We start from the raw sequence: 55351 nt of genomic DNA on the forward strand, positions 1-55351 counted from the left end.
CATCCCGGCGAGAACGCCACACCGGGCTAGGTCCTGATCGACGAAGGAGCGATTCCGCGGCGCCTGACCGGCGGCCCCTCAGGGCCGCGGACACGCGCGCGCCAGCGCGCCAACAAACACAGCGTCAAACCGTCTGGGACTACCTATCCCCTGTCATCCCCAACCCCTGTCATCCCCACCCCTGTCATCCCCACCCCTACCACCCCGCACGCCTACCACCCCGCAGCCAGGCGATCACACCCGCAACCACAACCGCACCAACCTGCACAGCCCCCGACATCCGCACCGCACGCCGCAGATCCGCAGCAGTGGGCGCCGGCCCGTCACCCAGCGTCGGCCGAAGTTCGGTCCCGTGCCGATACTGCGTGCGTCCACCCAACCCGATACCAAGCGCACCCGCCATAGACGCCTCGACAACCCCCGCATTGGGACTCGGATGCCCGGCAGCATCACGCCGCCACGCGCGCAACGCACCCGAAGGTCTCCCGCCGACCAACGGAGCGAGGGCCGCCGTGAGCAGCCCGGTGACCCGGGCAGGAACAAGATTGGCAACATCGTCGGTACGAGCAGCAGCCCAGCCGAACCGCTCGTACCGCTCGTTCCGGTATCCGACCATCGCGTCGAGTGTGTTGACCGCGCGGTACCCCAGCACCCCCGGCACACCCGCGACCGCGCCCCACAGCAACGGCGCGACCGCCGCATCCGAGGTGTTCTCGGCGATGGATTCGAGCGCGGCGCGCGCAAGCCCCTCGGCATCGAGCACCGACGGGTCCCGCCCACACAGCGAAGGCAACAGTTCGCGGGCACCGACGAGATCGCCGGCGTCGAGACGATCGGCCATAGCGTGTCCAGCACGCACGAGGCTGCGACCGCCCAACGCGGTCCACGTAGCCACCGCGGTCAGCAGCACAGCACCACCCGCGCCTCTCCGGCGGATAGCGAGCGCACCGATCCCGACCACCGACCCGACCGCGATCACCTCGTGCAACACCCCCGCACGTCGATCGTCGGCATAGGTCTCGGCTTCCAATGCCACTGCCGCCGAACCGAACCCGGCTACCGGATGCCACCGCCGTGGATCGCCGAAGACCCGGTCGAGCACAAATCCCAGCACCAGCCCGACCGCCGTCGGTGTCCCGTTCCGCACCGGCCGAGGGTAACCCTCGACCGGAATGTCACACCCGCGACCACTGCTTCGTCATCACTGTGACGGCACTTCTAGACTCGCCGGGACCGAGCAAGATCAACCGAACGGGCGCACACCATGACCGCACCGCAGCCTCTCGATCAGGCCGAACTGGCCCGCCGCTTCGAGGAACACCGCCCGTACCTGCGGCGTCTCGCGTACAGCACGCTCGGCAGCATCAGCGACGCCGAAGACGTGGTGCAGGACGCGTGGCTGCGCCTGCAACGGCAGTTCGACGCGGGCAAGGCGGACGAGATCGACAACCTGCGTGCCTGGCTCACCACCGTCATCGGCCGCCTCGCTCTGGATCAGCTCGGGTCCGCGCGCGCTCGCCGCGAACAGTACGTCGGCGAGTGGCTGCCCGAACCCGAGGTCACTTCCTGGGACGATCCGGCCGACCGCATCTCCCAGGACGAACGCGTCACGACCGCGCTGCTGGTCGTGCTCGAGTCGCTCTCGCCCGCCGAACGCACCGCGTTCGTGCTGCAAGACGTGTTCGGCATGACCGGCCCCGAGGTCGCCGAGGTGGTCGGGCGTACGCCTGCCGCGGTCCGGCAGCTCGCCTCCCGTGCCCGCAAGCACGTCGAGAACGGCACTCCACGTTTTCCCGCTTCGCCCGCCGAACAGGAGAAGGTCGTCTCGGCGTTCTCGCTGGCCTGGCGCTCGGGTGATCTGAGTTCGCTGCTCGGCATTCTCGACGAGAACGTGGTCCTCACCGCCGACGGCGGCGGCAAGGTGCCCGCCATCCGCCAGCCGGTGCGCGGCGCGGAGCTCATCGCGAAGATGCTGCTCGGCTGGTACACCGCCGCGAACGGCTGGGGTCGTGCGGTGCTGGTCAACGGCATGCCGGGCTTGGTCGTCTTCGACGGCACCAATATGGGCGTCTTCTCGTTCGTCATCGACGCCGGTCGCGTCGTCGCCATCAATGTGGTGCGCAATCCCGACAAGCTGCGCGACCTGCCCATCGACGGCGACCCGGACTGGTACCTGGGCGGCGGCCGGTAGCCGCGACGCGGCCCGGTTACGCGCCGAGGGAATATCCGTGCGCGGCCGCGACTTCGGCGGACAGCAGCTTGCCGTCGACGGCCGTGAGTCCAGCGGCCAGGCCGGGGTCGGCGGCGCAGGCTCCGCGCCAGCCCTTGTCGGCGATCACCGAGGCGAACGGCAGGGTGGCGTTGGTGAGCGCCACCGTCGAGGTGTGCGGCACCGCGCCCGGCATGTTCGCCACGCAGTAGAACAGGGAATCGGCCACGGCGAAGGTCGGATTCGCGTGGGTGGTCGGCCGGGTCGAGGCGAAGCAACCGCCCTGGTCGACGGCGATATCGACGAGCACCGAGCCGGGCCGCATCCTCGCGACGAGTTCGTCGGACACGAGTTTCGGCGCTTTTGCCCCCGGCACCAGTACCGACCCGATCACCAGATCCGCGGCGACAACGGCCTTTTCGATCTCGAGCGCATGCGAGGCGAGGGTGCCGACCCGACCGGCGAAGCGAGCGTCGAGCTCACGCAGGCGCGCCAGGTTCGTATCGAGCACGCTCACCACGGCACCCATCCCGACCGCGATACTCGCGGCGTTCGTCCCCGCGACACCGCCGCCGAGCACCACCACATCGGCCGGTCGCACCCCGGGCACACCGCCGAGCAGCACGCCACCGCCCCCCATCGGCGCCATCAGGTGGTAGGCCCCGACTTGCGCGCTGAGCTTGCCCGCCACCTCACTCATCGGTGCGAGCAACGGCAGCGACCCGTCGGGCCCGCGCACCGTCTCGTACGCGATGGCGACAACTCCCGCGGACAGGATCGCGTCGGTGCACTCCTTCGATGCCGCCAGGTGCAAGAAGGTGAACAGCACCTGATCGCGGCGCATCAGTGAGTATTCCCGCGCGATAGGCTCTTTCACCTTCACCACCAGATCCGCTCGTGCCCAGACCTGATCGGCGTCGGCCACGATCCACGCACCCGTGGCGCGGTAGTCGTCGTCAGCGAAGCCGGACCCGGCACCCGAACCGGCCTGCACGAGCACCTCGTGCCCGTGCGCGACCAGTTCGGCGGCGCCCGCCGGGGTGAGCGCCACCCGGAACTCCTGCGGCTTGACCTCCGTCGGCACCCCGACGACTACGCCCGTTCGCGTCATCGGGCAAGCCTAGGACCTGGGCCGGAGCTCAGCCGTCGGCTCGATCGCGTGTCGCGGCAGCGCCGATTACGCCGGGGCTGGAACCGGCGGGCTGGACGTCGTTTCCGGGGCGGTCGCCGGAACGGTGGTGGTGGTCGGCGGCGCTGTTGTCTGCGTGGTCGTCACCGCGGGTGGCGTGGTGGTCGGGGCGAGGGTCGTCGTGACCGGCGGGACCGTTTCACCACACTCGTTGTGGCCGCAGGAGTCTGTTCCGCAATCCGGGCCGGGCACACAGTTGTACCCGGGCGGGATACCGCATTCGTTGTGACCGCAGGAGTCCGTTCCACACTCAGGCCCCGGTACACAAGTGTACCCGGGCGGAATCTCGCCTTGTGCGGGCGACCCCGGCGCGGCCTGCGTGGGTGAGTGGTAATACGACGACTCCGGCGTCGATCCACCACCAGAACCTCCCGGAACAGTGGATGCCGCGGGCGAACTCGTCGGCGGCACCGACGGCGTCGCGGTGACCGACGTCTTCGATACCGAAGTCGATCCGGAATCACCGGAGTCACCACCGTCCGACGAACAGGCACCGACAGCGAACACCACCACAGCCATCAGCACACCGAGCGCAATCCGGAACAGGTTGCCCCTCAGTAACTTCCGCACCATGTCTTCTCCTCAGCCCACGGACCCGCACCTGGCAGGAGCAGGTGCGGGTCGCACGAAAGATGTTAGATAGCAGAACTATTCGTTGAATCGCCGCTCACACGGAAAACATTTCACCTCGCACCGGCACGATCAGCTGATGCGCGCGATCGGCGTAGGCGAAGGTGCGCTCGAGATAGTCCAGCGACTCACTGAAGTGACCCCATCCCTCCGCGTGCACGGCGACGATCACGGCGTCGCCGAGCGCCGCGGCGGCCGCGACGGCGGTACGGGCGTTCAACGTGACGTCACTGTCGCCGAACCGCCCCACATTGGCCCCGCCGATGTTCAGCACCGCGGCATCGATGTGCCCGACCCGCTCGACGATCCGCTCCACCAACTCCACCGAGGCGTTGTCGCCGGACACGTACACCGTGGGCTCGCCCGGCGCGCGCAGCACGAATCCGGTGACCACACCGCTGAGCGGCTCGCATCCCGGCGGCCCGTGCAGTGCGGGCACCGCGGTGACCTCCACCGCGCCGACGGTCACCGCCTCCCACGGCGCCAGGCCGCGCACACCCTCGATCCGGCTCGCGGCATCCGGTGTCGAGAGGACCGTGTCGACCTCGGCGAGTAGCGCACGGCCCGCGGTGTCGAGGTTGTCGGCGTGCTGGTCGTGCGAGAGGAGCACGATGTCGATCGTCCCGATCTCCTCGACCGGTACGGCCGGGCCGCTGAGTTTGTGCAGGGTGATCGGACCCGGGTAGTCGCCGGGTTCGTCGAACGTCGGATCGGTGAGCCAGGTCAGTCCGCCGTAGCGGAAACGCAGGGTCGGGCCGCCGATGTGCAGGGCGGCTGCCAGGGCGGGGCGGGTGATCATCTCGGTCATGCCGATAACTTTCGCCGAGCGGGCCACCGCCCGACAGTGGCCTGCAGGCCGTACAACGCTAAGATCGGGCCATGACCTCGGTGGCCGTGATCGCGTTCGACGGAATCAGCCCGTTCCACCTGTCGGTGCCGAGCCTGGTGTTCGGCCGATCCGGTACCGGCGTCGACGACACGTCGCCCTATGACGTGCGGGTCTGCGCCGAGGAACCCGGAACACTGTCCACCGCAGCCGGTTTCGACATCACCGTCCGATACGGCCTCGATACCGTGCGCACCGCCGACCTGGTGGTCTTTCCCGGATGGGTCCGTGACCAAGGGATTTCGCCCGCGCTGAACGAGGCGGTCCACACCGCCCACGCCCACGGCGCCCGGCTGGTCGGCCTGTGCCTCGGCTCCTGGGCGATCGCGGCGACCGGGCTCGCCGACGGCCGCGAGGTGACCACCCACTGGGCCGCCGCCGACGCACTGGCTCTGGCCTACCCCGACGTCCACGTGCGCGCCGACACCCTGTGGAGCGACCTGGGCGACGTGATCACCTCCGCGGGCGTCGCCGCCGCGCTGGACTGCTGCCTGCACATCGTCCGCACCGACCTCGGCGTCCGCGCTGCCACTGAATTGGCACGATCATTGGTCACCGCCCCGCACCGCCACGGCTCGCAGGCGCAGTACATCCCGATCGCGGTGCCCGACGACGATCCCGACGACCCGATCGAATGCGCGATGGCCTGGGCTCGCGCCCGCCTCGACACCGCCGTCGACCTCGACCACTGGTCACGAGAGGCGCTGATGTCGCGGCGTACCTTCACCCGCCGCTTCCGCGATCGCACCGGCACCAGTCCCCAGCAGTGGCTCCTGCAGCAGCGCATCGACCATGCCCGGCTGCTGCTGGAATCGACCGACGACACTGTCGACCGGGTCGCCCGCGACACCGGCTTCGGCAGCACGGTGAGCCTGCGCCACCACTTCCACCGGGTGCTCGGCACGTCTCCGGCGGCCCACCGCGCGCAGTTCCGCGGTGCGGCGCAATAATGACGTTCATGATCATCAAGGTGAGCGGGTTCACTCCCGAGATCGACGACACTGCCTGGATCGCGCCGAACGCGACCGTGATCGGGCGGGTGCGTCTGGGCGCCGAGGTCGGCGTCTGGTACTCGGCGGTGCTGCGCGGCGACCTCGAACAGATCAGCATTGGCGCGCGCACCAATATCCAGGACGGCTGCGTGCTGCACGCCGACCCCGGTTTCGCGCTCACCGTCGGCACCGGGGTCTCGGTGGGACACAACGCGATTCTGCACGGCTGCACCATCGGCGACGATGTTCTCGTCGGCATGGGCGCGACCGTGCTCAACGGCGCGGTGATCGGCGCGGGCAGCCTGATCGCGGCCAATGCCCTGATTCCCGAGGGCGCGCAGATTCCGCCCGGCTCACTCGTGGCAGGAGTGCCGGGCAAGGTGCGCCGCGAACTCACCCCGGCACAGCAGGACGGCATCAAGCTGAACGCGGCGGTGTATCTACACAATCTGACCAACCATCGTGACGCCGAGGTGTTGTGACCCGTCACACTGAGCAAGTGACCAGTAGGGAACCCTGATAGCATTTGTCCTGCGTATTGCGTCCGATCATAAGAGTGGCGATCGGCACCGGATACGCGAGGCAGGAGGTATCACGGTGGCTTACGTGCATTCCGGTGTGCGCCGAGCGGCGGGACGGCTCAGCGTGGCCGATATCGCGGCCCAGCCCGGCGGGGTCGAGGCACTCCAATCCCGTGTTCACGAACTCCGTTCTCGCGGAGTACATTTCGCGGCCAATGCGATCGAGCAGGAGATGGCCGCCTTGGATCTGCCGCCGCGGGGATAATGGGGTAATGCCTACCGTTACGTCGATCCTCGCGCGGATACTCGAAAAGCCTGTCACCGACGGGGAGAAGCTGCTCGACAGCGCGCTGTCGGCATTTCTGGACTTCGGGATCAAGCGCACGAGCATGGGCGAGATCGCGCGGCGGGCCGGCATCAGCCCGGCCACCCTCTATCGGCGGTACGAATCCAAGAACGAGCTGGTCGAAGCCGTCGGCGTGCGCGAGGCGCAGCGCTATGTGGCCGAGATCGACGAGCGGGTGCGCGCGGTGACCGAACCCGGCGAGCAGCTCGTCGAGATCTTCGTCGCCTTCGTCACCACCATCGCCGGCAATGAACTGCTACGCCGGTTGCTCAGCACCGAGCCGGAGATCATCCTGCCCCGGCTCACCACCGACGCCGGGCCCATCCTCGCCGTCGGGCGCGCGTATCTGGCCGAGAAGCTGCGCGAGCTCCAGGTCAGCGCGCCGGTGCCCGAATTCGATCCCGATCTGGTCGCCGAGATCATGGCGCGACTCGCGCTGTCGCTGGCGCTGACCCCCGACGGACTCATTCCACTCGACGACGCCGAAGCCGGGCGGGAGTTCGCGCGGCGCACGCTGCTACCGATGGTCGGCCTGCGCGACATCCACTGAGACGCCGAAGGCCGCCGCCACCACCTCGTCGATACCCGAATCAGCCACCGGTACACCGTCTTCCAGCAGGGCGCGCACCCTTCGCACGACCTCACCCGCCGCCGGACAGCCAGGATCGGGCACCGGCAGTCGCGCCACGTACTGGGTGATCCAGCGGCGCCTGCCCGAGTACAGCCGGTTGCCACAGACGGCGTCGTAGAACCGCAGTCCCAGTGCCGAATTCGCCACGCCCATCAGCAGGTACGCCAGATCGATGGCCGCGCGGCCCGCACCGAGATCGGTGAGCGAGATCCAGTAGCAGTCACCGTTGACCACCGCACCCGATCGGTCGAGGGCGAATCGCGGACGTTCGCTGATGTCGGGAAACACCAATTTCGGTGCGCCCCAGAGATGCGGGCGCTGTGGAACCCAGATCTCGAACCACTTCCGGCCGCCGTCGAGTACGTAACGTCTGCCCGACAGAGCTTGTTCGTGTGATTGTAAATATGCTGCCGCACAAGGGAATTCGGAAAGGTCGATCGGGGTGCGGCGCGGCTGCAGCAGATCGTAGGGATAGAGCACCTTCGTGCCGCGTGCCATCGCGACTCGCCAGGGTTGCAGATCATGGTGAGTGATCAACTCCCGCAGCAGTTCCGGCTCCGGCGTCGGGTCCATCTGATCCCAGCGGTCGGAGATGAACACCCGATCGGCCGTCGTCTTGATCCCCACCCGGATCCGCGCGGCCTCCCCGAACGAGCGCCAGGTGCGATCGGCGATCCGGCCGAGCCAGTGATCGACAGCGGGGCGCGACATGCGCCACGCGGCGTCACCGTGACGGCCGGATCGGATCCCGCCTCGCGGGGCGAGCAGCCCTGCCGGCTCCGCACCCGCCGTCGGCGGGGCCGTCACCGTGGCCGACGGCTGCGGCGACCGCACGTCTGTCGCAGGCGCACGGGCCACCACGTCGCCGGTCGCCAGCACGCCGACCTCCACCGCGAACACCCGCCCCCCGGCGCCGACGCGGCAGGCATCGTCGCCCGCCAGTGCGTCGAAAAGCTCGGTGGTGCAGTCGGGTTCGATCCCTGATTCCTCATAGACCGAGACATAGCGGCAGTCGGGTGGTCCGGTGGCACGCAGGGCGACGGTGATCGCGGGCAGCACCGCGGCGGCGAAGAGTTTGGTGTCACCGAGGTCGTAGAGCTCCACCGGGGTCAGTTCATCGGTGAGAATTCGGCGCAGGTTCGATCCGGCCCGCGTGGTGAGAAAGCGGTTGGCACAGAGCAATCCGAGCACGCCCCCGGCAGTCAGCAGCCGCGGCGCCACGGCCACGAAGGGGTGGGTGAGGTCGATCCGCCCGCGCAGGCCGAACTGTTTGCTCAGCAGCTGAGCGGTCGCTCCGCCCAGCTGCTGGGTCCGGACGTAGGGCGGATTGCTGATGATCAAATCGAAGGAGCCGTCGGCCAGTTGAGCGGAGGCTGCCAGGAAATCACCTGCACGACAGTCTATTTCGACGCCGAGCGCGTCGGCCCGCCCAGTGGTTTCGGCGACCGCCTGTCGATCCAGGTCATATCCGGTGAGGTGAACCGTCACATCCGGTGCGTTCGAAGCGATTTCCCGATGCACCGCCAGCAGCAGCTCGCCATCCCCGCAGGCCGGGTCGAGCACACGCAACGTCGTGGCGCGTGGCGCGTGGCGCAGCGCCCGTCGCGCCAGGAACCGCGCGAGTTCCGGTGGCGTGTAGTGCCTGCCGTGCCGTTTGCGCTCCTGCGCGTCGCGGGCCTGCGAAGCCATGCGGTCGATTGTGCCCCGGAACTGCCCCGATTCGCCGCAGGCGCGAGCCGCCCCCGAGCGCAACGTCCTCACCTGCCCAAACGTGACCGATGTTTTCAAACGGTGGGCTGCACCACTTCAGCAGGGGTGGAGCGACCACCGAGCGATCGGTAACGTCTGTCCGGTTTCACCCCGCGACACCGAATCTAGGACGATGCCGAGAATCAGCACGCTGACCGCCGCACTCACCGCAGTAGCCCTCACCGTGCTGCCCGCATCGTTACCGGCCATGGCGCAGGCCGACCCCGCACAATACGCGCCGACCATGCTCATCCTCGATGCTTCCGGCTCGATGGAACGGCCCGATCAGGGCGGCACCATGATGGACTCCGCGAAGCGGGCCGTCCGCTCGTTCGTCGCCTCCGCACCCACCGAATCCTCGGTCGGACTCACGACCTACGGCACCGGCACGAGCAATTCCGAGGCGGACAAGGCGGCCGGTTGCCGCGACGTCCAAGTGCTGCAGCAGCCGAAGATCATCGACAAGCCCGCCCTCACCACCGCTGTCGACAGCATCCACGCGCGCGGCTGGACCCCGATGGGCACCGCGCTGCGCCGAGCCGCCGACGCACTGCCCGATTCCGGTCCGCGCTCGATCGTGCTCGTCTCCGACGGTGACGACACCTGTTCCCCGCCCGACCCGTGTGAGGTCGCCAAGGAGTTGAAGCAGCAGGGCGTCGACCTGATCGTGCATTCGATCGGCTTCGCCGTCGACGACAAGGCGCGCGCCCAGCTCACCTGTACGGCGCAGGCCACCGGCGGCACCTACAGCGACGCGGCCGACGGCGCCGCGCTGGAACGCATTCTGCCGCGGGTGAGTACGGCCGCACTGCGCGATTACCAGGCCACCGGCACGCCCATCACCGGCACCGGCAGCATCGGCACCGCACCGGTCGCGAAGCCCGGCCAGTACCTCGACACCCTCGGCCAGCGGGAGAAGCGGTACTACGCGGTCGACGTACCCGAGGGCGCCACGGCCTACTTCACCGGGATCGTCTCGTTCCCCCGCGGGCGAAGCACCTCGGCGACCGAAGACATGAACGCACTCGACCTTCGCCTCTTCGGACGCGAGAGCGTGGAGTGCGGCATTCGCGAGCGTGAACTCGAGACCAGATCGAGCGACGGCGCCACCCTCACCATCGCCAAGGCCTTCGACGGCGCGGCCAAACCGCTGTTCGAGTCCGACAAGTGCACCGGCGCCGGTCGCTACACCTTCGAGCTGACCTGGGATCTGGTGTCGGAGGGCTCCTCCGATCGGTTGCCCGTGGAGATTCTCGTCGGCATCGAACCCGGCGTCACCGACCCCGGCCCGGCGGCCTCGACCACCAAGACCGCGTTCGCCGAACCGACGTCGCCTGCCCGGCCGGTCGGCGGCAGTGGCTCGTTCACGACCGCCGCCACGCTGCCCGGCGGCGGCAGCTACACCGACACCGTGCAGTCGGGCGAGTACGTCTTCTACCGTGTTCGGCTCGAGTGGGGACAGGGCCTGGCCTACCGGGTGCGTTTCGCCGAGACCGGCGGCGCCAATCGCATCGCGGCCTCGAACGTGACGACCACGCTGTACTCCCCGCTCGGCACCGAAATCGGCTCCGACACCAACGCCTATACCGGCCGATCGGGCGCCGAACTTCGCCTGGCATCGGTGCCGGTCCGCTACGCCAACCGCGACAGCTACGACGTTCGCGCGCAGTCGGTGGCAGGTTGGTATTACCTCGCGGTGAAGGTCGGCATCCCGACCGGCGCCGACGCTCTGCCGCCGACGCCGGTACAGCTCGACGTCACCGTGGCTGGTGCGGCGGAGCCCGGCCCGACCTATATCGGTGCCAGTGCGCAGCAGGCAGCGGAACAGCCTGTCGCCGTGAGCGGTCCGGCGACGATCGCCCGGCCGTGGGCCTGGTACGTCCTGATCGGGGCGGGTGTAGCGCTGGTCGCCGGCATCGGTATCGCGATCCTGGTCGTCGGCCGCCGACGCGGCTGATCCGCGCCCGCCGGCACCCGAACTCGTGGTGCCGGCGGGTTCCGCGGCAGCGGCGGAACTGCTAGATTCAGTCTCGAAATGAGACCAGTTCTCCGTACCCGAGGGAGCCACGCGATGGCGCAGACCGACCACGACAGCAGCGATTTCGCCACCCTCCAGCGGCTGGCCGACGAACGCTGGAGCTGCCGTCAGTTCACCGCCGAACAGGTCGACCGCGCGACCATCGAACAGCTGCTGACCCTCGCCCAGCGCACGCCGTCGTGGTGCAATACCCAGCCCTGGCAGGTCGTGGTCACCGCGGGCGAGGGCACCCAGCGATTCCGCAAGGAACTCCTCGACCACATCCAAACCGCAGGCAGCACACCCGATTTCGAGTTCCCCGCCGCCTACGAGGGCATCTACCGGGACCGTCGCCGGGCCTGCGGGTTCCAGCTCTACGACAGCGTCGGCATCGTCAAGGGCGACCACGAGAAGACCATGCGCCAGATGGTGCGCAACTTCGAGTTCTTCGACGCCCCGCACGTCGCCATCGTCACCTCCGAAGCCGACCTGGGCATCTACGGCGCCGTCGACTGCGGCCTCTGGCTCGAGAACTTCCTCCTCGGCGCCCAAGCTCTCGGCCTCGGCGCCGCCCCCCAAGCCGCCCTGGCCTCCTACGCCCCCTTCATCCGCGACTACTTCGCCATCCCCGACACCCGCAAGGTCGTCTTCGGCATCTCCTTCGGCCACCCCGACACCACCCACCCGATCAACGCCTTCCGCACCGCCCGCGCCCCCCTCGACGACCAGGTCACCTGGCACACCTCCTGACCCACCCCGCGGATCAAGATCACCACGCGCTGGTGGCGGCCGGCTCTCGACCGATGCTCGCGTCAGAGCGTGGTGATCAATTGTCCAGCGTGCGCGCGATCATTCCGGGGCCCGCTTCGGGCTCGATGTCGCGGGCGGTGACGTCGGCCGCGCAGGTGTCGCAGGTCAGGTGGGTGTGGGCTTCGCCGGCGCACCCTCGGTGCCGGTATTCCACCGGTGGTCCGTCTGGTGCCATGTATGTGTCGCCCCAGTCGCGGACAGCCATCAGGATCGGATAGATGGCGTGGCCTTTCTCGGTGAGGCGGTATTCCTCGTAGACGCCGTCATCGGCCGGACGTTTCACCAGGATCTCGTGTTCGACCAGACGATCGAGGCGGTCACGCAGCCGGCTTCGCGAAATACCGAGCGCGCTCTGGAACGCATTGAAACGGCGCACACCGGCGAAGCTGTACTTCAGGATCAGCAAGGTCCAGCGATCACCGAAGATCACCAGCGGCCGCGTGATCGAGCACGGGACATCTGCGAGTTCCTCATAGCGCACCCTGCCATTATCCCCCGAACGAGCACGACAGCGGCGCGGTAGACCAGGTTCGTCCCCGCACCGACTGCCCGACCCAGCACGACTTCGGGCCCCGGGATCGATCTCCCAGGGCCCGAAATTGCTGTGTCAGTTCAGATCACAGGGGGATGTTCTTGTGGTGGCTCTTGCGGGCCGGAGCCGCCGCGAGGGCCGCGGCGATGATGCTGCGGGTCTTGGCGGGGTCGATGACCTCGTCGACGACGCCGATGGCGACGGCGCGTTCGACACCGCCCGCGAGCTGCTCGTGTTCGGCGGTGAGGCGCTCGTGGAGGGCTTCGCGCTCGGATTCGGGAGCGGCGGCGAGTGCCTTCTTGTGCAGGATGCCGACGGCGGCCTTGGCGCCCATGACGGCGACTTCGGAGCCGGGCCAGGCGTAGACGGCGGTGGCGCCGAGGGCGCGGGCGTTCATCGCGATATAGGCGCCGCCGTAGATCTTGCGGGTCACCAGGGTGACACGGGGAACGCGGGCTTCGGCGAAAGCGTGCAGCAGCTTCGCGCCGCGACGAACCACGCCCTCGAGTTCCTGGCCGACACCGGGAAGGTAGCCGGGAACGTCGGTGACCACGACCAGCGGGATGCCGAACGCGTCGCACAGTCGCACGAAACGTGAAGCCTTCTCGGCACTTTCGGAGTTGAGGCAGCCGCCGAGGCGCAGCGGGTTGTTGGCCAGGACGCCGACGGTGCGACCGCCGAGACGACCGAGACCGGTGACCATGCTGCGGGCGTAACCACCCTGGAGTTCCTCGAAGGAGGACTCACCGTCGACGTTGTCGAGCAGCTCGTGCACGATCGGCTTCACGTCGTAGGCGCGCTTGGCCGACTCCGGCAGCATCGCCTTGAGATCGACATCGCCGTGCTCGGCCGCGACCAGGTCGAACTCGCCCTGCTCGGCGAACATCGACACCAGCCGGCGCGCGCGGTGCATGGCGTCGGCCTCGTCATCGGCGGCGATATGGCAGACGCCGGACTTCTTGAAGTGTGTGGTGGGACCACCGAGGGTCGCCATGTCGACGTTCTCGCCGGTCACCGAGCGCACCACGTCGGGTCCGGTGACGAACACGCGGCCCTCCGGCGCCATGATCACCACATCGGTCAGCGCGGGACCATAGGCGGCACCACCGGCGGCGAAGCCGAGGACCACCGAAATCTGGGGAACGAGACCGGACGCGCGAACCATGGCCTCGAAGACCAGGCCTACCGCGTGCAGCGCCTCGACACCCTCGGCCAGGCGGGCACCACCGGAGTGCCACAGCCCGACGACGGGGATGGAGGATTCGATCGCGGTGTCGATCGCGTCGACGATGTGCTTGCAGCCCTCGACGCCCATCGCGCCGCCCATGACGGTCGCGTCGGAGCAATAGGCCACGGTGCGGACCCCGTCGACCTCGCCGATCGCGGCGAGCACGCCGGAGCGGTCACGCGGATGCAGCGGCAGGACGGTGCCGGGGTCGAAGAAGCGCTGGAGCCGACCCAGTGGGTCGCGCGGATCGGTGGTGGTGTCTTGAAACGCGGGAGCAATGATGGTCATCGCGCTCACTCCTTCGTAAAGATTGCCGCGGCGGCGGCTGCTGTGGCGAACCGCCGGTGGGAGTCGAACCATTCAGTTGGCACGACCCCCACCGGGGATCGGAATGCAGTCGGCGGCTTATGCCCGACCGAAGGCGAGCGCGACGTTGTGCCCACCGAAACCGAAGGAATTGTTGATCGCGTACTCGATTTCCTGGCGACGGGCTTCCCCGTGCACCACATCGAGATCGATCTCCGGATCCTGGTTGTCCAGGTTCAGTGTCGGCGGAACAATGCCGTCCCGGATCGCGAGCACGGTGAGGATCGACTCCAGGGCGCCCACGGCGCCGATCGAGTGACCCAGTGCCGACTTCGGCGCGTACACCGAAGCGTGCTTACCGATCGCCTTGTGGATCGCGTTCGCCTCGGCGGAGTCACCGATGGGCGTCGCGGTCGCGTGGGCGTTGATGTGGGTGATGTCGCTCTTGGTCAGACCAGCGGTCTGCATCGCGCGAGTCATCGCCCTGGCCGCACCGGTGCCCTCGGGATCGGGAGCGACCAGGTGGAACCCGTCGGAGGTGATACCGGCACCCAGCAGACGAGCGTGGATGGTGGCACCGCGCGCCTTGGCGTGCTCTTCGGTCTCGATGACCATGAGCGCGCCGGCCTCACCGAAGACGAAACCGTCGCGATCCTTGTCGAAGGGACGCGAAGCACCCTTCGGATCGTCGTTGCGGGTACTCATCGCGCGCATCATGGAGAACGCCGCGATCGGCACCGAGTCGATGAAGCCCTCGACACCACCGGTGACGACGATGTCGGCGTCACCCATCACGATCATCCGCCACGCGTTGGCGATGGCCTCCGAACCCGACGAGCACGCCGAGACCGGAGTGACCACTCCCGCCCTGGCCTTCAGCTCGAGACCGACGACCGCCGACGGACCGTTCGGCATGACCATCTGAACAGCCAGCGGCGAGATCTTGCGATAGCCGCCGTTCTTCAGCTTGTCGACCGAGTCGATCAGGGCGTCGCCGCCGCCGAGTCCGGTGCCGATCGCGACGCCGAGACGGTCGTTGTCGACCTCCGGGCTGCCCGCGTTCTTCCACACCTCACGACCGAGAACGGTCGCCAGGCGCTCGACATACGCCATACGGCGGATCTCGACCCGGCTCAACAGGGTGTCGGGGCTGACCTTCAGGTGACCGCCGATTCGCACCGGCAGGTCGTATTCCTCGATGAAGGAATCCTCGAGAACGTCGATTCCGCTCTCACCGTTGAGGAGTCCCTTCCACGTCGCATCGACATCACCAGCGATCGACGTGGTCGCCGCCATCGACGTGACGACGACGTTGGGGAAGTTCCCGTTCAAAGTACTGGGAGCAGGAGTGGTCAAAGTTCGGCCCTACTCGCCGGCGCTGTCGAACTTGGCCTTGAGCTCGGCGGCGACGTCGGCGTTCTCGGCCTCGAGCTTCTGGACGTAAGCGACGGAGTCACCGACAGTCTTCAGGCTGGCCAGATCCTCATCGGGGATCTTGACGCCGTACTTGTCTTCCATCTGCACAGCGATCTCGACCATGGACAGCGAGTCGATGTCCAGGTCGTCGACGAAGGACTTCTCGAGGGTCACCTCGGAGGGTTCGATACCCGTAACCTCTTCGATGATCTTGCCGAGTTCTTCGACGATCTGTTCCTGGGTCAGAGCGGCCACTTTGGTGGCTCCCTTCTTGTTGCTATTTGTAGGGTTCGTGAACGGCCTGCACTTCGCTGTGCACAACCGCCGGGGGAAAGCTAGCCCGAGGTGGTCAGTTCGGCCAACGCGGGGAGGTCTTCCGGGGTCTTCAGGGCCAGATTGGGCGTGCCCTTCAGTTCCCGTTTGGCGATGCCGACCAGCGTGCCCGCCGGCGGCAACTCGACCACGGCCGAGACGGCCGCGGCGCGAATGGTCTCGTTGCACAGGTCCCAGCGCACCGGGCGAGTGACCTGAGCGGCAAGTTTTTCGATCGCGTCGGCGCCCGAGGTGACCGGTTGTCCGTCGAAGTTCGACAGCAGCGTCCGGATCGGGTCGCTCGGCGAGATCTGGGCGATGGCATCGGCGACAGCTTCCTGTGCCGGGGCCATGAAGACGGTGTGGAACGCACCGGCGACGGGCAACGCGCGGACCCGTGCCTTCTCCGGCGGGTTCGCGGCGAGCTCCGCCAGAGCTTCCAGGCGGCCCGCTGCGACGATCTGGCCTACCGCGTTGCGGTTGGCCGGGACGAGATCGAGTTCGGCGAGCCGTGCGAGCACGGTGGCCTCATCGCCACCGAGCACTGCGGACATGCCGGTCGGCTCCAGCGCACAGGCCTTGGCCATCTCCCGGCCGCGGATGGCGGCGAGGGCGACTGCCTCGTCGGCGGTGATGACACCGGCGACAGCGGCTGCGGCGAATTCGCCGACCGAGTGTCCGGCGACGACTGTATCCGCCGGAATCGACCCGGGGGCGATTTCGGCGAACGCGAGGAGGGCGGCGGCGACCACGAGCGGCTGCGTCACCGCGGTGTCGACGATCTCCTCGGCCGTCGCGGTGGTACCGAGACGGACCAGATCGAGGCCTGCGGCCTTCGACCAGAGCTCGAGGCGATCAGTCGCACCGGGAAGTGCGAGCCACGGCGTGAGCATGCCGGGTGTCTGGGACCCCTGTCCAGGGGTGAGCAACGCGATCACCCCCTAAGACAACACTGTGACCCCCGCCGCATGAGATGTCGGCGCGAATGAAGCTTTCCGATCGCTTTTGTAGGGGTCCCACAAAATCCGAGGTGGGGTGTCGGGATCGACCGATTCCCCGATCCCGTTACAGGGGGTCGTGAGCCAATGGGGCAGACGGGGTTTCCGTGACAGAAGGAGACGATTCGTTATGCGTTCGTGTCAAACGGCCCACTGTTGCTGCGATTCGGAGCACATAGGCGTCCCGGGGATTCATCGGATCGCGGCCGGTGACCTCGCCGATTCGTTTGAGTCGGTACCGAACGGTATTTGGATGGACGTACAGCTGCCGAGCGCAAGTTTCTACTGCTCCGCCACAATCCAGGTAGGCGTCGAGTGTGTCGGATAACGAAGATCCGGCAGCAGCCAACGGGAGCACAAGATACTCGTTCAACGCCTCTATCGCAGCTCTATCGCCCAGCAACGCGCGCTCGGGCAACAACTCCGTGGCGTGAACGGGCCTTGGCGCCGCGCGCCAGCCCACCACGGCCTCCATTCCCGCCAGCGCCTCGATCGCCGACGCGTGCGCCGCCCCGAGGGTGCGCATCGTCGGACCGATCACCACCGGGCCGTCGGAGAACACCTCGGCCAGCAGATCGGTGAGGAACGGCGAGCCCATGCCCGACTCCCCCAGGTGCCCGCTGACCACCATCACCAGCCGCGCACCCTGCACCACCGCCAGCGCGGCCCTGCCGTGTTTGGTCGCGATGGTGTGCACCGCGCCGACCGTCGACACGCCCTGGTCCAGCGGCGGTGTGCCGACCAGCACCGTGGCGGGCGCCGTGGCGTCCCAGTTCAACGTGGCGGCCCGGGAAAGCATGTCGGGACCCGTGTCGCCGCGGACCACCGCGTCGACCACCAGGGCCTCCAGGCGGGTATCCCACGCACCACGCGACTCGGCGGCGCTGGCGTACACCGAGGCGGCCGCGAAGCCGAGCTCACGCCCGTACCGCAGCACCGCCTCGGTGAGCGCCACCAGCTGCCGATCGTTGCGCGCCAGCGCGGGCAGCCACTGCTCGAAGAAGTCCATGGCCACCCGCACCATGTCCACGGTCTGGCGCAGCGTGAGCCGCCGCGCCAGATCCTGTGGAATCACCTGGAACGCGTCCAGGCTGAAGCGGATATCGGAATCGGGATCCTGCAACCACTCCAGGAAGTTCACGACCGCCGTCTGCACCAGCATCTGCACGCCCGCTCGCTGCGCGGCGTCCAGATCGGCGAAGAACGGCAGCCGATCCTGCATCGACCCCACCGCCTCGGTGGACAGCCGGCCCGAGAACTGCTTGACCCGCTTGAGCAGCGTGTCGGGCAGCGGATCACGGGTCTGCCGATTCGGGGACAGAGCCCCCGTCGGCAGATAGACCTCGTGTTCGCTGGTGCCCTCGGTGATCCGACGGGGCCGCGGCGGTTTGCGCTCCACAGTCCAATAGTCCGCTACGCGAGTTCCTCTGCCGCGTCCGCACTCGGCTTCGGCGCGGCGGCCACGCTGTCGATGCCGTATTTCGCGGCCGCTTCCACCGCCTTGGCCTTGTCGAACGTGCCGTCCCGGACGAGACCCTCGAGCACAGCGACCACGATCGACTGCGCGTCGACGTTGAACACCCGGCGCGCGGCCGTGCGGGTGTCGGAGAAGCCGAACCCGTCGGTGCCGAGGGTGATGTAGTCGCCGGGCACCCACTGCCGGATCTGATCGGGCACCGCGCGCATCCAATCCGTCGCGGCGACCACCGGTCCCCGCGCGGCCGAGAGCGCCTGGGTGACATACGGCGAGCCCGAATCCGCATCGGGGTGCTTGAGCGCCGCGATCTCCTTGTCGAGCGCCTCCCGGCGGAGCTCGCCGAACGAGGTCACCGACCACACGTCCGCGGCCACACCCCACTCCTGCGCCAGGATCTCCTGCGCGCGCAACCCGTCGGGCACGGTCACGCCGGAGACGAGGATCTGGGCGCGAACCTCGCTCTCACCGCCGCCCTGGTACAGATACAGACCTTTGAGCAGACCCGCGACGTCGAGGTCGTCGGGCTCGGCCGGCTGCTGATAGGGCTCGTTGTACAAGGTGATGTAGTAGAAGATGTTCTCCCCGCCGAACGTGCCGACCGCGGGCACCTCGGTGCCGGGCAGCTGACTGGCCGGGGCCTCGCCGCCGCCGTACATCCGGCGCAGACCGTCGCGCACGATGTGCGCGATCTCGAACGAGAACGCCGGATCGTAGGTCACCACGGCGGGATTCGACGATGCCAGCAGCAGCGACTGCCCGTCGTTGTGCTGCAGACCCTCACCGGTGAGGGTGGTGCGGCCCGCGGTGGCGCCGAGGACGAATCCGCGCGCGAGCTGGTCGGCCGCGGCCCAGAAGCTGTCGCCGGTGCGCTGGAATCCGAACATCGAATAGAAGATGTAGAGCGGGATCATCGGCTCGCCGTGGGTGGCGTAGGAAGTGGCGACCGCGGTGAACGAGGCGGTGGAACCGGCTTCGTTGATGCCCTCGTGCAGGATCTGGCCGACCGCGCTCTCCTTGTAGGCGAGCATCAGTTCCGCGTCGACCGAGGTGTAGAGCTGGCCGTTGCGGTTGTAGATCTTCAGCGTCGGGAACCACGAGTCCATACCGAAGGTCCGGGCCTCGTCGGGGATGATCGGCACGATGCGCTTGCCGATCTCCTTGTCGCGCAACAGTTCCTTGACCAGGCGCACCAGCGCCATCGTCGTGGCGACCTTCTGCTTGCCCGAACCCTTGCGCACCGAGCGGTAGGCCTCGTCGCCCGGCAGCTTCAGCGCCTTGGCGGGCGAGCGACGCTCCGGCACGAAACCGCCGAGCGACGTGCGCCGGGCCAGCATGTACTCGATGGCCGGATCGTCCATGCCGGGGTGGTAGTACGGCGGCAGGTACGGGTCCTTCTCCAGCTCGGCGTCGCTGATCGGGATGCGCTGCAGATCGCGGAAGTCCTTGAGGTCCTGCAGCGCCAGCTTCTTCATCTGGTGGGTGGCGTTGCGGCCCTCGAAGTGCTTGCCGAGGGTGTAGCCCTTGATCGTCTTGGCCAGGATCACCGTCGGCTGGCCCTTGTGCGCCATCGCCGCCGAATACGCCGCGTAGACCTTGCGGTAGTCGTGTCCGCCGCGCTTGAGATTCCAGATCTCGCTGTCGGACATGTTCTGCACCAGCGCTTTGGTGCGCGGGTCGCGGCCGAAGAAGTGGTCGCGCACGTACGCGCCGTCATTGGCCTTGTAGGTCTGGTAGTCACCGTCGGGGGTGGAGTTCATCAGGTTCACGAGTGCGCCGTCGCGGTCGGCGCCGAGCAGCGCGTCCCACTCGCGACCCCAGACCACCTTGATCACGTTCCAGCCCGCGCCACGGAAGAACGACTCCAGTTCCTGGATGATCTTGCCGTTGCCGCGCACCGGGCCGTCGAGCCGCTGCAGGTTGCAGTTGATCACGAAGGTCAGGTTGTCGAGCGCCTCGTTGGCGGCCACCTGGATCAGGCCGCGCGACTCGGGCTCGTCCATCTCGCCGTCGCCGAGGAACGCCCACACGTGCTGGTCGGAGGTGTCCTTGATGCCGCGATCGGTGAGGTAGTGGTCGAACCTGGCCTGGTAGATCGCGTTCATCGGGCCCAGGCCCATCGAGACCGTCGGGAACTCCCAGAAGTCCGGCATCAGCCGCGGATGCGGGTAGGACGGCAGGCCCTTGCCCAGGCCGCCGTGGCTGTATTCCTGACGGAATCCGTCGAGCCGGTCCGTGCTGAGGCGGCCCTCGAGGAAACCGCGCGCGTAGATGCCCGGCGAGGCGTGACCCTGGATGTAGACGTGGTCGCCGCCGCCGGGGTGATCCTTGCCGCGGAAGAAGTGGTTGAAGCCCACCTCATAGAGCGCCGCCGAGGACGCGTAGGTCGAAATATGGCCGCCGACACCGATTCCGGGGCGCTGCGCGCGATGCACCATGATCGCGGCGTTCCACCGGATCCAGGCGCGGAAGCGGCGCTCGACTTCCTCGTCACCGGGGAACCACGGTTCGTTCTCGGTGGGAATGGTGTTGACGTAATCGGTGGAGGTGAGCGCCGGAATCGAGACACGGCGTTCGCCCGCTCGCTCGAGCAGGCGCAACATCAGGTAGCGGGCGCGACCCGGACCTTCCCGGTCGAGCATGTCGTCGAAGGATTCCAGCCATTCACTGGTCTCTTCGGGGTCGATATCCGGTAGATACGACGCCACTCCTTCGCGGATGACCCGTACCCGTTCACCGGTGGGTTTGGTGGTGGATTCACCGCCCCCGGTGGAGGTCGCTACTGGATCGTTGGAAGCTGCAGAGTGGATCAGGTCGGTCAAATCTGCTCCTCGTGATGGGGGCTGAACTGCTTGGTCGGCGTCGCTATCCCCGGGCCTGCCCGCTTGGTGTGCGGACCACCCGTTGCGAAAGGTTCGGGTGCACCCCCCATCCTTACCGAAACGGCTGCCGAGGTCATCACCTCAGCGCGAATACCATTAGGTAGGTTCTGCGGGGAAATACGAGTCACGCACGTGAGTGAGAGGGAACGCCGGACGATGAGGGAGCTGCACGCGCGCCGACTGGGGCTGATCTGTGCCTTTGTCGCCGTGACCGCGGGTTCGGTGGTGGCGGGTTGTGCCGAGCAGATCCCCGGCACACCGACGACCGACGCGGCCGAAGTGGCCGCCTACAAGACCACCGCCGCGGCGTCGTCCTCGGCCGCCGCGTCCTCGCGCGCCGCGGCCGCGCGAGAGCGCGCGATCACCGACAACTGCGGCCAGTTCGCCACCACCACCGGCGCCGGCGTCACCGCGTACAACGACTTCGTCTCCGCCCACGACACCAACGCTCCCGACTACGCCGCCAAGCGCGAGTCCGCGGCCACCACCCTCGACAACGCGGCGACCAAAGTGGAGTCCGGCGTCGTCGCCGCGGCGGGCGCGTTGCCGACCGAACTGGCCGACAAATTCACCGCGTATGTCGTCGCGGCACGCGAGCTGGCCGTGCAGACCAGAAAGATGACCTACAACTCACCTGTCGGCAAGCTCAACGAGGCCAGCCGCACCATCAACCAGGCACGCACCGCCGTCCACGACGCCTGTTGAGACGGCCGATTTCGCCCTCCCGACACGCGGCATACGGTCCCAATTCATCCGATCAGCTTGCGCTGCGGCCGATAACCATGTTCGCTTGCACCTATCTTACTGTCGGAAGTTTAGGGAGGACACCACCGTGGTCGCCGCGGCGGACGCGCAGAACTACGCTCAGAAGCTTGGCATTTCTCACGGCTTGGTTGTTCAGGAATTGGGCTGGGACGAGGACACCGACGACGCATTGCGCGCCGAGATCGAGGAGGTCAGCGGCGGCGAAATGGTCGACGAAGACTCCGATGAGGTCGTTGACGCCGTCCTGCTGTGGTGGCGAGAAGGTGACGGCGATCTGGCCGACGAGCTGATGGATGCCATCAGCCCGCTGGCCGATGAAGGCTTCATCTGGGTCCTCACCCCCAAAACCGGTCAACAAGGCCATGTCGATCCGAGCGAGATCGCCGAAGCCGCACCCACGGCCGGCCTGACCCAGACATCCACCATCAGCCTCGGCAGTTGGACGGGCTCACGCCTCGTTCAGCCGAAGGCACCGTCCAAACAGCGCTGAATCCGCCGTTCGCTAGGGTCTCAGTTGGGCTCGCATGCCCGGCTGGGACCCGACACGACGGAGGATTCGTAGTATGCCGCTAGAGGTTGGCACTCTCGCGCCGGATTTCACGCTCAAGGACCAGAACAACCAGCCCGTCACCCTGTCGGATTTCCGCGGCAAGAAGAACGTGCTGCTGGTGTTCTATCCGCTCGCCTTCACCGGCATCTGCCAAGGCGAGCTGTGCAAGGTCCGCGACGAGCTGCCCAAATTCCAGAACGACGACGCAGAGATCATCGCGATCTCCGTCGGACCGCCACCCACCCACAAGATCTGGGCCGCGGAACAGGGCTACCTGTTCCCCCTGCTGTCGGACTTCTGGCCGCACGGCGCCGTCACCCAGTCCTACGACGTCTTCAACGAGAAATCCGGCTACCCCAACCGCGGAACCTTCGTCGTCGACAAGTCCGGCTACATCACTTTCGCGGAGATGAACGGCCCCGGACAGGCCCGTGACCAGGCGGCTTGGGAGAAAGCCCTCGCCGCGCTAGATTCATAACCCGACACCGCCGGTACTCCCCGGCGGTGCCAGGGCGTATAGCTCAGCGGTAGAGCACTGGTTTTACACACCAGCGGTCGGGGGTTCGATCCCCTCTGCGCCCACATTTCACGTTGCAGGTGGAAGGCAATCGCCCTTGCACCCCTGCTGCCCCAGGATTCGGGGGCGGTTGGAATCTGTTGATCGACCGTACGATTCCGGCATGACTCTCACCAGTCGGGCATTGCGCACCGGCGCCGCGGCCCTCGCCATCACCGCCGGACTGGTCACCGCCGCCGGGCCCGCCACTGCGGAAGCCCCGCTGGGTTCGGGGAGCGACTCGTCGGGCACCGGCTCTTCCTCCCTGGTGCAGTCCGTGCTCACCGCGATCGGATGTGCCGTCGGTGCCAACTCCTGCGGGCCCATCGTCATCCCCCTGTAGATCGGCGAGATCACCGCGTAGCGGCAAGGGGCCTTCTCGTCGAGTGATGACGGGACACGGCCTTGTCAGGCTTCGGCGGCGGGGATTTCGGCCGGTGCAGACCTAGTGCTCGCAGTCGTTGTGGATCGGCGGGCAGTAGATGGTCGTGGCGCAGGCCAGGCAGGTGTGCGTTCGGTGGTGTCCGCCGATCCGGACACAGGGCAACACGCTGACGAGCGACCGGCCTGCCCCGAGCCGGTGTCCGTTGGGGCAGAAGCGCGGCGCAGGTTCCGTCCAGCGTCCATTGCGCAGGTAGAGCCGAATCGAGTCGCACATACGTTCGATTATGCACTTCGTCGGCTGGACGACACGACTGGGCACACCACCGCCGAGCGAGTCCCGATCAGGCCCGAACGTGGCGGTCAGTAGTCGAGGGCGTGCTCCGGCTGACAGACGTACAGGGGCGATGGCAGGTAGCGGACGACGGCGTCCAGGAGTGGGGCGATGTCATCGCGTGCGAGGGGTGTGGCGCACAGAATGGGCACGATGTCGCCGTTGCGGGTGCGGCGGCGGATGCGGGTGTGCAGGTCTCCAACGGTGAGCGAGTCCGCGTGGTGTTCGGTCAGGATCGCCCTGAGTACGCCATACCACCGCTCAGCGAGTTGCCTTCGGCTTCCCAGGGTTTCGGCTGCCGCATGTTCGAGGGCCGGTAGCGAGACCAAGTCGATGACGTCGAAGCCGACACCGGCACCGACGGGGACCTGGAGGGCCAACGGCACCGCCCCGCGAGCGTCGGCGATCGTGCGGACACAGCGGTCGAAGTCGGCGGTGGGTTGATCGAGGCCGCCGACCAAGCACAGGCGGGCGACCTGATGATCGTCGGCGACGCGCAACATGGTTTCGAGTCGCGGGGTGGCGTGCGCGGCGGCGTTCACGACCACGATGACCCCGTCGGCGACGCGAATGGATCGCTCCAAGTCGGCGATGAGCGCGTCGCTCGACAGTTCGGTGACGCGAATCGTGTGCTCGATGCTGTTCATCGACCAGTAGACCGTGTTCTCGGTGTCGCCGAAACATCGGCGCAGGCGATGAACCACTCGCGCCGTCTCCTCGGCATCGCCGATGATCGTGACGTTGCGGATCGACTGCGGGTCAATAGCTTTGGTGCCCATCGCGCGGTACTCCAGATCGATGTCATCGCATCCTCGATCCGCTCACCGTACCCGCGCCCGAGCAGCGCTGGAACGGAATTCCGCCCCAAAGTAGAACGTGTTCCTATACCGTCGGCCACGTGCAGAAAGAACAACGCCCCGCCGTGGCTGACTGGTTCACTGCGGACGACGGCCAGGTACGCCTCAAAGGAACTCGCTGCAACGACTGCGGCACGCCGTACTTCCCGAAGAACACACTCGCCTGCCGCAACCCCCAGTGCACAGGTACCCACGACGGCTCCGAGCTCGTCGAGTACCTGTTCTCCACGCGCGGCCGGATCTGGTCGTACGCGGACGCCCGGTACAAGCCGCCCGCGCCTTACGTCTCGGCCGATCCCTTCGTGCCCTATGTCGTCGCGGCCGTGGAGCTCGAGGTCGAGCAGATGGTGATTCTCGGGCAGGTCGTGCGCGGTCTCACCGTCGATGATCTGGCCGTCGGCATGCCGGTCGAATTGACCGTCGGGACGCTGTACGAGGACGAAGACGCAGAACACACGGTGTGGATGTGGAGGCCGGTCAATGACTGACACGAATGATCGCGACATCGCCGTCCTCGGCGCGGGCATGCACCCGTGGGGCAAGTGGGGGCGCAACTTCGTCGAATACGGTCTGGTGGCCGCGCGTGCGGCGCTGGCCGACGCCGGGCTGAACCACCGCGACGTCGGCTACATCGCCGGCGCCGACACCATCCGCAACGGCTATCCCGGCTTCGTCTCGGGCGCGACTTTCGCGCAGGCGCTCGGCTGGTCGGGTGCGCAGATCTCGAGCAGCTACGCCGCCTGCGCCTCCGGTGCGCAGGCCATCGCCAACGCGCGCGCCCAGATCCTGGCCGGGCTGTGCGAGGTGGCGCTGGTGGTCGGCGCGGATACCACGCCGAAGGGCTTCTTCCAGCCGGTCGGTGGCGAGCGCCGCGACGACCCCGACTGGTTGCGCTTCCATCTGCTCGGCGCCACCAACCCGATCTATTTCGCGCTCTACGCCCGCCGCCGCATGGCGTTGCACGGCGCCACTCTCGACGACTTCGCCGCGGTGAAGGTGAAGAACTCCCGGCACGGCCTGAACAACCCGAATGCCCGATACCGCAAGGAGGTCTCGGTCGAGGAGATCTCCGCTTCGGCGATCGTGTCGGATCCGTTGCGGCTGCTCGACATCTGCGCGACCAGCGACGGCGGGGCCGCGCTGGTGCTGACGTCGATGGACTACGCACGCCGCCACGGCATCGCCGATCCGGTGCGCATCTCCGCGCTGTCGACGGTGACGCCGACGTTCCCGAAGACCGTGCTCGATCTGCCGGATTTCTCGACGGATTCCGCCGTGGCCGTCGAGCCTCCGTCACGCACCTTCCGGTCCGCCATCGCGCACGCCGCCTACGAAGAGGCCGGAATCGGTCCCGCCGACCTGTCCTTCGCGGAAGTCTACGACCTCTCCACCGCGCTGGAACTGGACTGGTACGAGGACATCGGGCTCTGCGAGACGGGTGCAGCGGAGGCTCTGCTGCGCAGTGGCGCAACGACATTGGGCGGACGGGTACCGGTGAACCCCAGCGGCGGACTCGCCTGCTTCGGCGAGGCCATCCCCGCACAGGCCATCTCCCAGGTCTGCGAGCTCACCTGGCAGTTGCGCGGCCGGGCCGACGGCCGCCAGGTGGACAACGCCCGCGCGGGCATCGCGGTGAATCAAGGCCTCTTCGGCCATGGTTCGGCGATCATCGCCACTCGCTGACCCCTGAATCACTCAGGTCGGCTACCGAAACCCCGGGCCATGTCCGGGGTTTCGGCGTCATAGCCGCTGCTCAGCCCGCCATATCGACAACTTCACGCTCGAGAGTCAGGTCGGCTACCCGGTCGCGGGCGCGTTCGAGGGACCGTTGGAGGCGCTCCCCGCCGAATTCGTCGTTGCCGGTGTACACGAACTCGACCTCGTCGATGCCGATGAAACCCAGAGCCGTGCGCAGGTACGGCTCCACGTGATTCATGCTCGCCAGCGGACCGCCCGTCTCGTAGCCGGCGTCGCCGGTGCCGACGATGACGAAGGCGCGCTTTTCGGAGGTGAGTGGTGTGTACGGAGCCGCGGCCTCGGGATCGAAGGAGAAGGTGCGCCCGACCCGGACGATCTGGTCGATGTAGGCCTTCAGCATGGCCGGTACCCCGAAGTTGTACATGGGGACTCCGAGTACCAGCACGTCGGAGGCGAACAGCTCGTCCACCAGCTGGTCGCTGTAGGCGAGGGTGTCGCGCATCTGCGGGGTGCGCGCCTCCGGTGGGGTGAAGGCGGCGGCGATCCACTCCTCGGTGAGGTGCGGAGGCGGTTCGTGGCCGAGGTCGCGGCGGATCACCGTGTCACCAGGCCTGCCCTCGCTCCAGCGCGCGACGAACTCCCCGACCAGCGTGCGGGTGTGGGAGCGCGATCGGCGCGGGCTGGCATCGAGCTGAAGTAGCTGGGCCATCTCTGAAACTCCTGTCGGGACCGAATCTGCTTGCTGGATCGAGCCTGCCCGACGGGGAATATCCGCGTAAGAACGCACATTTCTGTTACCCAGTACCCTTTTTCATACCTTTGCCGGTGAGACGAGGATGTGTATGGCCAAACGTAAGCAGGATCTCGATTTCGACTGCCCGGTCGAGGTCACCCTCGATGTGATCGGCGGCAAATGGAAGGGCATGATCGTCTTCCAGCTGAGCGAGGGTACGGCCCGGTTCACCGAGATGCGCCGCGCCATGACGCACGTGACCCAGCGAATGCTGACCGCGCAGCTGCGCGAACTCGAGCGCGACGGCGTGCTCACCCGCACCGTGTATCCGGAGGTCCCGCCCCGGGTCGAGTACGAGCTGACCGAGTTCGGCCGCGGTCTCGTCCCGATCATCGAGCTGATGGAGACCTGGGGCGAGCAGTACCGGGAGCAGCTGCGTCCGGCCGGGTAGACACCTGGCGCGGCTGAGCGCTCGACCGCGACCCGCGCGCGGGGTATCGGTGTAGCGCGGAATTCGGGATACTGTTCGTTACCCCGCAGACCGGGCGCTTCGACATATCGGAGGACTGCCGTGGCCACAGTGTTGAGCGATCCGTCGACGATCCTGGCCGCCCCGGGCACCGAGGGTGGTGGCGCTGCCCTCGATCAGGTGGCGCTGATGACAGGAGCTGCCGCGGTGGTCGGCGCGGTGCTGCTGTGGGTGGCCTACCTGCACCGGACGCGACGCATCACCTGGCTGCAACGGCTGGCCGACTTCAGCGGCCGCCTCATGAACCGTCCCGGCTGGGTGGCGCTGCCGATCGCGATGTTCCTCGCGACCATCCTGACCGCGTTTCTCGGCTTCATCTGGGACGTGAGCCTGCATGTCGGCAAGGGCCGCGACGACGGGCCGCTGGCCAACCCGGCGCACTATTTCATCCTCGTCGGCCTGTTCTTCCTCTTCATGGCGGGCATGCTCGCGATCATCCTGCCGCTCGACGAGAAGCCGGGCAGGGCCGCGGTGAAGATCACCCGCGACTGGTACGCCCCCGTGGGCGGCATCTTGATCGCCGGTGCCGGTCTGTACGCGCTGATCGGTTTCCCGCTCGACGACATCTGGCACCGGCTGTTCGGCCAGGACGTCACGCTGTGGGGACCCACCCACCTCATGCTCATCGGCGGCGCCGGTCTGTCGCTGATCGGGGTGCTCCTGCTCGAACTCGAGGGCCGCTACAACCGGCCCGACCCCGAACGGACCGACGGGCGGATGCTGTGGGCGATCCAGGCCTTCGCGTTCGGCGGCCTGGTGATCGGGCTGTCGGTGTTCCAGGTGGAGTTCGACTTCGGCGTCGAACAGTTCCGGCTGGTGCTGCAACCGATGTTGATCGTCTTCGCCGCCACGATCGCGCTGATCTCGGCGCGGTTGACGCTCGGCCCACTCAGCACACTGCTGCTCGTGGCCTTCGCCTTCTGCGTGCGGTCCATCGTGGCGGTCCTCGTCGGCACCGGATTCGAGGCGCCACGCAATGTGTTCCCGCTCTACCTCGGTGCCGCGATCGTGGTCGAACTGCTCGCCCTTGTTCCGCTGATTCGCCGACCGCTCTGGTGGGGTGCGCTCACCGGGCTCGGTGTGGCGACGGTGGGCATCTGGCTCGAATCGCTGTGGATCGAGCGGATGTTCGTCAATCCCTGGGTCGGCGGGATGTGGCTGGAACTGCTCGCGATGGCGGTGCCGGTCGGTGTGGCGGGCGGTGTGATCGGCGCGATGCTCGGCACCGTCTTGCGCGGCGAGGCACTGCCCAGACCTGCGGTGCGGCGTGGACTCGTGGTCGCCGCGGTGGTGATCGCGGCAGCGGCGACCGCGAACGGGCTGATCATCCGGGTACCGGAGAACGCGTCGGCGACAGTCGCGCTGACCGACGCCGCTCCCGAGCAGGGTGGGCGGATGGTCACCGCCGACATCCGGCTCTCCCCCGGCGATCTCATCGGTTCCGATCCGGAGTGGGTGGAGATCCTGGCCTGGCAGGGCGGTACCGGCGACGACAGCCCCGGCCACGGCCTAGTCGTGGACAAGCTGCGTCGCGTCGCCGACGACCACTTCGTCTCCACCCGGCCCGTACCCGTGCACGGCACCTGGAAGACACTGCTGCGCCTGCAGGACGGGCGCATGCAATCCGCGCTCCCGATCTTCATGCCGCTCGATCGCGGCATCGGCGCCGCGGAGGTGCCCGCGCCCGCGAGCTTCACGCGGCCGTTCGTCGAGGAGATCTCGGTCCTGCAACGCGAGCGGTCCTTCGATCATCCGTCCTGGCTGATCGGGTTGGCGGGCCTGGTGGTGCTGGCGTGCAGCCTGGCCTTGATCGCGGCGATGGCGTGGGGTGCGGCCCGCGTCAACGACCGGTATCTGGCGGCGGGCAGCACACCGGACCAGCGGGCGACGGTCGGACCATGATCGGCCAGGAGCACGTCGACATCCTCGCCGACCACTCCCTCCTGCTGGCGATCCCGGCCTTCCTGCCCGCGGTGGCACTGGTCGGCCTGGTGCTGTTCATCGCGATGCGTGACCGGCGCGCGGAGAAGCGCGAAAACGAGGACGCACGAGCACAATCCGTGCCGATCGACCGCACCGAGGAGAATCCGTGACCCCTCGTCGGCTCCGGTACGGCTTTGTCACGGTCGCCGCGGGTTCGCTGCTGGTGGGCTGCTCATCGGGTGCGGAGTCCGAGCCGGCCGGCGAGCCCGCGAGCACGGCCCGCATCATCGACATCCGGATCGCGAACGGCGCGGTGTCCCCGGCCAATACGCGCACCGAAGCCACGGCCGGGCAACGCATCGTGCTGCGGGTCGACAGTGACGCCACCGACGAACTGCATGTCCACTCAGCCCCCGCGCACACCTTTCCCGTCGCCGCGGCGTCGGGCCAGCGGTTCGACTTCACCGTGACGGTGCCGGGCCGGGTGGAGATCGAGCTGCACCACCTCGGACGGACGGTGACGACGCTGCTGGTCCGGCAGTGAATTCCCTCGCCCACGGCCTCAACGGCGCCGCTGACCTGCCGATTCCGCTCACCTACGCGTTGATCGGCGCGGCGTGGGCGCTCACCTTCTCGTTCGCCCTGTTGTTCCTCGCCTGGCGTCGACCCCGGCTCGACCCCGACTCACCGGGATTCCCGCTGCCCATGCCGGTTCGCCGGATGATCGACGCCCGCGCGACGCGGACGGTCATCGCCGTGGCGAGCGTGGTGGTCACCGGCTGCGTGCTCGTCATCGCGGTGTTCGGCTCCTCGGATCCGGCCCTGAATCCGGTGACGGGAGTGCTGTACATCGGCGTCTGGGTCGGGGTGATGGTGGCGTCCCTGCTGATCGGACCGGTCTGGAAGGTCGCTTCGCCGGTCCGGGCGATCCATCGATTCGGCTGCCTCCTGCTGCGGCGCCCGCCGGAGCAGGGACTTCTCCGCTATCGCGAGGAGTGGGGCTACCTCCCGGCCGCCGCGGGCCTGTTCTCCTTCGTGTGGCTGGAATTGGCTTGGCGCGCACCGGGGTCGGTGAGCTCGGTGCTCACCTGGCTGCTCGGCTATCTGGTCGTGACCACGATCGGTCTCACGCTGTTCGGCACCGTCTGGGCAGAGCGGGCCGATCCGCTCGAGGTGTACAGCACGCTGCTGGCGCACCTGAGCGCCTACGGCCGCGACCACGCCGGGCAGCCGGTGTTGCGGATGCCGCTGAACAATCTCGCGGGGACTCCCGGACTCGCCGGATCTGTCACGGTCGCGGCGACGCTGCTCGGATCCACCGCCTTCGACAGCTTCTCCGCTTTTCCGCGGTGGCGCGAACTGGTCGACGATCTGGCCCCGGTCGTCGACGCGACACTGGTGCGCACGGCCGGACTGCTGGTCTTCATCGGGGTGGTGGGCGGGTTGTTCTCCGTCGCCGCGCGCGCCACCGGCGGCCTCTCCCACGCCGATCGAGCGCTGCTGCCGCGGCGGCTGGCACTCAGTCTCACCCCGATCGTGGCGGGCTATCTGATCGCCCATTACCTCACGTTCCTCCTCGAGAAGGGGCAGGCGACAGTACTGCTGTTCGCGGACCCACTCGACCGTGGATGGAACATCGCGGGCCTGGCCGATCGAGACGTCGCCTACGTGCTGTCGAGTCATCCGAGTGTGCTCGCCACCTGCAAAGTGCTCGCTGTCCTGATCGGCCACATCCTCGGTGTCGCCGCCGCGCACGATCGCTGCCTAGTTCTTCTCCCACCGCGTCACCGGCTGACCGGCCAGCTGGCATTGATGCTGACCATGGTCGGCTTCACGTTCACCGGGCTGTATCTGCTGTTCGGGGGATAGCCGAGTCAGGGGCACAGGGCGCGGGTCAGGATCGCCATCATGTCCGGCTGTTCGCTGGGCGGCTCGGTCCAGACGATCGTGGCGGCCCGCCCGTCGGTGGTGGCGCCCGCGAAGGTGGCGTACCCGGTGATTCCGCCGGTGTGCCCGATATAGCGGGTGCCGCAGGACAGTTCGGCCGACATCACGCCGAGACCGTATTCGGGCATGCTGTCCACGCCGGTCGGCAAGGTGGCGAGCATCTGCTGAAGTTCCGGTTCCGCCACCACCTTTCCCGCCACCAGGTCGAGGAAGTATCGGTTGAGGTCCTCGCCGGTGGAGACCAGGGCGCCTGCCGCCCACGGTACCGAGGGCTCGATCCGGGTCACATCGGTGCGGGTGCCGTCGATCGGCGCGTAGCCGTGCGGGTGCGGACCGCGGATATCGTGCTCGCCGGTAGCGGGCAGGTAGGTTCCGGTCAAACCCAGCGGGCGAATGATCCTGTCCTGCAAGGCATCCGCATAGGGGCGTCCGGTGACGCGCTCGACGAGCATCGCGGCAACCAGATAGTTCGTGTTCGTATAGGTGAAGCGGGCACCCGGTGCGAACTTCGCCGGCCGCCGCAAGGCGATGGCGAGCTGTTCGGCGGGTGTGAACGTCCGATGGTCGAGAGCGGCGCGGTATTCGTCGATCTCCGGTGCGTCGGCGAACTCCGGTAACCCGCTGCGGTGCTGCAGGATCTGACGCACCGTGATGGCCCGTCCGTCGACGCCGTCACCGACGATCGAGCCGGGCAGATAGGTATCGATCGGCTCGTCGAGTTGTATTCGCCCCTCGGCCACGAGTTGCAGCACGATCGCCGCGACAAAGGATTTCGACACGCTGCCGACCCGAACCCGCTGCGGCGGCTCGACCGGAATCGGCACCCCGGTGGCCTGATCGCCGACACCGGCGGCCAACGTGGTGGTCTTGCCGTTCTCGGTGAGTGTCGCGATCACCCCCGACACCCCCGAGGCCACTGCCGCGTCGATGTCGTCGCGCACCCGCTGCACCCGCCCGGAGGATTCCGCGCGGTTCTCGGAGGGCGAGACCTCGGGACCGTCCGCCGGACTCGCACACCCCACCAAGGAGACGACAACCGCCATCGCGGCAACGATCGAGAATCTGCGCATCATCCGACCCTAGGAATCCCCCACCGTCCACACATCCGGAACAACCCTGGACCACACCCGGAGATCACACGGAAGCCGCGCTCGGTCCGGACAGCGGGTTCGCACCCTCGGTTCAATTGCGGCGCTGGGGATTCACTGCCATTGAAAATGAGGTGAGAAGGGTCGGGTCCGCCCCGCAGAATGACTCATGCTCACCGATCACTGGCCGCTGTTCGGACTGCGACTGGCCACACCCCGCCTGGAACTGCGCTTGCCCTCGGATGCCGAGCTCGCCGAGCTGGCCGAGCTCGCGGCCGACGGCGTCCACGACCCTGACCGCATGCCGTTCGCCGTCCCGTGGACCGACCTTCCTCCCCGCGAACGAGCACGCTCGGTGGTCCAATACCACTGGCTCCGACTCGGCAACTGGTCCCCCGGCAACTGGACGCTGAACCTCGCGGTCTTCGAGCACGGCCGAATCGTCGGACAGCAGGCGATCGCCGCCCGCGACTACGCGACGTTGCGTGAGGTCGACACCGGCTCCTGGATCGGCCTTCGACATCAAGGGCGAGGCATCGGCACCGAAATGCGCGCAGCGGTCCTCCACCTGGCCTTCGCAGGGCTCGAAGCCACCGACGCAACATCCGGCGCCTTCGCCGACAACTCGCCATCGTTGCGAGTCTCCGAGAAGCTCGGCTACGAGCCGGACGGGATCCGGCGCCTCACTGTGCGCGGAAAGGCCATCGTCCAGCGCCGAGTTCGTCTCTCGCGCGCGAAATGGGAGAGCCTGCAGCGAACAACCGTCGAGATCGACGGACTCGCACCGTGCCTGCCCCTGCTCGGCGCGGCGTGAGCTGCTTCGAGCGGTCGGCCGGATCGGCGACCGCTCGAAGCCGTCAGCTCCTAGGAAGCGACTCGGTGGGTGTCGCTGACGGTCAGCGTGCACTGGCCGCCGTCGCAGGAGCGCTGGAGCCGACCCCGCGAGAGGGTCTGCATCAGTCCGATCGCCCAGCACGTCGGACACCCGCGCAGTGCGATCAAACCCACGGGCAGCAGCAACAAGCTGATCGGCCCGACCACCGGGATCAGCGCCACCGACCCGATCAGCGCGCCGAACCCTACCCCGCCGCGCACCAGGTGCTCGACCATGGACTTACTCGCGAAATCATCGCTCATCATTTCCTCCGGCAGCCTCATCAGGCGTGGCCTGTAGCGCGTGTTGAACTGTCGCCCGGGCCCGGTGCAGCCGTGACTTCATCGCCGCCGTACTGAGCCCGAGCGCATCGGCGACCATCCGCCCGCTGTAGCCCTGGATGTCGCGCATGATCAGCACGCTGCGTTGGTCGGCGGGCAGATCGGCGACCGCGGCCGCCACCCTGCCCGCTTCCAGACGTCGCAGTACTTCGTCCTCGGCCGAAGCAGCCGCGACGGTGTCCTGCACGAGGGCTCGTCCCGGCAGACCCGTCCGCGCCCGACGCAGGCACTCGTTGCGAACGATCCGGAACATCCACGACGCCAGCGCACCCGAGGCCCGCAACATCCCGATCTTGCGATACAGGATGATCAGCGCCTCCTGCGCCGCATCCTCGGCGTCTTCCGGTGTGGCGCACAGGGAATGGGCGAAGCGCTGGATATGTGGATGCGAACCCGCCACCAGCGCCGCGATCGAATCCACGTCACCACCCTGCGCGGCGGCGATCAATCGCTCATCGGGCCACCGCGACTCACCCACGCCCAGCTCGTTTGCGCTTCACGACCACCATGCACGTGCAGAGCAACACCAGACCGACGACAACACCGATACCGATGACCACAACAAACCTCCGTGTCCTGTCCCGACGTCCGTCGCGACACACATAAGAGGCACCGGCGCCCCGAAAGGATTCACCCGCCCCAAACTCGTCGGCAACCGATACGCACCTCGGTATCGTTCGAATTTCGTGCTGTCCGGCTCCTTCCTCGGGCTGCGGTTCGTCTGTCGCCGCTGCGGCCGCCGCAGACCTGCGAGCAAGGATCCCCGAAGGCCCTCTCAAGGACGACGAGCGGTGATGAGCCACGAGCGTGCGTCGAAATACACACCGGTTTCTGTCTCATGGTCGGCCAGGATCTCGCGCAACCGTGTGCGGGCTCGGTCGGCTTTCGTGGGCTCGAGCGCGGTGAGGAAGGCTGTGAAACCTGTCAGGCGGAGGAGGTTGTCGTAGGCGGCCGCGCTGTCGGGACCGTAGTAGACGGGGTCGTCGATCTCGGTGAAGTCGATGTCGGTGAAACCCGCTGTCGTCAGCATGGATTCGGTCGCGGTCCGGTCGGCAAGCGAGAAGGGTCCGCGGCCGGGCGTGGCGATCGATGCGGCGAGGACGTCGCTGAACACCGTCGCCCATTCGTTGCGGTCGTGGCCTTGCCAGACCAGCCACGCGAGACGACCGCCCGGACGCAATGCGCGTGCGATGTTGGTGAACGCGGCGACCGGATCGGCGAAGAACATCACCCCGAACCTGCTGATACAGAGGTCGAAGTACAGGGGCGGAAAGGTGTTCTCCTGCGCATCGGCCAGCTCGAAACTGACATTCGACGGCCCTTCGTCGGCGCTGATGCGACGGGCCTGTTCGAGCATCACCTCCGAGATGTCGACGCCCACCGCACTCCCGTCGACGGCCGCGCGAGCCGCCTCGCGCGTGGTCTGCCCTGTGCCACAGCCGATGTCGAGCACACGATCACCGGCTCCGACGCTCGCGGCCGCGAAGAAGTGAGCAGTGTGCAGACGTAGTTCGGCGTCGTAGTCGAACAGATCCATCGTCGTCCTCCGGAAGCTGTGTCATCGGTACGGGCCTCGGCGGGCGGCACGCACTCGGTCCATCTCACCATCACCTTCCTCCGCGCACCCGGTCGTCGCGTCCGTCATTCGAATCGACGTGACACCGACCCGGCGACCCGCCAGGATGGGTCGATGTCGACACGAGAACTCGTCGTCCTCGGCACAGCCGGGGCTGTGCCCACCCGCCGTCGCAACCACAACGGCTACCTGCTGCGCTGGGACGGGCAGGGTGTGCTGTTCGATCCCGGCGAAGGCACGCAACGTCAGATGGCGCACGCGGGCGCCTCCGCGACCGAACTGAATTGGTTGTGTATCACCCATTTTCACGGTGACCACTCGCTGGGCGTTCCAGGCATCGTGCAGCGGCTCGGACGCGACGGGGTGCCCCACGGGGTGCACGCCGTCTACCCCGGCGAGAACGCCGAGTACTGGGACCGGTTGCGGTACGCGACGAGCTACTACGGCTCTCCCACGCTGATCGAGCACCCGGTGAGCGGTCCCGGCGAAACATTGCAGGGCAACGGTTTCACCCTCACCGCGCTTTCCCTCGCCCACAGCATCCCCACGTACGGCTATCGCCTCGCCGAACCGGACAGCCGAACGTTTCTGCCCGAGAAGTTGCGTGAGCACGGCATTTCCGGCGCCGCGATCCGCGAGCTGTCCGGACCGATGCTGGAGGAATGCTCGGCGCCGAGGCCGGGCCAGAAGGTCGCGTTCGTCATGGATACGCGCCTGTGCGACAACGTCTTCGAGCTCGCTGATGGCGTCGACATGCTGATCATCGAGTCCACCTTCCTCGACTCGGAGACGGATCAGGCGCACGAACGCGGCCATCTCACGGCGCGTCAGGCGGGCGAGGTCGCGCGTTCCTGCGGTGTGAAAACCCTTGTTCTGACGCATTTCTCAGAGCGCTACACCGAAAGCGAGGACCACCTGTTCATCGAGCAGGCAGACTTCCCCGGCGCCGTCCTCGCCCACGATCTCGACCGTGTCGCCCTCCCGCCGCGACGCACAGGCGAGTGAGGACAGCCGCGGCACACCGGCCGCGGCTGTCAGCGAACCTAGAAGCCGAAACTTCCGGTCGAGGGCGTCGCGGCCGGTACGGTGACCGTGACCAACTCGGAGAACGCGAACTCGGCGCCGTTGACGCAGCCACCGCGGGCGGTGATCGTGGTGCCGGGCTCGAGACCGTCGAGCGAGGTCACGACCGTCTTGCCGGGGTCGGCCAGCGATTCCGGGGCGCTGTCACCGAAGAACACGTGGTTGTTCTCGGGACCGACGCCCGCTTCGGCCCAGCACTGCCCCCGGTCGTTCGGGTTGCGCAGGGTGGCGGTGACGGTGCCCGCCGCGGTACCGGCGAAGCTGATCTCGGGCGCTACGAACGGGGTCGCCGCGCTTGCGGGCGCGCCGGGACCGAAGGCGACAGCCGCGGCTGACGCGGCGAGGATGGCTCCAGAAATTCGTCTGTTCATCACATGTTTGATGCTGCACCACAGAGGATTTCGAAACAAGGACGGCGGTGCCCCAGCAATCGGGGGCTGGCGCCTCAGCGCGAAGCTCGGCGCGCTTCGAGCCCATCCAGGATCAGATCCAGACCGAAACCGAACTCGCTCGAGTAGTCGTACCCCGGTCGCAGTGCGTGGTCGACGATCATCTCGGTGAGATACGGCAACTCGCCTGCCGGAAGGTTCGCGAGGATGCCGCCCGCGACTTCCTCGACGTCGGCAGGCACAGACACGGGCAGGTTCGCCTCCTGCAGGACGAACCCGCCGACGTAGCTGTCGATCAGCGAGACCGCGTGCGCGGCCATCGGCAGCGAGAACCCGGCCTCGCGAAGAACTCCGAGAACAGCGTCGTGATGACGCAGCGTCGCCGATCCGGGATTCCGGCGGGAATCCATCAGCCCGAGCGCCCAGCTGTGTCGCGCCAGTACCGAACGCGCCGAACAGGCCCTGTCGCGGATCGCCTCCCGCCACTGCGCACTGTCCGCCTTCGGCAACTCGATCGCCGCGAACACCGCGTCGACGACCCCGTCGAGCATCGCGTCCTTGTTCGGCACGTGGTTGTAGAGCGACATCGCCTCCACGCCCAGCTCCTGCGCCACCCGCCGCATCGTGATGGCCTCCACTCCCCCACGATCGGCGACCCGAATCGCGGCCTCCAGCACACGATCGCGGCTGAGCGGTTGCCGTACGGGCATGGGACCTCCTCGGTGACGAAGTGTTGACAACCTTACAGGCGTAAGTCAGCCTTACAGGTGTAAGTCACCGGCCCGAACAAGGGAGCACCTCATGCCTATGCCGATTTGGTGGGGCCACATCAACAAGCGCGTCTTCAACCCCCGCGCTGTCGCAGGCGGAAAATGGCCGGTCCTCACCCACACCGGCCGCTCCTCGGGAAAGACCTACCGCACCCCACTCGACGCCCACCCCGTCGACGGCGGCTACCTGTTCGTCCTCGTCTACGGATCAGCCTCGGACTGGGTGCAGAACATCCTGGCCGCAGGCACCGCGCAACTCCGCACGGACGGCCGGGAAGTAGCCCTCACCGCACCCCGCGTCGTCGGCAGAGACGAAGCGTTCCAGGCACTTCCCCCGGAAATCCCCCGCCCACCGAAACTCCTCCGCATCACCGAGTTCCTCCGCATGGACCTCGCCGACTGACCTCGACCGGCCGGTCACGATGAACGCCGCGGCGCACGGTTCAGGGTTCAGCCCACATCCCGTCGCAGCCAGGTGACTTCCGCGCCGACGTTGTCGGTCCCTTGACGGAATGCCTCGAGATCCTCGTCCCAGGGTGCGCCCAGTGCTCGGTCGAGTTCTGTGGAGAGGTCGAAGGTTCCGTGGACGTCCAGTTCTTTGGCGGCTTGGAGTAAGGCGCGTAATCGCATCTCGCCCAGCATCACGTCACCGTTGGCGCCGGTGGATCCGTGCCAGAGGCCGAGGGCGGGGACGAAGCTGTAGCGTTCGCCGTCGACGCCTTCGCTGGGGTCCTCGGTGACTTCGAAACGGAGTACAGGCCAGGTGCGCAATGATTGGGCTATCCGGGCCGCGGTGCCGACGGGGCCGACCCAGTCGCTGCTGGCGCGGAGTTGTCCGTCGGCCGGTTGGGTGTTCCAGCGCAATTTCGCGGGGGACGACAGCGCGGTGGACAGCGCCCATTCCACGTGAGGGCACAACGCGGCGGGCGATGAGTGGATGTAGACCACACCCGCCGTCGCGTCAGCGAACTGACTCGATGCGCGCACTTACCAACACCTCCAGCCTCGACAAGGAACGTCTTCCCCAACGGCCCGTCGCGGTCTGGCGTGGCACGAGTGTACTGAAGTGTGCGGTGTTGCGCGTGTTACTTTACTGCGTGTTATGTGTCTCTGCGATAACGGAATCGCTGAATTTCGGCCACGCCGCTCTGGCCCAGTCCCCGAAATTCTCGTCGCTCAACGCGATTGTCGCCACTCCGATTTCCGGATCGACCCAGAGGAACGTGCCGGACTGCCCGAAGTGCCCGTAGGTGCGGGCGGAATTGGTTGCCCCCGTCCAATGCGGGGTTTTCCCGTCGCGGATTTCGAATCCCAATCCCCAGTCGTTGGGGCGCTGGGAGCCGTATCCGGGCAGGACTCCGTTGCGGTCGGGGAATTGCACCGAGGTCGCGTCGTCCAGAGTTTGCTGAGATATCAATTGAGGTGTCAGCAACTCGGCGGCGAATAGCGTGAGGTCGGCGAGGGAGGCACTGCCCGCATGGCCGGCGGAACCGTCGAGGACCGCCGTGCGCATACCGAGCGGCTCGAAAACCGCCTCGCGCAGATACTGCGGGAATTCGATCCCGGTGTGCTCGGTGAGGAAATCGGCGAGCAGTTCGAAGCCCGCGCTCGAGTAGATACGCCGGGCCCCTGGTGCGGCGAGAACTTCGGGAGTGGCGAACGCGACGCCCGAGGTGTGGGCCAGCAGATGCCGCACGGTCGAACCGGGCGGACCCGCCGGTTGGTCGAGTTCGACCGCGCCTTCCTCGAGCGCCACGAGGGTGGCATAGGCGACGAGCGGTTTGGTGACCGAGGCCAGCCGGAACACCCGTTCGGTGTCGCCGATGCTCGACACCGTGCCTGCGGTGACGACGGCGGCGGCGGCGTTCTCGACCGGCCAGTGCTGAACCTGCTGCAACGATCGCATATCGGCAGCGTACGAGACGCGGCTACGATCGTGGACACCATGAGTCCCGCACCATCGATCCACGGCGACGTGGCGGCCGGTTTCGGCCCCGTCGCCGACGCCTTCCGCCGCAACTTCACCGAGCACGGCGAGATCGGCGCCGCCGTCGCCGTCTACTCCGGTGACCAACCCCTGGTCGACCTGTGGGCAGGCCATCGCGACCGCAAGCGCGAGGTGGCCTGGGAGCGCGACACGATCGTGCCGGTGTTCTCCTCGTCGAAGGGAATGTCGGCGTTCACCCTCGCGGCGGCGGTATCGCGGGGGCTGCTCGACTACGAGGCGCCGGTGGCGAAGTACTGGCCGGAGTTCGCCGCGCACGGCAAGGAGCGCATCACGGTGCGTCAGCTGATCGACCATCAGGCCGGGCTGTCGGGACTGGACCGGATCGTGAAACTGCGCGAACTGGTCGACCGCGACGCCCTCGGCGAGCTGCTGGCCGCGCAGAAGCCGGCCTGGGAGCCGGGCACTCGGCACGGTTATCACGCGCTCACGCTGGGGCTGTATCAGAGCGAACTGCTGCGGCGGGTGGATCCGGCGGGCCGAAGTCTCGGGCGATTCTTCGCCGAGGAGATCGCCGCCCCGGTCGGCGCCGATCTGTTCATCGGACTGCCCGAGACCGAGTCGATGGACCGGGTCGCCCAGCTCTCGGCGACCAAGGGCTGGGACATCTGGCGCTACGAGTGGCGCGATCTGCCGCTGCGCATCGGCGGTGAGGTCTATGCCAAGCGCGGATACTCCTACGCGGCCCTGACCAATCCGCGCCCCGGCGCTCCCGCCCGCGCCGCGCGACGGGAGTTCCTAGAAATCGAATGGCCCGGCATGAACGGCGTCGGTAATGCCCGCGCGCTGGCGAAGGTCTACGGCGCCGCCGCGGGCCGCACCGGTGTGCTGCCGATCAGCGAGGACGTTCTCGACCTGCTGGCCGCCGCCGACACCGCCGACGATGTGCCCGCCGACGATCTGGTGCTGCACACCAAGAGCCGCTACCACCTCGGTTTCCGCAAGTCGCGCGGCACGTTCCGCTTCGGCTCGGACAAGCGCGCGTACGGCACCACCGGTTTGGGCGGCTCCTTCGGATTCGCCGACCCGGCAACCGGAGTGGGCTTCGGCTACAGCATGAATCGCCTCGGGATGGCGATTCTCGACGATGTGCGCAGCCGCAACCTGCGCGAGGTCGTCGTGCGGTGCGCCGCCTGAGTCCACGATCCGAACCGACGAGCACCACGCTCGCCCGGTGTCCCCGAAACGAACACGGGCGAGCGTGGTGACCTCGATCAGTGCGCGGTGACGCCGGTCAGCTCGTTCGGCGTGGCGGCCAGAGTGGTGCTGGCGGTGATGTTTCCGGCGGCCAGGTCGACACGGTGCACCTGCTTGGACGCGGGGTCGCTCACGTAGGCGACGCCGTCGCGAACGAACAGGTTCGGGCGGGCGACCTGCCAGTCGAGCGGCTCCTGCCAGCTGCCGATCACGGGAATGGTGCGAACCACCGCGCCCGCGACGGGGTCGATGACGTGGATCTTGCCGTCGGTGCCCAGCACCAGCGCCTCACCCTGCGGGCCGCGGGCCAGCGAACGGAAGGTGTAGCTGGTGCCGATGTCGACCAGTCGCAGCGTGCCGTCGACGGTGTTCACCAGCGAAATCTGCTGCGGGCGTTCGAGTTCGGCGTCTTTGTCCTGCTTGTAGTCGCCGAGCACGATCGGCGACGCGTCGGTGCCGGACATGTTGCCGATCCGCCCGTAGGTGGTGGGGCTGGTGACCTTGGTGATCTTGCCGTCGCGGTAGACGAGGGCGCCGGTCTGGCAGCCGATCACGACCGCCTCGCCCTGGGCCGCCGCTTCGCCGTGTACGCCGGGGCAGTCCTCGTTGCGGGTGAGCTCCTTGCGGTCCTTGTCGAGCGCGACGACGCCGACCCGCTTGTCCTCGGTGCCGAGGGTGAGCACCATGTTCCCGTTGCTCAACTCGATCGCGACACCGTGGTGCGGGGCGGCGGCCCTGTAGACCTCCGTCGGCTTACCGCTGTCGACCTGCGCGGTGTCGAGGACGGTGACCTCACCGGAGCCGTCGGCGAACAGCACCGTCTTACCCGCGTGCCGGACGACGTGGCCCGGCTTGGCGGCCGGGAACTGGGTTCCGGTGAACGCGGCCTCATAGGCGTCGAAGACGCGGAAGCCGTCCTTGGTCGACACCATCAGATGATCGTCGTCCCCGACCGGGTTGAGCCGGTTGTAGCCGTCGATCTTCACCTCGCCCCGCTGGGCCAGTGACGCGCCGTCGAGGACGTAGATTCCGCCGTCATAGGTGAGGGCGATCGGTTCGGCACCGGGCGTGTGCGGGTGGTCGTGACCGGAATCCGCTGTGCCGCAACCGCTCAGCGCCATCGCCGAGGCGAGTGCCGCGGACAGGGCCACCATGGTGGTGGTCCGTGACCTGTTCATGTAGTGCTCCATCTCTTGTGCGTGCATTACGTGCTTGGCCCGGATAGACCACGGGCGATGGCCTCGGTGTTGGCGCGAGCCATCTCCAGATAGGTGGCCGCGCCGTCACCGGGCGCGGTGAGCGACTCGGTGTGCAGGGCGATCACCTGCACCTGTAGCCCGGTGTGTTCGGCGAGGACGCGCGACAGCCGATCGGGCTGTGCGGAGTCGGCGAAGATCGCGCGCACACCCGCGGTCCTGATCGCGGTCGCGAGGTCGTCGAGATCGGAGGCGCTCGGCGAGGCCAGGGTGGTGCCGCTGGGGATCACCGCGCCGATCACCCGGAATCCGAATCGCTGTGCGAGATACCCGAAGACGTGATGGTCGGTCACCAGCTGCCTGCGCTCGGCCGGGACGGCGGCGAACCGATCGGTCATCCACCGGTCCAGCTCGTCGACCTCGCCGAGGTAGCGCTGCGTGTTCGCCCGCACCGCGTCGGCGTCGATGCCGTCGACCCGGGCGAGCACCTCGGTACTGATCACCTCGACAGCCGTGCGCACCCGGCGCGGATCGGTCCAGAAGTGCGGATCTGGTTGTCCCGCTGACTCATCGGAGGTGTAGGTGATCGGATCCACCCGCTCGGCCACGGCGAGGGTGGGAACCCCGGCACCGGCGGCAGCCCCCACGTGCCGGGCCACACCTTCCTCGAGCCCGAGCCCGTTGTGCACCACCAGCGCCGCTCGCTCGATCTCGGCTGCTTGACGTGCGGAAATACCGAACGAATGCGGATCGGCCCCCGCCTGCATCAGCACCGTCACCGGCACCGTGTCACCGACGACGGCCCGGGTCAGATCGCCGAGGATGTTGGTGGTCACCACGATCCCGGACCGCTCGGCTCCGCTGCTGCACGCACTCACCAGCGGCACGAGCAGGGCAGCCGCGAACAGGAGCGGGACTGCGCGGCGGATCGTCTCCGTAATTCGACGAATGTCGTAGCGGTGCAACGGTATCGATGACACGGCAGTTGCCCGCCGTCGGCTCGAGGGGACCACGTGAGAGATGTGCGCGCGCTTCACAGGCCGGTCTCCACCATCAGCGAGGGCGCGATGTCCAGCGAGAACGTGCGCGCGACGCGAAGATTGTCGTTGTAGGCGATCTCGTGGACGGTGCGCGCCCGAGAGTCGTTGATGTAGGCGCGCTCCGGGTCGACACTGATCACCGGGTCTCCTTCGACGGGTCCGGCGAGGAGCGCGGTCCGCGTCGTCTCCGTGCCGGTGCCGGGGTCGATGCCGTGCAGCACGCCATCGCGGGTGAGCACCAGCAGCGGCGATCCCTCACCGGCGGTGTTCACCGCGACCGCGCCGGAGATCGCGACACGAGCCCAGGTCTTCTTCCTGATGTCGAGCGTCCACACACCATCGCGGCCCGCGAGCGCGGTCAGGGTGGTGCTGCCGGGGCGGTGGGTGAAGGCGCTCGCCCGGTCCGAGGTCTGGGCCGGATAGGGAATCTTCTCGGCGACGACCTCGCCCTCGCGCTGTGCCACCACGACCGCGCCGTCGGCACAGCCGAAAACTACTCCGCGCCTGGTTACGGCCTGCCCTCTCGGCTGCGGACACGTGGCAGCCTGCACTCGCCCGGCCGCGCCGTCACGCCCGCGCACCTCGACTCGACCCGAGCTGTCAGCCACCACGATCCGCTCGGCATACGGCACCGCGATGCCCTCGATGCGGCGTTGCGTCTGGACGACGCCGCCGTCCAGCGCCGGACGGTCGAACAAGATCGACGCGCCGGAGTCCAGCACCACCGACGCGACGGCAGCATCGCTGTACGCCCCGACAACCCCGCGGACGCCTTCCGGTGCGGGAGAAACACTTGCGGCGCCAGGCCCGGTAGTCGCACCACTGTCGGTCGCGGCAATCGCACCGATCTCCCGCACGGGGGCCTTGTAGTAGTGCCGGTGGTCGACGTGGTCGACGGTCCACGCTCCGCTGTCCACGACCTGGATAGACCCACCTGAACTCAGGTACGCGAAACGCCCGTCCCCCACCGCTCCCACGGTCGACACCTTCTGGTCGCCACTGCTCGGTGACGGCGCAGCACCACCTGGTGCGCTCGAATGCGGTTGCGCTCGAACACTTTCCGGCGAACCGGCGGCGACTGTCGTGACCTCCCCACTCGACAGATCGATCACCCGCACAGCCCCGGCCCCGTCGGCGACAACCACGCGTGTCTGAGCCTCGCTCATCTCCTCCGCGCCCGCGACGAACCCGTGCGGCGCCGTCTCCTCGACGACCGGCACCTCCGTTGCCCCGCAGCCGACCAACGGCACCGCGGCGAGCGCGACCACGCCCACCCGGCCGACCCGTTCCCGCACCGCGGAAACGAGCGCGGACACGAAGAACGCGCCGACGGCCACCGCCGCGATGGTGGCCCCCGCCGCGGTCCCCGCGTGCCACGAAATGACCAGTCCCCCCACGGTGGACAGCCCACCGATCAACGCGGCAACCGCCATCACCACCGGCACCCGGTTCGACCAGAACACCGCGGCGGCGGGCGGTGCGATCAGCAATCCGAAGACCAGCAGCGTCCCCACGACATGAAACGACGCCACGATCGCCAGGGTCACCAACCCCACCAGCGCCGCGTGCGCCGGCTTCGGGCGCAGGCCGAGGGTGTGTGCCTTGCGTGCATCGAAGGTGAGCGCCACGAACGCGCGATGCCCGAGCACCGCCACCACCAGCGCGACGACAAGGGCCGCAACGAGATACCACAGGTCGATAGCGCGCACGGCGAGCACATCACCGAACAGGAACCCGGTCAGATCCACCGCGAAGGACTGCGACCGCGACACGATGATCACCCCGGTCGCGAGCATCCCGACGAACAACAGCCCGATCGCGGTATCCGGCGCGAACCGCTTGCCACGGCTCAGCAGCGACACTCCGGCGGCCATCGCGGTGCAACTGATCGCGGCGCCGATCATCAGGTTCCCGCCGAGCAAGGCGGCGACCGCGACGCCGGGCAGCATCCCGTGCGCCATCGCGTCGCCGAGAAATGCCATGCCGCGCACCACCACCCAGGTCCCGGCGAGGGCACATACGCACGACACGAGCAGCCCACCCCACAGCGCGCGTTGCACGAAAGCCACCTCGAACGGGGCGAACAGCCAATCCATAGCGCGAGACGATATACTGAAAATGATTATCGTTTCAATTGAGGTGAGATGCAGCACACAGATGACGCAGCAATCCGGATCGAGCGGCTGACCGCCGGTTACGCCCGGCGGCCCGTACTCCACGAGGTGACGGCCACGATCCCGCGGGGGCAGGTGACCGCGATCGTCGGACCCAACGGCTCGGGGAAATCGACCCTGCTCGGCGTTCTCGCCGGCACCGTGGCGGCACAGGAGGGGACGGTGCACCGGTCCACCACCCGGCGACCCGCCTTCGTGGTGCAACACACGGCGATTCCGCAGACGCTGCCGATCACGGTGCGAGAAGTGGTCGCGATGGGGCGCTGGGCGCACCGCGGACCGTGGCGGCGTCTGACTCGTGTGGATCGCGAGATAACGCGCACCTGCCTGGAACGAATGGAGCTCGCCGACCTGGCGACCCGGCGGCTCGACACCCTCTCGGGCGGTCAACGCCAACGTGCACTGCTCGCACAGGCTTTGGCGCAGGAGTCCGATCTACTGCTGCTGGACGAGCCGGCGGCGGGCTTGGACGAGGCGTCTCAGACCGAGATCTCCCGGGTTCTGGCGCAGATCAGCACGGAAGGCGTGACTGTCGTCCAGGCCACCCACGACCTGGACGAGGCGAGCCGGGCAGACCACTGTCTGCTGCTGCGGGACGGGCGACTGAAGGCCGCGGGTCATCCGGAGAAAGTGCTGGTCAGAGCCTAGAGTCGAGGACATGACCGAGAAACCCGACTCCGTCGACGCCTATCTGGCGGCCCAACCGCCGTCGGAGCGCGCTGTCCTGCAGCGGATCCGCGAAACGATCCACCGCGCGGTGCCCGACACGGGCGAAAAGATCAGCTACGCCATCCCGGCCGCCACCATCGACGGCCGGGTGTTCATCTTCTTCGCGGGCTGGAAGTCCCACGTGAGCGTGTACCCCGTCCCCGAGGGGGACGAGGCGCTCGAGAAAGCCGTCGAGCCCTACAACTCGGGCCGTGGCACCTTGAAATTCCCACTCGGCGAACCGATTCCGTACGACCTGATCGCCCAGGTCGCGGTCCGCCTCGCCGAGCGGGCGGGCAAGAGCTGACTACCAGTCGGCTTCGGTGAAGCGGATGATGCCGCGGATGTTCTTGCCGTCCAGCATGTCCTGGTAGCCCTGGTTGATCTCTTCGAGCGAGTAGGTGCGCGTGACCATGTCGTCGAGATTGAGCTGACCCGCCTTGTAGAGCGAGAGCAGGCGCGGCGCGTCCTGGCGAGCGTTGCCGCCGCCGAAGATCGTGCCCTTCACCGTCTTCTGCAACATCGACAGCAGGAAGCTGTTCATCTTGACGTCGCCGGCGTCCATGCGCCCCATCGAGGTGACGACGAGAGTGCCCGCCTTGCCGGTGAGGATCAGGCCCTCTTCGACGTAGTCGCCGTGCATCTCACCCATGGTGAGGATGACCTTCTCGGCCATCCGCCCCTCGGTGGCCTCGATCATCGGCATGATCGCGGCGGCCATGCTCTCGTAGGTGTGGGTGGCGCCGAACTTCTGCGCCTGTTCGCGCTTCCACGGATTCGGGTCGATGGCGATGACCTTCGACGCACCGGAGAGCACAGCCCCTTGCAGCGCGCTCATGCCGACGCCGCCGATACCCGCGATCACCACGGTCTCACCCGGCTGCACCTGTGCCACATGGGTCGACGATCCGAACCCGGTCGGCACGCCGCAGCCGACGAGGCACGCCACCTCGAACGGGATGGTGGGATCGATCTTCACCACGGACGTGTGGTGCACCGTCATGTACGGGGAGAACGTGCCGAGCAGGCACATCGGGATGACATTCTCGCCACGCGCCTGGATGCGGTACGTGCCGTCCGAAATGGCCTGCCCCATCAGCAGTCCGGCGCCCAGGTCGCACAGCGCCATGTTGCCGGCGACGCACGAGGGACAGCGGCCGCACGCGGGGATGAACGACAGGATGACGTGGTCACCCACGGCCAGGTCGGCCGGACAGTTCGGGCCGAGCTTGGTGATCACACCCGCGCCCTCGTGCCCACCCATCACCGGGTAGGCCGGCATCGGCGTCGCGCCGGTGACGATGTGATGGTCGGAGTGGCACATGCCCGCCGTTTCCATCCGGATCTGCACTTCACCGGCGACGGGGTCGCCGACCTCGATCTCCTCGACCGACCATTCCTGGTCGGTGCCCCACAGGATCGCGCCCTTCGTCTTCATGCCGGTAGACCTCTCGCCAAGCTCGTGCCTCGTTGTGACTGCACTCACCCTAGCCACAAATCACCGGTTTCTGAAACACGTTCTAGAAAATATTCGAGAGATTTCTATCCGCGCACGTCATGGACGTGGTGCATGACGTCGTGCACGAAGTACCGGCCCAGCGAGGTGACCGTGAACAGCGAACCGTCACTGCGCGCGCCCCGCAGATCGAGGCGATCGGCGGGCACCGCGCCGAACGCGGCAGCCACCCGATCGGCGGCGAGCGCCAGCTCCCGGGCGACTACGGCGGGGTCCTGCCGGTCGTAGCGATCGGCGACGGCGGTCGCGTCCTGATCCCAGTTCTCGAACCGCGGCGCCTCGACCCCGTCACCGTCGAGCATCAGCGCGAGCCTGGTATCGAAGATCCGGCACACGTCGCGCACGTGAGCGCCGTATTCGAGGACCGACCAGGTCAGCTCGTCGGGACGCACTCGCGCGTCGTCGCGTTCGAGCGCCGCACCGATGCGGGTGGCACTGTCGAGCACGAGCTCGGGGACGGCCGAGTATGCGGTGGCCTCGGCATCGAATCCACACTCGGAGCAGGCGCGTTCGAGGACCCAGGTCCAGTTCTTGGTGTCGGGGACGATCATGGAAGTCAGCCTAAATTGTCCTCTTTTTATGCTCCATCAATATTCAGCCAACTATCGGCGAGATCCGGCATCATTCGGCGAGCTGATTCGCTTGCTCGAAGAGTTCCAGCGTCACCGCGTGCAGGAAGTCGCCGACCGGCTTGGGCGCCTTGCCCGCGAAGGCCCGCGCGTACGTGCCCTCGAGGACGATGCCCAGCTTGAAGCAGGCCAGCACGGTGTACCAGGTGACGGCACTGAGATCGCGATCGGAGAACTTGCCGTAGTGCTCGATCATCTCCGCCTCGGTCGGCAGACCGCCGACGGTGCCGAGGGTGCCCATCAGACCCGCCCCGACGGTGCCGGGCTCGGGCCTGGTCGCCAGCTGCCAGCCCAGGTCGAGCAGCGGATCGCCGATCGTCGACATCTCCCAGTCGACCATCGCCGCCACCTCGGGGCCGTCGTAGTCGAACATCATGTTCGCCAGGTGACAGTCGCCGTGCATGATGCCGGGCAGCCAGTCCGCCGGCCGGTGCCGCTCGAGCCAGTCGCCGATCCGCTCGAGACCGGGGATCTGCGGGCCGGGGTAGCCCTCGTTGGCGTTGTAGGAGTCGAGTTCGCGCAGCCAGCGCGGGACCTGCCGCTCGAGGAAACCCGCGGGACGTCCGTAGTCGTCGAGGCCGAGCGCCTGATAGTCGAGGGAGCCGAGCCGGGCGATGGCCTCGACCGCGGACAGACCCATCTGGCGCCGGACCTCGGGATCACCGGCGTGCAGTTCGGGCAGTTCCGTCTGCGGATTGAAGCCGCGGATGGGCTCCATCAGATAGAACACCGCACCGATCACCGACTCGTCGTCGCAGGCCGCGATCACCCGGGGCGAGCGCACCTCGGTGCCGGCGATCGCGCGCAGCAGTCGTGATTCCCGGCCGATCACCTCATTGCTCTTGGCACGCAGATGCTTGGGCCCGCGCCGCAGCACGTACTCGCGCCCGCCCCGGGTGAAGCGCAGCATCACGTTCTGCGTGCCGCCGCCCAGAGCGGTGACCGCATCGAATTCCGTCCCGGGCAAGCCCTGTTCGTCCATCCACCGCCCGATCGCCGCGAAATCGGCGATCGCCGGGTCAACATCGACAGGTTGAGAAACAGCCATGCCGCACATTGTGCCCGGAGATCGGCGGGGACTGCGCGGGAATGCGCACGCGCACGCCCGGCGTAATGTTTCTGCCACGATGCGCACGCTCTTGATCGACAACTACGACTCGTTCACCTACAACCTCTATCAGCTGATCAGCGAGGTCAACGGGAGCGAGCCGACCGTCGTGCGCAACGACGAGGCCGACAGCTCCCTCGACCTCGATCAGTTCGACAATGTGGTGATCTCGCCCGGACCCGGCCGCCCGGACCGCGCCCGCGACATGGGGGCGTCGACAGCGCTGATCGCGCAGACCGATCTGCCGCTGCTGGGCGTATGCCTGGGCCATCAGGGAATCGTGCTCGGCGCGGGCGGAACGGTGGAGCGCGCGCCACAGGCCAGGCACGGTTTCCTCGATCGGGTGACCCACGACGATCGGGATCTGTTCGCCGGTCTGCCGCAGGGCTTCACCGTGGTGCGCTACCACTCGCTCGCGGCGCGGGAGCCGCTGCCCGCCTCGCTCGAGGTGACCGCGTCGACCAGCGATGGGGTGATCATGGGGGTGCGCCATCGCGAGCGGCCACAGTGGGGTGTGCAGTTCCACCCCGAGTCGGTGTCGAGCGAATTCGGCGCCGCGCTGCTGCGCAACTTCGCCGATCTCACCAAAGCGCGCACACGGGTAGCCGCACCGGTGGTCGTGCGCGGACCCAGTGTCGTGGCGCCCGTTTCCCATGAACGCTCATTCAGCCTGCAGCACAAGGTGATCGAACGCGCGATCGACACCGAAGCGATCTTCCTGCGCCGTTGCGCCGATGCTCCGAACGCGTTCTGGCTCGACAGCGAGCACGTCGAACCCGGCCTGGACCGGTTCTCCTTCCTCGGCGACGCGAGCGGGCCGCATGCCGAAATCGTCGGCTATCGGGTCGGCGACGCCCGCGTCACCGTGACGGACATCGAAGGCACCCGTACCGTCGCGGGCACGGTCCTGGACTATCTCGATCGCGAACTCCGGGCTCGGCACTGCGAAACTCCGCCGCTGCCTTTCGATTTCGCGGGCGGCTACGTCGGCTATCTCGGTTACGAGGTGAAGGCCGACTGTGGTGCGAACATCGCGCACCGCTCCCCCACCCCCGATGCCCAGTGGATCTTCGCCGACCGGCTGATCGTCGTCGACCACGAGGCCGGGCGAACCCACCTGCTCGCCCTGTGCGAACCCGCCACCGAGAGCGGCGCCGAGCAGTGGCTGCGCGAGACTTCCGACTCCCTCGACGATCTCCCCACCTGGGTCAATCCCGCCGACCTGCCCGTGGCCGCCGATCCCGGCGCCGTGCAGGCGCATCTGGTGCGTGGCCGCGACCGCTACCTCGCCGACATCGCGGTGTGTCAGGACCGGCTGCACGCGGGCGAGTCCTACGAGATCTGCCTGACCGACGCGGTCGCCGTCGCCGCGGCGCCCGGGGACGGATTCGCCTTCTACCGGCGCCTACGCCGCTGCAATCCGGCACCGTACGCCGCCTACCTGCGCTTCGACGGTCTGGACGTGGCGTGTTCCTCGCCGGAACGGTTCCTGAAGATCGACCGGGATCGGGTGGTCGAGAGCAAGCCGATCAAGGGCACCGCCCCGCGCGGACGGACCGCCGACGAGGACGAGCGCCTGCGTCGCGCACTGGCCGACGACCCGAAGACCCGGGCCGAGAACCTGATGATCGTCGATCTGCTGCGCAACGACCTCGGCCGCGTCTGCGAAGTGGGTTCGGTGCACGTCCCGAAGCTGATGGACACCGAAACCTACTCCACCCTGCACCAATTGGTGTCGACCGTGCGTGGCACGCTGCTCCCCGACGCCGGGGTGATCGACTGCCTGCGTGCCTGCTTCCCCGGCGGTTCGATGACCGGCGCGCCGAAGCTGCGGACCATGGAAATCCTCGACGAACTGGAAACCCAAGCGCGCGGCATCTATTCGGGCACCATCGGTTTCCTCGGCCTGAACGGCACCGCCGACCTCAACATCGTCATCCGCACGGCCGTCCGCTACGACGACGAGTGGCGGATCGGCGCGGGCGGCGCGATCGTCCTCGATTCCGATCCCGAGGACGAGTACGCGGAGATGGTACTCAAGGCGGCGGCGACATTCCGGGCGCTGACTCCCGAAAGGTGAGTTCGACGCGCACGCGGCAACACCGGTCGGGCCACCTCGCCGCCGGAGCGGACGGCGTTCGAGGAATCAGCGCCGCCGACGGCCGCGCTTGTCCGGCTCCGGTTCCGGTGCGGGTTCCTCGCCCCCACGCCCCGTGATCCGCCCGAGCAATCCGACACCGGGCAGCTTCGCCACCGCGCCGAACACGTCCTCGCCCAGGGAGATCATCGCCTCGAGCCGCGGCAGCAGCCGGTCATAGGTCGCGAACACCGGATCGGCCAGCGCCAACGTCCGATCGAGCCGATCGATCGTGCTGTTGAGCCGATCGACCGCGATCGACAGGTTCTCCACCAGATCCGGCAACTGCGCGGCCAGCTGCGCCGACGCGGGCGGCAACCGAACCGCCGCATCGAAGGCGTACCCCGCAGTCTGCTGAGCAGCATCGATAGCCTGTCCCGCCGCAGTCTGCGCCGCCCCCACCGCCGCCTGAGCCGCCGACAGCAGTTCCGCCCCCGGCACCTTCCGCGCCTGCGCCGGAGCAGGTTCCTCCGCGCGCCCCCGCTTCCTCGGGTTCGTCATGACACCACTGTGCCGCAACCACGCCGCCTACGCAGGGAACCGCACCCTCGCTCACCTCCGTGTCCGGCGACCGAACACTCCCAGCCCCGCACGACCCGACCTCGAGGAGGGTCCGCCGCGCAGCGGCGGTTCGCGGCCGTCCCGCTGTTCAGGTGCCGTTGCGTAGGCGACGAAGGAGCAAGCAACGGCACCTGAACAGCGGGACCGGCGGGGCCGCGAACTCGAGCGCGCCAGCGCTCAAAAAAACCCTGTCGGACCCTCATGACATCATGCGAGCACCATGGAACTACGCAAGGGTGCGCACGCGCCGGTACCGACATCGCTTCTCGCCGTGGTCGTTTCATGGCGGTCGGCGCATACCGTAGACGCGCACGCCCTGCTGGTCACTGAATCGGGCCTGGTCCGCGCCGACCGGGATTTCGTCTTTTTCAACGCACCCCGGCACGCCTCCCAGGCGGTGACCCTCGACCAGGAGCCCGCCCCCGGCACCGCGCGACTGAGCATCTCACTGCCTCGCACCGAACCCGAGGTGGCGCGCATCGTCATCAGCGCGTCCCTCGACGACGCCACCTTCGACCAACTCCTCGACCTCACGCTGACCGTGCACGCCGCCGACGGCCCGGTCGCCCAGTTCACCATCGACGGTATCGAAGACGTCCAGGCGATGATGTTCGGCGAGTTCTACCGCCGCGACGGCCAGTGGCGGTTCCGTGCGATCGGCCAGGGTTGGTCGGGCGGGCTGGCCGGACTCGCCGGTGAATTCGGGGTCACGGTCGACGAGCCCACCACCGGACGTCCCAGCATCACTCCCGACGACAGCTCGCGGGTGCCCGCGCGACCGCATGGGGCAGCCGCCGACGCCGCGCGCTCCGCCGATCGCGCACGATTCGCGAGTGTGCCGTCACGGCACGACGCGTCGACGTCTACTGCCGATCTGCCCGGCGCCGACCACCGGGCGAACCGCTCGTCCCCCGAGTCTGCGAATCCAGCCGCAGCGCGATACGACGGACCGGCGTCGACGCGCCCACCGGCCCTGTCCCGCCGGGTCATCGACGTGCCGCCCCCGCCACCAGTCGACCCGGAGATCGCCGACTGGCACCCCGACCCGAAAACCCCCGATCAACTCCGCTGGTGGGACGGCGACGAGTGGACCTCGAGCGTCCGCCCGCACATCCACGATCACCGCACCCGCTGTACCCGCTGTGGTAGCCCACTGCGGCGCAAGCTGTTCGGTGGCCACGGACCGTGCAAGAACTGTGCCGCCGAAATCGAGGAGTTCCTCACGCACTGGCGCAACCGAGCCAGGCGCGTCCTCGCGGGTCCCGGCACGATGTCGGTGGAATGGACCGAGGTGTGGGCCGCTCTGCGCTTCCAGCGCATCGACGAGGAGCGCGGCCGAACACTGCTGCGCGAGGCGGGTCTGACCCAGGTCGAGCGGATGGTCGCCTTCGCCTTCGCCGACGGTGAGGTGTTCGCCGAGGAACTGGACGCTTTCGAACACGTGGTCAGCGAGTTGGCGCTGTCGGGCGGCATCGTCGACGATCTGCGTCGCCGAATGCATCGCGGCCGCACCCTGTCCCGCTTGCGCGCCGGCGAACTGCCCACCGTCAACACCCCCGGTCTGCATCTGGATCCCGACGAACGCGTGCACCTCGATCTGCCCGCCGTCCACATCCGCATGCTCGCGCGCGGCCCACGCAATACCGAGGGCCGCCTGATCGGCAGTTCCAAGAAGCTGCGTTTCGTCGGCGACGGCACCGGCATCGAGCTGCCGTGGAACCGGGTGGTGTCGGTGCATCCCGAGCACGGCACCGTCGTGCTCGCGGCAACCTCGGCGCGCGGCGGCGCTACCTTCGGCGTCACCGACCCCGACTATGTGGCGGCAGCGTTGGAAGGTGCACTGCGCGTATCGAAACGCCTGGTCCTGACGCCGGGACAGCTCGACAGCCGCAGCATCCCCCAGGACGTGAAAGCCCAGGTGTGGCAGCGCGACGGCGGCGCGTGCGTCGAGTGCGGCGACGGCCACTACCTGGAGTTCGACCACATCATCCCGCTCAGCCGCGGTGGTGCGACGAGCGTGACGAACCTGCAGATCCTGTGCCGGGCCTGCAATCGCGCCAAGGGCGCGCGGATCTAACCGAGAATCGCGTTCATGATGGTGCCGCCGCTGGTGGCGACGACGCCGCCGATCATCGCGCCCGCGATCATCTTCGGCGACTCCATGGAGCTACCGGTCCACTTCTCCCAGGCGAACTTTCCGCCGGCGACGGTGATGGCGAGCACACCCGACAGGATCATGAACCAGGTCAGGTACTGAACCATTTTCATGATCTTGTCCGACAGCGGAGGCGCTTCCGGCGACGGGTTGCCGATCTGCGCGTACGTGGTGATGGTGTCGGCCATCGACGTCAGAATGATGCTCATAGCCTGCTCCCCTATCGCGTGACGCGAACTGCGTTCCAGCCCTGCCGTATTCGATCGTGGTCCAGGATACGGGCGCGAACCCCCCGCACACCAACAAAACCGATCGGTTCGATCGAGATGGGCGCCGACACGGTGACACATGACCGGATACCATCAGTGCAGAGTTCATCGTCGTCCCGTTCCTCCGAGATACCGAGTGAGACCCCATGCTCCTGGCCGCCGTCACCGATACCTTGGCGCAGATCGGCAATCCGACCCCCGAAGCACCGCCACTGGCGGACAAGATCATGCAGCTGGTCAGGTACCTGACCTGGTTCATCTTGTTGTCCGGCATCATCGCCATCACTGTCGCGGGCGGAAAGTTCGCCTGGGAGAAGTGGACAGGCAGCTCTATGGAGTCGCCGAAGATGGTCGCGGGCGCGATGATCGGCGGCGTCGTCGCCACCAGCGCGGGCACCATCATGAACGCGATGCTCTAGGTTCCTGCTCCGCTCGGGACGGTCCGGGATCAGCCCGGGCCGACTCGACCGGCTAGGAACACACCGACCCGAGTTCTGTTGGGGTTCAACAGAACTCGGGCTTACCGGATTGTCGAGTGTCGGCGCACGGCATCTACCTCCTGTCGTTCGGCGGGTCGGGTCGGCTACGTGTAGAGCCGGTCCACGAAGGCGTTCAGGTTTTCCACCACGCGGTGGGCCTTCTCCTCCGGCGTCAGATCCTCGCGATACCGGCTGCCCATCGACGGCCGCTTCTTGTTGCGCGCATACAGCGAGCAGGCCAGATCGGTGCACATGTAGCTACCGACCGTGTTGCCTTTACGCCCCGACTCGCCCGTCTTGCTCGCGGTCATCAGCGAAACGCCGCCGCCGGAGTGCGTGGTGAGGCAGATCGTGCACATCTGCGTCTTGCCCGACCCGCCGGTCTCGTGCCGCAACGCGACGCTGACCAGCCCGTCCGCCCGCGGCACCGAGATATAACAGCGCCCCGCGTACGAGGGGTCGGTCCAGCCGAGGAAGTCGAGATCCTCCCAGGGGCGTTCACCCAGGTCACGCGGCACATTCAAGCGCTTGGCGTCGCCCTTCGAACAGTTGACGAACGACGACCTGATGTCGCGTTCGGTAATGGGTTCCATGCGTTTATCCTTCCAGTCTGCGAACTGCAAACGGTAGACACGCTAACGATCCCCACCTGCGG

The 55351-nt window shown here is 67.6% G+C and carries 57 protein-coding genes and 1 tRNA gene; 28 read left to right on the top strand and 30 right to left on the bottom strand.

Features of this window, described 5'->3' with window-relative positions:
- Positions 1–196 precede the first annotated feature (196 nt).
- Positions 197–1147 (bottom strand): cobalamin biosynthesis protein, encoded by a 951-nt coding sequence (locus ACWDXS_RS23625; protein WP_449968708.1) that lies wholly within the window; start codon positions 1145–1147, stop codon positions 197–199.
- Positions 1148–1264: 117 nt separating this feature from the next.
- Between ACWDXS_RS23625 and sigJ the strand changes: the two genes are divergently transcribed.
- Complete coding sequence (gene sigJ / locus ACWDXS_RS23630) at positions 1265–2191, top strand: RNA polymerase sigma factor SigJ (RefSeq protein WP_378996260.1); 927 nt, start codon at positions 1265–1267, stop codon at positions 2189–2191.
- A gap of 16 nt (positions 2192–2207) precedes the next feature.
- Here sigJ and ald read toward each other — a convergent pair whose 3' ends face one another.
- Together ald and ACWDXS_RS23640 are read right to left on the bottom strand one after the other, a co-directional pair.
- On the bottom strand, positions 2208–3320 hold the full coding sequence (gene ald, locus ACWDXS_RS23635; protein WP_379313216.1) for an alanine dehydrogenase: 1113 nt from the start codon (positions 3318–3320) through the stop codon (positions 2208–2210).
- 745 nt (positions 3321–4065) lie between these two features.
- A complete protein-coding gene (locus ACWDXS_RS23640; RefSeq protein WP_449968713.1) occupies positions 4066–4836 on the bottom strand; it encodes an MBL fold metallo-hydrolase in 771 nt (256 codons plus the stop codon).
- A 71-nt stretch (positions 4837–4907) separates the two neighbouring features.
- Here ACWDXS_RS23640 and ACWDXS_RS23645 point away from each other — a divergent pair, with 71 nt between their 5' ends.
- From ACWDXS_RS23645 to ACWDXS_RS23660, 4 genes are all read left to right on the top strand, one after another.
- Positions 4908–5864 carry a GlxA family transcriptional regulator gene (locus ACWDXS_RS23645; protein WP_378996267.1) on the top strand — a complete coding sequence of 319 codons (957 nt, stop codon included), beginning with the start codon at positions 4908–4910 and terminating at the stop codon, positions 5862–5864.
- An 8-nt stretch (positions 5865–5872) separates the two neighbouring features.
- A complete protein-coding gene (locus ACWDXS_RS23650) occupies positions 5873–6388 on the top strand; it encodes a gamma carbonic anhydrase family protein (RefSeq protein ID WP_101469311.1) in 516 nt (171 codons plus the stop codon).
- A 115-nt stretch (positions 6389–6503) separates the two neighbouring features.
- Positions 6504–6692: a hypothetical protein gene (locus tag ACWDXS_RS23655; RefSeq protein ID WP_378639113.1), complete on the top strand. Its 189-nt coding sequence runs from the start codon at positions 6504–6506 to the stop codon at positions 6690–6692.
- A gap of 7 nt (positions 6693–6699) precedes the next feature.
- Positions 6700–7323: a TetR/AcrR family transcriptional regulator gene (locus ACWDXS_RS23660; RefSeq protein WP_379313214.1), complete on the top strand. Its 624-nt coding sequence runs from the start codon at positions 6700–6702 to the stop codon at positions 7321–7323.
- On the opposite strand, the gene ACWDXS_RS23665 is transcribed toward ACWDXS_RS23660, so the two are convergent.
- A complete protein-coding gene (locus ACWDXS_RS23665) occupies positions 7291–9093 on the bottom strand; it encodes an Eco57I restriction-modification methylase domain-containing protein (RefSeq protein WP_449968719.1) in 1803 nt (600 codons plus the stop codon). The genes ACWDXS_RS23660 and ACWDXS_RS23665 overlap by 33 nt on opposite strands.
- A gap of 193 nt (positions 9094–9286) precedes the next feature.
- On the opposite strand from ACWDXS_RS23665, the gene ACWDXS_RS23670 reads away from it, so the two are divergent.
- Both ACWDXS_RS23670 and ACWDXS_RS23675 read left to right on the top strand, forming a co-directional pair.
- Positions 9287–11110, top strand: a complete 1824-nt coding sequence (locus tag ACWDXS_RS23670) for a vWA domain-containing protein (protein WP_379313212.1) — start codon at positions 9287–9289, stop codon at positions 11108–11110.
- Between the two features lie 114 nt (positions 11111–11224).
- On the top strand, positions 11225–11920 hold the full coding sequence (locus ACWDXS_RS23675) for a nitroreductase (protein ID WP_449968721.1): 696 nt from the start codon (positions 11225–11227) through the stop codon (positions 11918–11920).
- A gap of 76 nt (positions 11921–11996) precedes the next feature.
- On the opposite strand, the gene ACWDXS_RS23680 is transcribed toward ACWDXS_RS23675, so the two are convergent.
- The 7 genes from ACWDXS_RS23680 to aceE form a co-directional block, all read right to left on the bottom strand.
- Positions 11997–12461 carry a winged helix-turn-helix transcriptional regulator gene (locus tag ACWDXS_RS23680; RefSeq protein WP_378996277.1) on the bottom strand — a complete coding sequence of 155 codons (465 nt, stop codon included), beginning with the start codon at positions 12459–12461 and terminating at the stop codon, positions 11997–11999.
- A 136-nt stretch (positions 12462–12597) separates the two neighbouring features.
- Entirely contained in the window at positions 12598–14028 is a 1431-nt protein-coding gene (locus ACWDXS_RS23685) for an acyl-CoA carboxylase subunit beta (RefSeq protein WP_378996281.1), read from the bottom strand.
- A 117-nt stretch (positions 14029–14145) separates the two neighbouring features.
- Positions 14146–15402 (bottom strand): KasA/KasB family beta-ketoacyl-ACP synthase, encoded by a 1257-nt coding sequence (locus ACWDXS_RS23690; protein ID WP_266299014.1) that lies wholly within the window; start codon positions 15400–15402, stop codon positions 14146–14148.
- Between the two features lie 9 nt (positions 15403–15411).
- A complete protein-coding gene (gene acpM, locus ACWDXS_RS23695) occupies positions 15412–15717 on the bottom strand; it encodes a meromycolate extension acyl carrier protein AcpM (RefSeq protein ID WP_056821158.1) in 306 nt (101 codons plus the stop codon).
- An 80-nt stretch (positions 15718–15797) separates the two neighbouring features.
- Positions 15798–16712: an ACP S-malonyltransferase gene (locus ACWDXS_RS23700; RefSeq protein ID WP_101469200.1), complete on the bottom strand. Its 915-nt coding sequence runs from the start codon at positions 16710–16712 to the stop codon at positions 15798–15800.
- A 127-nt stretch (positions 16713–16839) separates the two neighbouring features.
- Entirely contained in the window at positions 16840–18141 is a 1302-nt protein-coding gene (locus ACWDXS_RS23705; RefSeq protein WP_378996361.1) for a PucR family transcriptional regulator, read from the bottom strand.
- Positions 18142–18185: 44 nt separating this feature from the next.
- The gene (gene aceE / locus ACWDXS_RS23710) at positions 18186–21068 is read right to left on the bottom strand and encodes a pyruvate dehydrogenase (acetyl-transferring), homodimeric type (RefSeq protein WP_449968729.1); all 2883 of its coding nucleotides are present in this window, start codon (positions 21066–21068) and stop codon (positions 18186–18188) included.
- A gap of 216 nt (positions 21069–21284) precedes the next feature.
- Here aceE and ACWDXS_RS23715 point away from each other — a divergent pair, with 216 nt between their 5' ends.
- The 5 genes from ACWDXS_RS23715 to ACWDXS_RS23735 all read left to right on the top strand — a co-directional run bounded on the left by ACWDXS_RS23715 (position 21285) and on the right by ACWDXS_RS23735 (position 23342).
- Positions 21285–21833 (top strand): hypothetical protein, encoded by a 549-nt coding sequence (locus ACWDXS_RS23715; RefSeq protein ID WP_378996285.1) that lies wholly within the window; start codon positions 21285–21287, stop codon positions 21831–21833.
- A 127-nt stretch (positions 21834–21960) separates the two neighbouring features.
- Positions 21961–22383, top strand: a complete 423-nt coding sequence (locus ACWDXS_RS23720; RefSeq protein WP_101469203.1) for a DUF3052 domain-containing protein — start codon at positions 21961–21963, stop codon at positions 22381–22383.
- Positions 22384–22456: 73 nt separating this feature from the next.
- On the top strand, positions 22457–22921 hold the full coding sequence (locus ACWDXS_RS23725) for a peroxiredoxin (protein WP_067456651.1): 465 nt from the start codon (positions 22457–22459) through the stop codon (positions 22919–22921).
- Between the two features lie 32 nt (positions 22922–22953).
- Positions 22954–23025, top strand: a tRNA-Val gene (locus ACWDXS_RS23730).
- A gap of 98 nt (positions 23026–23123) precedes the next feature.
- Positions 23124–23342 carry a hypothetical protein gene (locus tag ACWDXS_RS23735; RefSeq protein WP_449968735.1) on the top strand — a complete coding sequence of 73 codons (219 nt, stop codon included), beginning with the start codon at positions 23124–23126 and terminating at the stop codon, positions 23340–23342.
- 401 nt (positions 23343–23743) lie between these two features.
- Here the strand turns inward: ACWDXS_RS23735 and ACWDXS_RS23740 are convergent, their stop codons facing one another.
- Entirely contained in the window at positions 23744–24493 is a 750-nt protein-coding gene (locus tag ACWDXS_RS23740) for a GTP-binding protein (RefSeq protein WP_449968738.1), read from the bottom strand.
- Between the two features lie 119 nt (positions 24494–24612).
- Between ACWDXS_RS23740 and ACWDXS_RS23745 the strand changes: the two genes are divergently transcribed.
- Complete coding sequence (locus ACWDXS_RS23745; protein ID WP_378996296.1) at positions 24613–25059, top strand: Zn-ribbon domain-containing OB-fold protein; 447 nt, start codon at positions 24613–24615, stop codon at positions 25057–25059.
- The gene (locus ACWDXS_RS23750) at positions 25052–26254 is read left to right on the top strand and encodes a lipid-transfer protein (RefSeq protein ID WP_378996298.1); all 1203 of its coding nucleotides are present in this window, start codon (positions 25052–25054) and stop codon (positions 26252–26254) included. The genes ACWDXS_RS23745 and ACWDXS_RS23750 overlap by 8 nt, the downstream gene beginning before the upstream one ends.
- Before the next feature lie 70 nt (positions 26255–26324).
- Here the strand turns inward: ACWDXS_RS23750 and ACWDXS_RS23755 are convergent, their stop codons facing one another.
- Positions 26325–26978: an FMN-dependent NADH-azoreductase gene (locus tag ACWDXS_RS23755; protein WP_449968742.1), complete on the bottom strand. Its 654-nt coding sequence runs from the start codon at positions 26976–26978 to the stop codon at positions 26325–26327.
- Between the two features lie 133 nt (positions 26979–27111).
- On the opposite strand from ACWDXS_RS23755, the gene ACWDXS_RS23760 reads away from it, so the two are divergent.
- From ACWDXS_RS23760 to ACWDXS_RS23780, 5 genes are all read left to right on the top strand, one after another.
- Complete coding sequence (locus ACWDXS_RS23760; RefSeq protein ID WP_378996302.1) at positions 27112–27453, top strand: winged helix-turn-helix transcriptional regulator; 342 nt, start codon at positions 27112–27114, stop codon at positions 27451–27453.
- Between the two features lie 120 nt (positions 27454–27573).
- Entirely contained in the window at positions 27574–29433 is a 1860-nt protein-coding gene (locus tag ACWDXS_RS23765; protein ID WP_449968745.1) for a hypothetical protein, read from the top strand.
- Positions 29430–29624 carry a hypothetical protein gene (locus ACWDXS_RS23770; protein ID WP_387449193.1) on the top strand — a complete coding sequence of 65 codons (195 nt, stop codon included), beginning with the start codon at positions 29430–29432 and terminating at the stop codon, positions 29622–29624. The genes ACWDXS_RS23765 and ACWDXS_RS23770 overlap by 4 nt, the downstream gene beginning before the upstream one ends.
- Positions 29621–29998: a hypothetical protein gene (locus ACWDXS_RS23775; protein WP_449968749.1), complete on the top strand. Its 378-nt coding sequence runs from the start codon at positions 29621–29623 to the stop codon at positions 29996–29998. The genes ACWDXS_RS23770 and ACWDXS_RS23775 overlap by 4 nt, the downstream gene beginning before the upstream one ends.
- Positions 29995–31323 carry a hypothetical protein gene (locus ACWDXS_RS23780; RefSeq protein WP_449968752.1) on the top strand — a complete coding sequence of 443 codons (1329 nt, stop codon included), beginning with the start codon at positions 29995–29997 and terminating at the stop codon, positions 31321–31323. The genes ACWDXS_RS23775 and ACWDXS_RS23780 overlap by 4 nt, the downstream gene beginning before the upstream one ends.
- Positions 31324–31328: 5 nt before the next feature.
- On the opposite strand, the gene ACWDXS_RS23785 is transcribed toward ACWDXS_RS23780, so the two are convergent.
- Positions 31329–32471 (bottom strand): serine hydrolase domain-containing protein, encoded by a 1143-nt coding sequence (locus ACWDXS_RS23785; protein WP_449968755.1) that lies wholly within the window; start codon positions 32469–32471, stop codon positions 31329–31331.
- Between the two features lie 187 nt (positions 32472–32658).
- On the opposite strand from ACWDXS_RS23785, the gene ACWDXS_RS23790 reads away from it, so the two are divergent.
- Positions 32659–33303, top strand: a complete 645-nt coding sequence (locus ACWDXS_RS23790; protein WP_449968758.1) for a GNAT family N-acetyltransferase — start codon at positions 32659–32661, stop codon at positions 33301–33303.
- Between the two features lie 50 nt (positions 33304–33353).
- Here ACWDXS_RS23790 and ACWDXS_RS23795 read toward each other — a convergent pair whose 3' ends face one another.
- The 3 genes from ACWDXS_RS23795 to ACWDXS_RS23805 form a co-directional block, all read right to left on the bottom strand.
- Entirely contained in the window at positions 33354–33626 is a 273-nt protein-coding gene (locus tag ACWDXS_RS23795) for a hypothetical protein (RefSeq protein ID WP_378996315.1), read from the bottom strand.
- Positions 33616–34182 (bottom strand): RNA polymerase sigma factor, encoded by a 567-nt coding sequence (locus ACWDXS_RS23800; RefSeq protein ID WP_449968761.1) that lies wholly within the window; start codon positions 34180–34182, stop codon positions 33616–33618. Before ACWDXS_RS23800 ends, ACWDXS_RS23795 begins: the two co-directional genes overlap by 11 nt.
- Before the next feature lie 297 nt (positions 34183–34479).
- Positions 34480–35241, bottom strand: a complete 762-nt coding sequence (locus ACWDXS_RS23805; RefSeq protein ID WP_449968764.1) for a class I SAM-dependent methyltransferase — start codon at positions 35239–35241, stop codon at positions 34480–34482.
- A 153-nt stretch (positions 35242–35394) separates the two neighbouring features.
- Between ACWDXS_RS23805 and ACWDXS_RS23810 the strand changes: the two genes are divergently transcribed.
- Positions 35395–36285 carry a ribonuclease Z gene (locus tag ACWDXS_RS23810; RefSeq protein WP_449968767.1) on the top strand — a complete coding sequence of 297 codons (891 nt, stop codon included), beginning with the start codon at positions 35395–35397 and terminating at the stop codon, positions 36283–36285.
- Between the two features lie 38 nt (positions 36286–36323).
- Here the strand turns inward: ACWDXS_RS23810 and ACWDXS_RS23815 are convergent, their stop codons facing one another.
- Positions 36324–36734 carry a hypothetical protein gene (locus ACWDXS_RS23815; protein ID WP_378996324.1) on the bottom strand — a complete coding sequence of 137 codons (411 nt, stop codon included), beginning with the start codon at positions 36732–36734 and terminating at the stop codon, positions 36324–36326.
- Between the two features lie 74 nt (positions 36735–36808).
- Positions 36809–37462 carry a TetR/AcrR family transcriptional regulator gene (locus tag ACWDXS_RS23820; protein WP_387449218.1) on the bottom strand — a complete coding sequence of 218 codons (654 nt, stop codon included), beginning with the start codon at positions 37460–37462 and terminating at the stop codon, positions 36809–36811.
- Positions 37463–37553: 91 nt separating this feature from the next.
- Between ACWDXS_RS23820 and ACWDXS_RS23825 the strand changes: the two genes are divergently transcribed.
- Positions 37554–37925 carry a nitroreductase family deazaflavin-dependent oxidoreductase gene (locus tag ACWDXS_RS23825; protein WP_378996329.1) on the top strand — a complete coding sequence of 124 codons (372 nt, stop codon included), beginning with the start codon at positions 37554–37556 and terminating at the stop codon, positions 37923–37925.
- Between the two features lie 47 nt (positions 37926–37972).
- Here ACWDXS_RS23825 and ACWDXS_RS23830 read toward each other — a convergent pair whose 3' ends face one another.
- Positions 37973–38509, bottom strand: a complete 537-nt coding sequence (locus ACWDXS_RS23830; RefSeq protein ID WP_378996331.1) for a DUF3145 domain-containing protein — start codon at positions 38507–38509, stop codon at positions 37973–37975.
- Positions 38510–38612: 103 nt separating this feature from the next.
- The gene (locus ACWDXS_RS23835) at positions 38613–39428 is read right to left on the bottom strand and encodes a serine hydrolase domain-containing protein (protein WP_378996333.1); all 816 of its coding nucleotides are present in this window, start codon (positions 39426–39428) and stop codon (positions 38613–38615) included.
- Between the two features lie 39 nt (positions 39429–39467).
- Here ACWDXS_RS23835 and ACWDXS_RS23840 point away from each other — a divergent pair, with 39 nt between their 5' ends.
- On the top strand, positions 39468–40664 hold the full coding sequence (locus ACWDXS_RS23840) for a serine hydrolase domain-containing protein (RefSeq protein WP_379313511.1): 1197 nt from the start codon (positions 39468–39470) through the stop codon (positions 40662–40664).
- 77 nt (positions 40665–40741) lie between these two features.
- Here ACWDXS_RS23840 and aztD read toward each other — a convergent pair whose 3' ends face one another.
- The 3 genes from aztD to aztB all read right to left on the bottom strand — a co-directional run bounded on the left by aztD (position 40742) and on the right by aztB (position 45056).
- Positions 40742–41902: a zinc metallochaperone AztD gene (gene aztD, locus ACWDXS_RS23845; RefSeq protein ID WP_449968774.1), complete on the bottom strand. Its 1161-nt coding sequence runs from the start codon at positions 41900–41902 to the stop codon at positions 40742–40744.
- 26 nt (positions 41903–41928) lie between these two features.
- Positions 41929–42801 carry a zinc ABC transporter substrate-binding protein AztC gene (gene aztC, locus ACWDXS_RS23850; protein ID WP_449969151.1) on the bottom strand — a complete coding sequence of 291 codons (873 nt, stop codon included), beginning with the start codon at positions 42799–42801 and terminating at the stop codon, positions 41929–41931.
- Positions 42802–42953: 152 nt separating this feature from the next.
- Complete coding sequence (aztB, locus tag ACWDXS_RS23855) at positions 42954–45056, bottom strand: zinc ABC transporter permease AztB (protein WP_449968777.1); 2103 nt, start codon at positions 45054–45056, stop codon at positions 42954–42956.
- 48 nt (positions 45057–45104) lie between these two features.
- Here aztB and aztA point away from each other — a divergent pair, with 48 nt between their 5' ends.
- Together aztA and ACWDXS_RS23865 are read left to right on the top strand one after the other, a co-directional pair.
- Entirely contained in the window at positions 45105–45782 is a 678-nt protein-coding gene (gene aztA, locus ACWDXS_RS23860) for a zinc ABC transporter ATP-binding protein AztA (protein ID WP_449968780.1), read from the top strand.
- A gap of 10 nt (positions 45783–45792) precedes the next feature.
- Entirely contained in the window at positions 45793–46149 is a 357-nt protein-coding gene (locus ACWDXS_RS23865; protein WP_387449237.1) for an iron chaperone, read from the top strand.
- On the opposite strand, the gene ACWDXS_RS23870 is transcribed toward ACWDXS_RS23865, so the two are convergent.
- The 3 genes from ACWDXS_RS23870 to ACWDXS_RS23880 all read right to left on the bottom strand — a co-directional run bounded on the left by ACWDXS_RS23870 (position 46150) and on the right by ACWDXS_RS23880 (position 49044).
- A complete protein-coding gene (locus ACWDXS_RS23870; RefSeq protein ID WP_378996349.1) occupies positions 46150–47280 on the bottom strand; it encodes an NDMA-dependent alcohol dehydrogenase in 1131 nt (376 codons plus the stop codon). It lies immediately after the preceding gene.
- A 104-nt stretch (positions 47281–47384) separates the two neighbouring features.
- The gene (locus ACWDXS_RS23875) at positions 47385–47909 is read right to left on the bottom strand and encodes a DinB family protein (protein WP_449968785.1); all 525 of its coding nucleotides are present in this window, start codon (positions 47907–47909) and stop codon (positions 47385–47387) included.
- Positions 47910–47979: 70 nt separating this feature from the next.
- Positions 47980–49044, bottom strand: a complete 1065-nt coding sequence (locus tag ACWDXS_RS23880; protein WP_379315171.1) for a phosphotransferase family protein — start codon at positions 49042–49044, stop codon at positions 47980–47982.
- A gap of 70 nt (positions 49045–49114) precedes the next feature.
- Between ACWDXS_RS23880 and pabB the strand changes: the two genes are divergently transcribed.
- Positions 49115–51175, top strand: a complete 2061-nt coding sequence (pabB, locus tag ACWDXS_RS23885) for an aminodeoxychorismate synthase component I (protein ID WP_449968789.1) — start codon at positions 49115–49117, stop codon at positions 51173–51175.
- A 66-nt stretch (positions 51176–51241) separates the two neighbouring features.
- On the opposite strand, the gene ACWDXS_RS23890 is transcribed toward pabB, so the two are convergent.
- Entirely contained in the window at positions 51242–51733 is a 492-nt protein-coding gene (locus ACWDXS_RS23890) for a hypothetical protein (RefSeq protein WP_378996359.1), read from the bottom strand.
- A gap of 280 nt (positions 51734–52013) precedes the next feature.
- On the opposite strand from ACWDXS_RS23890, the gene ACWDXS_RS23895 reads away from it, so the two are divergent.
- Positions 52014–53870 carry a TerD family protein gene (locus ACWDXS_RS23895; protein WP_449968792.1) on the top strand — a complete coding sequence of 619 codons (1857 nt, stop codon included), beginning with the start codon at positions 52014–52016 and terminating at the stop codon, positions 53868–53870.
- Here the strand turns inward: ACWDXS_RS23895 and ACWDXS_RS23900 are convergent.
- Positions 53867–54157, bottom strand: coding sequence for a hypothetical protein (locus ACWDXS_RS23900; protein WP_378994033.1), 291 nt, complete (start codon positions 54155–54157; stop codon positions 53867–53869). The two genes, ACWDXS_RS23895 and ACWDXS_RS23900, sit on opposite strands and share 4 nt — an antisense overlap.
- A gap of 206 nt (positions 54158–54363) precedes the next feature.
- Between ACWDXS_RS23900 and ACWDXS_RS23905 the strand changes: the two genes are divergently transcribed.
- A complete protein-coding gene (locus ACWDXS_RS23905; RefSeq protein WP_101469239.1) occupies positions 54364–54636 on the top strand; it encodes a hypothetical protein in 273 nt (90 codons plus the stop codon).
- A 164-nt stretch (positions 54637–54800) separates the two neighbouring features.
- Here ACWDXS_RS23905 and ACWDXS_RS23910 read toward each other — a convergent pair whose 3' ends face one another.
- Positions 54801–55289 (bottom strand): FBP domain-containing protein, encoded by a 489-nt coding sequence (locus tag ACWDXS_RS23910; RefSeq protein ID WP_387447926.1) that lies wholly within the window; start codon positions 55287–55289, stop codon positions 54801–54803.
- Between the last annotated feature and the right edge of the window lie 62 nt (positions 55290–55351).

It is taken from the genome of Nocardia sp. NPDC003183, assembly GCF_053590715.1.

Bases quoted from the DNA above. Each gene is read 5' to 3' on its own strand.
- ACWDXS_RS23870 (WP_378996349.1), bottom strand. From the start codon at position 47,280: ATGAAGACGAAGGGCGCGATCCTGTGGGGCACCGACCAGGAATGGTCG.
- ACWDXS_RS23795 (WP_378996315.1), bottom strand. From the start codon at position 33,626: ATGAGCGATGATTTCGCGAGTAAGTCCATGGTCGAGCACCTGGTGCGC.
- ACWDXS_RS23650 (WP_101469311.1), top strand. From the start codon at position 5,873: ATGATCATCAAGGTGAGCGGGTTCACTCCCGAGATCGACGACACTGCC.
- ACWDXS_RS23865 (WP_387449237.1), top strand. From the start codon at position 45,793: ATGACCGAGAAACCCGACTCCGTCGACGCCTATCTGGCGGCCCAACCG.
- ACWDXS_RS23905 (WP_101469239.1), top strand. From the start codon at position 54,364: ATGCTCCTGGCCGCCGTCACCGATACCTTGGCGCAGATCGGCAATCCG.
- ald (WP_379313216.1), bottom strand. From the start codon at position 3,320: ATGACGCGAACGGGCGTAGTCGTCGGGGTGCCGACGGAGGTCAAGCCG.
- ACWDXS_RS23685 (WP_378996281.1), bottom strand. From the start codon at position 14,028: ATGACCATCATTGCTCCCGCGTTTCAAGACACCACCACCGATCCGCGC.
- ACWDXS_RS23910 (WP_387447926.1), bottom strand. From the start codon at position 55,289: ATGGAACCCATTACCGAACGCGACATCAGGTCGTCGTTCGTCAACTGT.
- ACWDXS_RS23875 (WP_449968785.1), bottom strand. From the start codon at position 47,909: ATGATCGTCCCCGACACCAAGAACTGGACCTGGGTCCTCGAACGCGCC.
- ACWDXS_RS23715 (WP_378996285.1), top strand. From the start codon at position 21,285: ATGAGGGAGCTGCACGCGCGCCGACTGGGGCTGATCTGTGCCTTTGTC.
- ACWDXS_RS23760 (WP_378996302.1), top strand. From the start codon at position 27,112: ATGGCCAAACGTAAGCAGGATCTCGATTTCGACTGCCCGGTCGAGGTC.
- aztA (WP_449968780.1), top strand. From the start codon at position 45,105: ATGCAGCACACAGATGACGCAGCAATCCGGATCGAGCGGCTGACCGCC.
- ACWDXS_RS23670 (WP_379313212.1), top strand. From the start codon at position 9,287: ATGCCGAGAATCAGCACGCTGACCGCCGCACTCACCGCAGTAGCCCTC.
- ACWDXS_RS23890 (WP_378996359.1), bottom strand. From the start codon at position 51,733: ATGACGAACCCGAGGAAGCGGGGGCGCGCGGAGGAACCTGCTCCGGCG.
- aztD (WP_449968774.1), bottom strand. From the start codon at position 41,902: ATGAACAGGTCACGGACCACCACCATGGTGGCCCTGTCCGCGGCACTC.
- ACWDXS_RS23675 (WP_449968721.1), top strand. From the start codon at position 11,225: ATGGCGCAGACCGACCACGACAGCAGCGATTTCGCCACCCTCCAGCGG.
- ACWDXS_RS23880 (WP_379315171.1), bottom strand. From the start codon at position 49,044: ATGTGCGGCATGGCTGTTTCTCAACCTGTCGATGTTGACCCGGCGATC.
- aztB (WP_449968777.1), bottom strand. From the start codon at position 45,056: ATGGATTGGCTGTTCGCCCCGTTCGAGGTGGCTTTCGTGCAACGCGCG.
- ACWDXS_RS23810 (WP_449968767.1), top strand. From the start codon at position 35,395: ATGTCGACACGAGAACTCGTCGTCCTCGGCACAGCCGGGGCTGTGCCC.
- ACWDXS_RS23735 (WP_449968735.1), top strand. From the start codon at position 23,124: ATGACTCTCACCAGTCGGGCATTGCGCACCGGCGCCGCGGCCCTCGCC.
- ACWDXS_RS23805 (WP_449968764.1), bottom strand. From the start codon at position 35,241: ATGGATCTGTTCGACTACGACGCCGAACTACGTCTGCACACTGCTCAC.
- ACWDXS_RS23835 (WP_378996333.1), bottom strand. From the start codon at position 39,428: ATGCGATCGTTGCAGCAGGTTCAGCACTGGCCGGTCGAGAACGCCGCC.
- ACWDXS_RS23820 (WP_387449218.1), bottom strand. From the start codon at position 37,462: ATGCCCGTACGGCAACCGCTCAGCCGCGATCGTGTGCTGGAGGCCGCG.
- ACWDXS_RS23725 (WP_067456651.1), top strand. From the start codon at position 22,457: ATGCCGCTAGAGGTTGGCACTCTCGCGCCGGATTTCACGCTCAAGGAC.
- ACWDXS_RS23740 (WP_449968738.1), bottom strand. From the start codon at position 24,493: ATGGGCACCAAAGCTATTGACCCGCAGTCGATCCGCAACGTCACGATC.
- ACWDXS_RS23755 (WP_449968742.1), bottom strand. From the start codon at position 26,978: ATGGCCCAGCTACTTCAGCTCGATGCCAGCCCGCGCCGATCGCGCTCC.
- ACWDXS_RS23750 (WP_378996298.1), top strand. From the start codon at position 25,052: ATGACTGACACGAATGATCGCGACATCGCCGTCCTCGGCGCGGGCATG.
- ACWDXS_RS23790 (WP_449968758.1), top strand. From the start codon at position 32,659: ATGCTCACCGATCACTGGCCGCTGTTCGGACTGCGACTGGCCACACCC.
- ACWDXS_RS23785 (WP_449968755.1), bottom strand. From the start codon at position 32,471: ATGCGCAGATTCTCGATCGTTGCCGCGATGGCGGTTGTCGTCTCCTTG.
- ACWDXS_RS23815 (WP_378996324.1), bottom strand. From the start codon at position 36,734: ATGAACAGACGAATTTCTGGAGCCATCCTCGCCGCGTCAGCCGCGGCT.
- ACWDXS_RS23900 (WP_378994033.1), bottom strand. From the start codon at position 54,157: ATGAGCATCATTCTGACGTCGATGGCCGACACCATCACCACGTACGCG.
- sigJ (WP_378996260.1), top strand. From the start codon at position 1,265: ATGACCGCACCGCAGCCTCTCGATCAGGCCGAACTGGCCCGCCGCTTC.
- ACWDXS_RS23825 (WP_378996329.1), top strand. From the start codon at position 37,554: ATGCCTATGCCGATTTGGTGGGGCCACATCAACAAGCGCGTCTTCAAC.
- ACWDXS_RS23895 (WP_449968792.1), top strand. From the start codon at position 52,014: ATGGAACTACGCAAGGGTGCGCACGCGCCGGTACCGACATCGCTTCTC.
- ACWDXS_RS23665 (WP_449968719.1), bottom strand. From the start codon at position 9,093: ATGGCTTCGCAGGCCCGCGACGCGCAGGAGCGCAAACGGCACGGCAGG.
- ACWDXS_RS23770 (WP_387449193.1), top strand. From the start codon at position 29,430: ATGATCGGCCAGGAGCACGTCGACATCCTCGCCGACCACTCCCTCCTG.
- ACWDXS_RS23840 (WP_379313511.1), top strand. From the start codon at position 39,468: ATGAGTCCCGCACCATCGATCCACGGCGACGTGGCGGCCGGTTTCGGC.
- pabB (WP_449968789.1), top strand. From the start codon at position 49,115: ATGCGCACGCTCTTGATCGACAACTACGACTCGTTCACCTACAACCTC.
- ACWDXS_RS23640 (WP_449968713.1), bottom strand. From the start codon at position 4,836: ATGACCGAGATGATCACCCGCCCCGCCCTGGCAGCCGCCCTGCACATC.
- ACWDXS_RS23645 (WP_378996267.1), top strand. From the start codon at position 4,908: ATGACCTCGGTGGCCGTGATCGCGTTCGACGGAATCAGCCCGTTCCAC.
- ACWDXS_RS23660 (WP_379313214.1), top strand. From the start codon at position 6,700: ATGCCTACCGTTACGTCGATCCTCGCGCGGATACTCGAAAAGCCTGTC.